Origin of the sequence: Nocardiopsis rhodophaea (assembly GCF_039530945.1) — a bacterium.
In the GTDB taxonomy this organism is placed as follows: Bacteria; Actinomycetota; Actinomycetes; order Streptosporangiales; family Streptosporangiaceae; genus Nocardiopsis_C; species Nocardiopsis_C rhodophaea.
In genome coordinates this window covers 55982-112026 of the sequence record NZ_BAAAPC010000017.1, presented here as the reverse complement: position 1 = coordinate 112026, position 56045 = coordinate 55982, and the positions used below count along the sequence as shown (strand labels likewise).

The following is a 56045-nucleotide window of genomic DNA, read 5'->3' as shown; positions in this document are numbered from 1 at the left end:
CCCGCGACCCCTGCCGCACACCTGATCCCTGTCGCATCGCTGACACTCTTTCCGATGGGACGGGGAAAACGAGGCGTACTTGAAGCGGCAGGTGGATATAGGCCGGAGCACGACCGCTGCCCCGCAGCGGGCCGAGGCCAGCGCCAGAAATCCGACAGAAGGGAGGTCTCGCCGATGATCCGCGCCGTGTGGAACGGTGTCGTGCTAGCCGAGGCCGAGCGCACCGTGAGCGTCGAGGGGAACCACTACTTCCCGCCCGACGCCCTGCGCCGGGAGCACTTCTCCGACGCCTCGACCCGCACGCTGTGCCCATGGAAGGGCGTCGCTCGCTACTACGACGTCACGGTGGACGGGCAGACCTACAACGATGCCGCGTGGTACTACCCGAACCCCAGCCCGCTGGCCCGCAAAATCAGGGGGTATGTCGCGTTCTGGCCCGGAGTCGGGATCGAACGCGTAGAGACCCCCGCGGATGTCGCGGCCTCGACCGATGATGGCGCGGCCACGAACACGCCGAAGCGCGGCTGGTGGAGATCACTGCTGGGAGGACATGCTTGAAACCTCCCGCGTACGACAGCGTTCCTCCCCGGCCCGACGGCCACGACACCGTCCGGAGCACCAGGTGCACCTCACCCGTCCCAACCGCGACTTCGTCTCCGTCCCCCGCCATAAGAGCGCGTCCCCGAACGGGAAGCTGCCCGTGGGCCGCATCGGCGTCGCCGGGGGTCTGGTCGGGATCCTGTGCTGCGTCGGCCCCACCGTCCTCGCACTGCTGGGGGTCGTGAGCGCCGGAACCGCCTACGTGTGGGCCAATGACCTCTATGACGGGTACGCCTGGTGGTTCCGGCTGGCCGGGCTCGCCGTCATCGGGGTGCTCGTGTGGCGATCGCTGCGCCGCCGCGGCCAGTGCTCGGTGACGGGGGTGCGCGGCGTCCGCTGGCGGCTGCTCGCTGTCGCGGGTGTGGCGGTGGCGACCTACGGTGGCCTCTACGCGCTCACGACCTGGTTGGGGACTTTCGCGTGAAGCACGATCTGCTCGTCATCGGCGGCGGGTCCGCCGGGCTCGCGGCGGCCCGCACGGCCGTCGCGCGTGGTGCGCGGCCGCTGATGGTCACCGACGGCCCGCCCGGAGGCGACTGCACGTTCACCGGGTGCGTCCCGTCCAAGACCCTGATCGAGGCGGCGGCGCGGGACGACGATTTCGCCACGGGCATCCGGCGGGTACGCGAGGCGGTGGCGCGAATCGCCGGGACCGAGGACGAGACGGCGCTGGCGGGCGAGGGGATCGAGGTACTGCGCGGGCGTGCGGTGTTCCGCTCACCCCGCGAGGCCGAGGTCGAGGGGCGCGTTCTGGCAGCCAACCGGGTGGTGATCGCGACCGGCAGCGAGCCGCGGATTCCTCCGATCCGCGGTCTGGACGATCTGGACTACCTGACCACCGACACCGTATTCGAGCTCGACGCGCTGCCGCGCCGCCTCGCGGTCCTGGGAGGCGGCGCCATCGGCTGCGAGCTCGCCCAGGCCTTCGCCCGGTTCGGCGCCGAGGTCACCGTCGTCGAGGCGCAGGAGCGGCTACTGCCCGGCGAGGACGCCGAGGCGTCGCGCGTGCTCGCCGACCGGTTCAAGGCGGAGGGCATCACCGTGCGCACCGGCGTTTCGGCGGCGCGGGCGCGTCAGCTGGAGGGGCGCTGTCGGCTGGAGTTCGACGGTGGGGAGCCGGTCGCGACCGACCGTGTGCTGGTGGCGGTCGGCCGCGCCCCGGTCACAGCGGGCCTGGGGCTGCGCGCGGCGGGGGTGGCGGTCGAGGAGAACGGCGCGATCCGGACCGATGACCACCTGGCCACCACGTCCCCGCCGGGCATCTACGCCGCGGGCGACGTGACCGGCCGGTCCCTCTTCACACATGCCGCGCATCTCATGGGTCGCATCGCCACCGACAATGCGCTACGGAAGGGGCGGCGGCGCCGCTTCTTGGCGTCCTCGATCCCCCGCGTGATCTTCACATCGCCCGAGGTGGCCCAGGTCGGCCCGACCGAGGAGCAGGCCGCGCGCACCGATTCCGACGCGCGCATGGCCTACCTTCCGATGTCGGAGGTCGACCGCGCGATCGCGGCCGGGCGGACCGACGGATTCGTCAAGATCATCGCGGCCCGGCGCCCCTGGCTCGGCACCCTTGGCGGCGGTCGCGTGCTCGGCGCCACCATCGTGGGCGAGCGCGCCGGTGAACTCATCCATGAGATCGCTCTGGCGCGCCAGACCGGCATGTTCACCGGGCGCCTGGCCCAGACCACACACGCCTACCCCACCCACGCCGTGGCGGTCCAGCAGGCCGCCGCGCAGTTTTTCACCGAGTACGGGGGCCGCCGCGCCCACCTGGTCCGGAGCTCGGCGGACTGACCCGCGACGGACCCCGGCCCGTCGCCGGGCCACCGGGCCTCGACGCGCCCCACCCGTCCGTGCCCCGGAAGGTCCGCTCGCGCGAGTGCGGCGCGGCTGGTCCAGTCCGGTTCCCCCTCCCGCTGGGGAGATGGTCACCCCGTGGCGAGGTCGTTCAGGGCGTCCTCGATCGCGCGGTGGAAGGTCGGGTAGGCGTAGATCATGGAACGCAGGCGCTTGGTGGGGACGTGCGCGTGCACGGCGACCGCCAGAGCGCCCAGGACCTCTCCCCCGTTCGGGCCGATGGAGGTCGCACCGATGAGGACGCCCGTGTCGGCGTCTTCGACGAGCTTGATCAGGCCCTCGTTGCCCGCCTTGTGGATCCAGCCGCGGGCGGAGGAGGGGACGCGGGCGGTGCCCACGCGGACGTTGACGCCCATGTCGCGGGCTTGGGACTCGGTCACACCGACCGCGCCGACCTCGGGGTCGGTGAAAGTCACCCGGGGGACCGCGTGGTATTGGGCGCCCGGTCCGTGCTGTTCCAGGATGTCGGCCGCGGCGATCTTCGCGTGGTAGACGGCCACGTGGGTGAACGCGCCCTTGCCGACCACGTCGCCGATCGCCCACACACCCGGCGCCGCCCGCAGGTGATCGTCGACCTCCAGCGCGCGGGCGTTGGGGTCCTGGCCGATGGTGTCCACACCCATGTCGCGCAGGTCCGCGCGGCGGCCGGTGGACACCAGCAGGGCCGCGGTCCGCACCTCATCGTCGCCGATATCGATGCGGAAACCGGAGCCGTCGTGGGAGACGCCCCCGATCTCCACCCCGGTGCGGACGGCTATACCTTCGCGCCCCAGCACCTCGGCGATGAGCTCGCTGGACTCGGGTTCCTCGGGGCCGAGGATGCGGTCGAGTGCTTCCAGGACGGTGACCCGGGCACCGAAGCGGGCGTAGGCCTGGGCCAGTTCCAGCCCCACAGCGCCGCCGCCGATAACGCACAGCGACTCCGGTACCTCGGTGGCCTCGATCGCCTCGCGGTTGGTCCAGTACGGGGTGTCGGCCAGGCCCGGGATCGGCGGCACGGTGGCGACCGTTCCGGTGGCGATGACCACCGCGCGGCGCGCTTCAAACTCGCGGGTACCGTCCGCGCCGTCGACGTCAACGGCGACAGCGGAGGGGCTGAGGAGTCGGCCGGTGCCGCGGACGAAGCGGGCTCCCTTGCCGACGAGTCGGTCCACCGCGATCTTGTCGTTCCAGTTGGTGGTGGCTTCCTCCCGGATGCGCCGCGCAACCGGCGCCCAGTCCGGTGTCACGCTGCTCGTCCCGGCCAGCTCCGGGACGCGCCGTCCTTCGGCCAGCGCGTCGGCCGCGCGGACCATCATCTTGCTCGGCACGCAGCCCCAGTACGGGCATTCACCCCCGACGAGGGTGGATTCCACGCCCACCACATCGAGCCCGGCCTCCGCGAGGTCCCCGGCAAGCGCTTCGCCGCCCGGTCCCAGCCCGATGACGACGACATCCACCGATTCCGCCATGGCGTTTCACCTTCCTTGTTGGCTGCTGGCGGCGGGCGGCAGGACCGTCGAGGACATGGCCCCGGTGCCGCTTACCCGCCCGTTGTCTCCGCGACGATCAGCGTGTAGCCGATCGCGCCCTCGTCCACCGCCCGCCGCGCCGCCCGCAGGTAGGGCGTGACCGCGGCGGGGTCCACCCCGGCCGCGGTCAGCCGGTGCGGGGCGGTCATCCGCAGCACCGCGATGCGGGCGTCGATCCGGTCGATCATCCGGCCGACCGCGGCGTCGTGCCGTTCCATGCGCATGGGGCGCAGCCCGGCATCGCGCAGCAGCGCGCCGTATTCTTCGGCGGGCCGGGCGTCGGCGATGCACGCCACCCACCCGGCGATTCCGGCCAGCTCCTCCGGCAGCCCGTGCGGGGCGAGGGTGACGTCGGTGATGCCGACACGGCCGCCGGGGCGCAGAACGCGGGCGAACTCCGCGGCGGCGGCCGCCTTGTCGGGGAAGGTGCAGAACGCGCACTCGCAGATCACGGCGTCGTAGGCGGCGTCGGGTACCGGGAGGCGTTCGGCGTCGCCGTGCAGGAAGCGGACCCGGTCGGCGAGGCCGGCGTCCTCGGTTGTCTCCCGGGCGCCGCGGACGGCGTCCTCGCCCAGGTCGACGCCGTCGACGGTCGCGCCGAACTCGCTGGCCAGCAGCCGCGCGGTGGTGCCGGGTCCGGAGGCGATGTCGAGCACCGATTGCCCCCCGGACAGCCCGAGGACCTCGGCCAGGCGTCGGGTGAGGGTGAGTCCGCCGGGGTGGTAGGAGGCGCCGAGCAGCAGCGCGACGGCGTCGGTGCTGTAGGCGGCGGCGCAGCACGACTTCAGGTCGACGGACGGGCTGTCGGGGGCCGCGGCGGGCTCAGGGCCCCCGGGGAGAGGACGAATGGTCATGACTCCACCGCCGGGGTGCCGACGTTGGTGCTGTCCGGGGCGATCGGGGCGTCGGAGACGGGTGCGGCGGCCGAATCGGCGGGGGGCGCCTCTCCGTCGGGGGCGGGTCGGGCAACGCGGGAGCCGTAGGGGGAGTCGATGGTGACGTCGGCGAGTTCGGCGGCGTTGGGCACCACGTCGGCGACGGGCACCCCGGACATCCGCGCGCGCACCTGCTCGCGGTAGCCCACCGAGTTGTAGGCGCAGAAGGGGATGATCCGCCCGTCGGGGGTGATCTCTTCGACGCAGCACTTCATGAGCTGTTTGACGTTGAGGGTGTAGGGGTCGAGGAAGTCCTGCACGACGATCATGAACGCCCTGTCGCCGAGGTCCTTGGCGGCCTCGGGCAGGTCGATGCCGCACGACGCGCACTCAGCGGCGGCCGCCGCGGTCTGGAGGTTGCTCATGGTGCCGGGCGCCCCCATGAACGCCGACGCGCTCCACAGCCGCTCCAGGGCGGCGCGCAGCTCGGGGTCGGGCATGACCCGGTTGCTGACGTAGTCGAGGTGGTCGTCGATGTCGACCAGGCGCGGGATCGGCACGACGTCGGTCCGCTCCGGTTTGCGGTCCACCAGCAGGTAGGTGATGGACCGGCAGGTCGGGAAGCAGCACGGGACAGGGAAGAAGTCCCCCGGCTTGAACCAGTCCGGACACTGCTTGTTGATCATCTCGATCACATCGGAGTTGGTGAGCCGGGTCAGCGGGTCGAACTCCACGTGCCGCCCGGAGTGGGTGACCGGTTGGAAGGAGACCGACCGCACGGCCGGGTGGTCGATGCCGAACCGGATGATGTCGCCGACCTCGTGGTCGTTAAGGTCGCGCTCGACGGCGGCGACCAGGGTGACGGTGAGCCCGGCCTCGGCGCAGTTGTCCAGTGCCCTGCGCTTGAGCTCCCGCAAGTCCTTGCCGCGGATGGCGCGGTGGGTGGCTTCGTCGAAGCCGTCGAACTGCAAGTAGATGTTGAGCGAGGTGCGGTTGTGCCCGTCGCGCTCGGCAAGCGCGTCGACGAAGCGCCGGTCGGAGGCCAGCCGGATGCCGTTGGTGTTGAGGTTGACGACCTTGATGGGGCGCTGCTGGGCGAGGTCGATGAAGTCGAGGATGTCCTTGTGGATCGTGGGCTCGCCGCCGGAGAACATCACCACCTCGGGTTCGCCCTCGGCCGCCACGAAGGTGTCGAGCATCCGCTCGCACTGCAAGCGGGTAATGGAGTACCCGTCGGGTTGATGTCCGGAGTCGGCGAAGCAGATCGGGCAGTCGAGGTTGCAGCCGCTGTTCACCTCGATGATCCCCAGGCAGGCGTGCTGCTTGTGCTCGGGGCACAGCCCGCAGTCGGACGGGCAGCCGTCCTTCACCTCCGTCTGGAAGGCCAGCGGGAGCGTGCCCGGCTTGTTGAACCGGGACGACTCCAGGTACAGCTGCGCATCGCCGTAGACCAGGGCCTCGAACATCCCGTGATCTCGACATCGTTTGCGCAGGTAAACCTTGTTGTCGCGAATGTTGACCTGCGCGTCCACCACGACCTTGCACACCGGGCAGATGCTCTTGGTGTACTCGACGAATACCTCGTCGCGATCGCGTCGGCTCTCTGGCACTCGCACCACTCTCCCAGTCTCTTCGACGGCCGTGTCTCTAACGCCCGCACCACGCCGAGAGCCGCGCCCACCACCCGCGCGGCCCGCGTGCGGGCGGTGCGGCGGCTTGTGCCCGCTGCTCCAGGATGCGCGGAGCCTGGTCCCTGACCGCCTCCACCACCTCTGCGGGGCGCGGGTTGACCATGGCGGCCGATCCCACGACGACCGTGGGCACGGTCTCGTCTCCGCCGGTGATGTCCCGTACTCGGGCAGCGGCGGCGTCGTCCTCCCAGATGTTGATCTCGCGGAGCGGCAGCCGTTCCTTGCGCAGGCGCCAACGCAGCGCCATGCAGAACGGGCAGCCCGGTCTCCAGTAGAAGTCGATGGTCTCGGTATGGGTTTCGGCCATCCCCGCCCCTTCTTCGGTGTGTTCTCGTCTCCTCCGTTGCGGCCCATCCTCACGGATCGAAGAACGCACGCCAAGAGACTGTCCGGGGGCTGACACATCACCGGCGCGCGGTCGGCTCCGGATCCGAGACTGAGAAGCGGGGGTCGCCATGCGGAGACGACCGCCGCACGAGGCCGGGAGGACAGGATGAGGGTGCGGGCTCCGAGGCGGGGACGAGCACCACTGGGGGTGGCCGCCGCCACCGTCGCGCTGGGCCTGTTCCTGTCCTCCTGTGCCGACCAGGCCCCCGAGGAGGGGAGCGATCAGCGGACGCCATCGCCCGACCTGGAGCTCGGGCCCTTCGAGGATGTCCCGTCCGCCATCGACGATCCGGCGGCCGACACCCTGCCCGAGCCCCTGATCGATGTGGACAGGCTGATCAGTGGCGGCCCGCCGCCCGACGGCATCCCGGCGCTCGTCGATCCGGTCTATGAGGATGCCGCCGACGTCGACTGGCTGGAGAGCCCCGAACCCGTCCTGGCCGTTTCCCTGAACGGCGACCACCGCGCCTTCCCCGTGCGGATCATGGTCTGGCACGAGATCGTCAACGACACCATCGGCGATGTTCCCGCGGCCGTCACCTACTGCCCCCTATGCGATTCCGCGCTGGCGTTCGACCGGCGCGTCGGCGGCGCGGACGGGGGAGACGAACCTGAGCGCGTCCTCGACCTCGGCGTGTCGGGTTTGCTGTACAACTCCGACCTGGTGATGTTTGACCGGCAGACCCACTCGTTGTGGCCGCAGATCGAGGGGCGGGCGGTGGCCGGCACGCTCACCGGGACCGAGCTGGAGCGGATCTCGGTCACGGTGATGGACTGGGAGCGGTGGCACGACGCCCATCCGGACGGACGGGTGCTCAGCCAGGACACCGGCCACGACCGCAACTACGGCCTGACCCCCTACACCGGCTATGACGACCCCGAGAGCGACCCGTTCCTGTTCGACGAGGACACCGATGCGCGCATGCCCGCCAAGACGCGGGTCGTGGGGCTGGGCGCGGACGACACGGCCATCGCCATCCCGGTACAGGAGACCGCCGAGCGCGACGTCGTCGAGGTCGACGTCGGCGGGACGCCGGTCACGGTGTGGATCGAGCCGGGGGTGGCCTCCGCACTGGACAGCGCCCAGATCGCCGAGGGGCGTGAGGTGTCCGCCACCGGCGCGTTCCGGCCTGAGGCCGATGGGCGAAACCTGACCTTCGAGGCCGTCGACGACGGCTTCACTGACCAGCAGACCGGCAGCACCTGGAACATCCTCGGCGAGGCCGTCGAGGGGCCGCTCGCCGGTCAGCGGCTGCCCGCCGTGGACCACGTCGACACCTTCTGGTTCGCATGGGTGGCGTTTTCCCCTGATACGGAAATCAACACGAGGTGACCATGGAGACGACATCACGGGGCACGGCCGTCCTCGCCACACTGGCGGCGGCGGTCGTCGGGCTGTCGGCGTGCGGAGCGCCGGACAGCGAGGACGGCGCCGCGGGCGGTGGCGGCGGACAGGCCTCGGAAAGTGGTGGTGCTGGTGCCACGCCCCCCAAAGCGGGCGAGACGCCACCGGCGCTCGACTTCACCACCCGGACCGTCGACGGCAACGACTTCGCAGGCGCCGAGCTGCAGGGCAAACCGGTCGTGCTGTGGTTCTGGGCGCCGTGGTGCACCGTCTGCCGGGGTGAGGCCGAGGGTGTCATGAAGGCGGCCGAGCGCCACACCGACGACGTGAAGTTCATCGGGGTCGCCGGGCGCGGCGAGGTCGACGACATGAAGAAGTTCGTCGACGACACCGAGACCGACGGCATGACCCACATCGTCGACGACGACGGCTCGATCTGGTCCGGCTTCGAGGTCACCGGTCAGCCCGCCTTCTCGTTCCTGCGGGCGGACGGCACCTTCCACACGGTGTCGGGCACGCTGAGCGACGCCGATCTCGACGGCTACATCGCCGACGACCTCACCGGCTGAGGCGGGCGGATCCTTATGGAGCAACTGCCCTACGCGATCGCCGTGGCGGCGGGGATGCTGGCCGTGCTCAACCCCTGCGGGTTCGCCCTGCTGCCGGGCTACCTCGCACTGCTGGTGGCCTCGGATGCGCAGACCGAGGGGGGCACCCCGGCCGGGCGGGCCGCGCGGTGGCGGCCGCTTGGCCGAGCGCTGGCCACGACCGCCGCCATGACCGGCGGTTTCGTCGCCGTTTTCGCCGCCTTCGGGCTGGCCGTCATGCCGCTCGCGCTCTCGGTGGAGCGCTACCTGCCGTGGGCGACGGTCGTCATCGGTGTCGTGCTCGTGGGTCTGGGCGCGTGGCTGCTCAGCGGCCGGGAGGTCAAGGTGCTGCTGCCGACACCGACGCCCGGCCGCCCCACCCGCTCTCTGCGCTGGGCGGCCACCTATGGCGTCGCCTACGCCGTGGCGTCGCTGTCGTGCACGGTCGGCCCGTTCCTCGCGGTGACGGCGAGCGCGTTGCGCTCGTCCACCCCCGTCGGGGCGGTGGGCGTGTTCCTGGCCTACGCGGCGGGGATGGGCCTGGTCATCGGCGTGCTCACGGTGGCGGTGGCGCTGGCCCGCGAGGGCGTGGCCGCCCGGCTGCGCCGCGCCCTGCCGTATCTGAACCGGGGCGGCGGCGCGCTGCTCGTCCTCGCCGGGGCCTACGTCGCCTACTACGGCGTCTTCGAGCTGCGGGTGCTCTCGGGGGCCCCGGCTGAGGACCCCGTCGTCGGGGCCGCCACCGCCATCCAGTCCACCCTGGCCCGCCTGCTGGGCGACATCGGCCCGGCGTGGTTCGCGATCGCCCTGGTCGCGGTGGTCGGGCTGGGCGCCGCACGCGCGCTGTGGCGCTCCCGGCGCGGCCGGGCCGCGTCCGCCTCCCCCTCGGATAAGGGCTAGGCGCACCTGTGCGCTCCCGCGAACCCGCGAGCTGGCACAGGAATGCACCTTCTTTGCACGGGCTGCCGCAACTCGAACGAGTTCTGGATGCTCTGCAGGGGCGTATTTCAATCACCGATTGCTACTTTTTGAATACGGTTGGATACATGAAGGTAAGGTTTGTGCCGCTGCGACACACGGGGACACTATGCGTGGTACACCGACGCCGGGGGTCGTGCACTTTTGGGGACGGAGACCCACCTCGGCCAGCAAGCTTTTCCAGCCCAGACGCGCGGTGTGGTGGGTACTGACCGCGGCGTTCGTCATTGCCGCCGTGCTGCAGGTGATGACCTTCTCCACAATGTTCACCCAGCCCATTGGGGCGTTCGCGGTTTTGGCGACCGTGGTGTGGGCGGTGTGGACGCTGATCGGCGCGTGGCTCGTGGGCCTGGCGGATGTGTATTCCCGCGTGCCGACCTCGGTAAGGTTCGCCGCATTGGCATGGGGGGCCTTCTGCGCGATCCTCCTCTCCGGTCCGCTGGTCGGGGTCATCGACGCCCTCGCGCAGCCGCTCATAGGCGACTACAGCGCGGCGGTATCGGCGCCCTTGATGGAGGAAGCCGCCAAGTACCTCGGCGTGGCGCTCATCGCGGGTGTGGTGCCGGTGCTGTTCCACCGGCCCATCACCGGGCTACTCTGCGGCATGCTCTCCGGCCTGGGCTTCTCTTTTTGGGAGAACCTGGGCTACACCAATGCCAACCTCGCCGAAATCCAACCGCAGGCGGACACCGCGACGTCGATCACCACCGTGTTCACTATGCTCGGCGAGCGCGGTGTGTTGGGCGCGCCGTGGGGACATCTGGCATTCACCGGTCTGACCTGCATGGGCATTGTGTACTTCGTTGCCCGAACCGACGTGACCCGCGCCCGCCGGCTTCTGGTCGCCGCCGGTTTCCTCGTCGCCGGCATGGCCTTGCATGGACTGAACAACCTGGACCCAGCCCTGCCCGACCCGTACTCGGTGATCATCTTCCCGGTGGTGATCATCGCGGAGCTGGGGGTGCTCGTTGGCTTGATCATCTACGCGATCCGGGCCGAGCGCCGGTGGTTGCGCGACCTGACCGAGGCCGGGGTCGCCTCCTCAGTGATCAGCCCGCAGGAGGGGCGGGACCTGGTCTCCCGGCGGAAACGACGTCGCGCCCGTAAGGCCCAGGAACCGTCGGCGCGGGAGACGATCGTGCCCCGGCAACGCGCCCAGATCGCCTATGTGGATGCTCTCGCCGACAGCGCGCCCGCGGCGGAGGTCGACGCCCTTCGGGCGCGGGCGGAGGCTCCACCCCACCGCCCCGGCTGACCGGTGGCGCGCCCGAAACAGCCAGGGCCCATCCGCTGCCTGCTCGCTCCGCGCGTCCTACGGCGTCTTCGGAGCGGGAGGGAAGTGAGGGACGGTGTCCGCCCCTCACATGTGACTCACGCCGAGCGGCGGCTGAGGAAGAAGAACGCCACCGCCGTCACCAGGCCGTAGATGACGTGGCCCATCAGGCTCATCATCGCGGTCTGGTTGATGTTGAACATCGGCATGCCCATCATCGTCGGCATGATCACGAGGGGGCCGAGGACCCACCACACGACGCCGTAGGCGGCCCCAGCGCCGAGCAGGGGGCCGATGCGCTGGGCCAGGGAGCCGGCGATCACACCGAAGACCAGGCCGATGAAGGCCGAGATCATCAGGTGGATCACCGCCCCGACGACGGCGCTCTCGCTGCCCATCATCGAGGCGATCATCTTCAGCATGCCCATCATGGCCATGAGCACGCCGAAGACGATGCCTCCCGCGATCCCGGCTACCGCGCCCTTCCAGGCGTGGGTCACCACCGGCGAGGCGGACTGGGTGGTCGACGACATGTAGTTACCTCCAGCTTCTCACATGGGGCACGAGCCCCATTGATGGGTTCGCGCCCCACCCTGTCGAGCTGGATGTTCCGTCTTCGGTACCCGAGGTCACACAGCGCGCATCCGTTACGCATCCGCCTTCAGGTTGACCTGGGGGACACCGACGAGCAGCGTCAGGACGTAGTTGGTCGGACCGGCCGGGAGGCCGATCTGGCTCGGGTCGTCCGTCGGCGGGTCGGGATCGAGGCAGACCGCGACCGCGCCGACGCCGGTCAGTCGGAAGTCGAAGGTCTCGATGGTCGACGTCCCGTCGATGCGGCCCTCGTTGGGGAACTCACCGGTGCCGATGAGTTCGGCCCGCCCGCCCAGCGGGAGCTGGGGCACCTTGGTCGGTTCGCAGTCCTCGGGATCGCGGAGCTTCCAGTGCACGGGCGTCGCGGGCAGCTGGACCTGGATGTGGGCGTTGGTGGGAACGGTCTGCGGCATCCAGGTCCCGCGCCACCAGTACAGGGCGTCGCGGTGCTGCTGGGTGAACAGGTAGATCCAGTCGCCGGCGGTGGGTGTGCTGGAGGCGGTCAGGGCCATCATCAGCGCGACCGCCGCGGCCGCGATTCCGACCGGTCGCATGCGCTTCGTCGCCGTCATCGCCGTGCCGCCCCCTCGGCCGGGTTGATGAGCAGGGTCCCCATCATCCCGTTGTCCTCGTGCGGCAGGATGTGGCAGTGGAAGACGGTCTTGCCGGTGATATCCGGACGGAAGAAGGTGCGGATGGTCACCTCTCCCTCGGGCGGCAGCCGGAAGGTGTCCCACCAGATGTCGGGGCTGGTCTGCCAGGAGGTATCGCCCTCCGGAATGCCCTGGACGTCGATCACCTGGAACGGGTTGACGTGGATGTGGATGGGGTGCTGGAACACGTCCTCGTTGACCAGCCGCCACTCCTCCACGGTCCCGGCGACGACTTCCTGGTCGATGCGATCCTGGTCGAAGAGCTGGTCATCGATGTAGAACCGCACGCCCATGCCGTCCTGGCCGGAGATGTCGCCGCTGAACGTCAGTTCGCGCCGGTTGGCGACGGGGAGGTCGGGCATCCGCGGCGGCTCCACGAGGTCGACGGGGATCCTGCCGTTGGCGGGTTCGCCCTCGACGACAAGGGTGCCCAGATCGACCCTGGGGCGGTCCCCGCCCGGGTGGCCCTGGTCGTAGGCCTCGGCGTAGATCGTGTAGCGGCCCGGGGAACCGCCCTTGACGATGAACTCCGCCCGATTGGCCGAGCTCAGCATGATCGAGGGGACCTCGCGGGTGCGGCCGAAGGGGATGCCGTCCTGGCCGATCTGGTACAGCGGATGCTCCTCGACATGCAGCCACATGTTGCGGTGCGGGCTGGCGTTGAGCACCCGCCAGCGCTGGGTCTCACCGGGCCGGATGGAGACGTCCGGCTGGTACTGGCCGTTGAGCGGGAAGAGCATGCGGGTGGGCACGGCCGGAATCGAGGAGAACGGGGTCTTGCCGGCGGTAGGGACGACGACGGCCATGGGCACCTCGCCGTCCTCGTTCAGCCACATCTCGTTGATGACGATGACGCGCTCGCGCGCCGCCTTGACCTCGGGCACCTCGTCGATGTCGCCTTCGACGACGATCGGCCCCGACAACCCCATCCACCCCTGGTGGGAGGTGGCGCCGTGGAAGTGCGGGTGATACCAGTGCAGCCCGGCCGGGTGATCCTCGGGGATCTGGTACTCGTAGTTGTGGCTCTGCCCCGGTTCGATCCGCAGGAAGACGTTGTCGGCCGGGTCCTCCGGGGACACCTGCATGCCGTGGGTGTGCAGGTTGGTCGACAGCAGCATCTGCGGCAGGGTCTCGCCCTCCTTCACATGGCCCACGGCCCCGGGAAGGCACTCCAGCGGCCCGCCCGCGTTCTCCCCGGGCCGCGTGGCGCACATCGGCGGGGCCGCGTTCAACGGCACGCCCATCGGCAGCATGCCGTTATGTAAACCGAGCCGCACCGTGTCCCCGGGACGGAACCGCAGCATCGCGCCGGGCAGCATCCCGTTGTAGGCGTCGACGTGGAGGCGTCGGCCCCCGACGGTGAAGCGCGCGGGTGCCACGTGCAGGTCATAGTCGAGCACGCCGTTCTCACTGCGGATCACCGGAAGATCGCGCAGCGGCTCGCCGACGCTCTCCTCCGTGCCGCGCAGCACCGCATCGCGCAGCCGGGCGCGCACCGGGTCCGGGAGCAGCCATCCTCCCGACAACAGGGCTCCCGCCGCGAGCCCCCCTCCGCCCAGCAGTAATGACCTTCGGCGCATGTGTCCTCCCATGTCGGATCAGTGACTCATTGTTTCGAGAAAGTCACCAAGAGCAACAAAGGGGCGAGTGAAGATTCCTTGGGCACCCGCCCGCGGGCGGGACGCGTCCGCGCACCCCAAACGCATCCATGTGAGGACATTGCCGCACGGGAAGGCGAACACATGGGACTACTGTCAGTAAGACGACACTACTTTCGGCGATACGTTGTGGTCTGCCTGATATATCCATTCCGGTTCCGCGCAGCGAGTGCTGGGCATCCCCCCAATGCGCCGCACGCACAGCCGATATATCCCCGCACCGAACAGCCGCGTCGAGTAGTTTCGAATCATCACCGGCACCCCGCGCCGTGCGCCAAATGAGGCGCAGGGGTGCCGCGGACGATGAGGGGTGCGAACGACAGCATGAACGGCGCACACGGATCGGCGATGGAGCGCGCCCTCCAGCTGCTGGGCGGGCAGAGCGACCAGCAGCTGCAGCAGGCCGCCTGGGTCGCCCGCTGCGTGGGTCGGGGCGCCTCGGCGCCACTCACCTCCGAAGACGTCTCCGCGCTGGCCGCGACGCTGAGCCGCCGCACGGTGACGCGCGGCGCGGTGGCGTACGGCGGCCGGGGCGACCGGCCCGGGGTGTGGATCGTCCGGTCGGGGCGCCTGGAACTGGCGGCGGGCTCAGGGGCCGGGCGGGTCGTCGTGCAGATCCTCCGGGACGGCGACGTCGACGGCGACATCCAGCTGCTGCTGGACATGCCCCTCCCCTACACCGCCCGCGCCCTGGACGACGTGGAGCTGCTCCACCTCCACCAAGAGGACTTCGAGCGGCTGCTGGCCACCCGCCCGCCGATCGCGCGGCGCTGGCTGTCCAGCGTTGCCGAGCGGCTCAACACCAGCCACATGCGGATCCTGGGACTGCTCGGGCGGACCCTCACCCAGCAGACCGCGCAGCTCCTGCTCGATGAGGCGGTGGAGGGGGACATCGCCCTGCCGCAGCGCACGCTAGCGGCCATGCTCGGGGTGCGGCGCCCGTCGCTCAACAAGGTCCTCAAGGAGCTGGAGAAGGAGGACCTGATCCGGGTGCGCTACTCCGCTATCGACATTCTCGACCGCCAGGCTCTGGTCCGGCGAGCGCGGTGAGACCGCGCCCGCGGCGCGGCGGGACAGCGGGGGAGGCGATCGCGTGAACGAAGAGGAGTGGCGCCGCTTCCTGGCGGAGTTCCACCACGCGCGGCCCGCGATCACCGAGCACCTGCTGGGGCGGGCCGACGCCGCACCCTATGCCTGGGTGGCCGCGCCGCTGCGACCAGTGTCCGGGCCCGTCGTGGACCTCGCGTGCGGGTCCGCGCCGACGCGGACGGAACTGCCCGGTGCCCGCTGGGTGGGGCTGGACTCCTCGCCCAAGGAGCTGCTGTACGCGGCGGCCCGCCGACGCGGCCCACTCGTCCGGGCTGACACGGCGGCCCTCCCCTTCGGCCGGGATACGGTCGCGGGGGTGTGCGCGGCGATGAGCCTGCAGGTGGTGAGCCCCCTCGACGCGGTGCTGCGGGAAGTCCACCGCGTGCTGCGGCCCGGCGGGGTGGTGGCCACGCTCACCCCCGCCCGTCTCGGCACCTCGCCCGCCGGGCTGTGGGGCTGGCTGCGGGTGCTGCGGTCGGTGGGCGTACTGCGGCTGCCCTGGCCCAACCCGCAGGCCTGCGACAAGGCGGCCGATGTGCTGCGCGCACACGGGTTCGCGGTCGTCACCGACGAGCGCCGCGTCTTCCAGCTGGACATGTCCACGCGAGAGGCCACTCGCCTCCTGCTGCACAGCCTCTACCTGCCGGGCGTCGACGCCGAACGCCTCGCGGCGGCCGAGGCCGCCCTGGGCTCCTGGGCGCGGCCCGGCCGAACGCTGCCCCTGCCGCTGCGGCGCGTGGTGGCCCGTCTCCCCGAACGCCTGGAGGCGGCCGGTTCCGAGGACGAGGACGAAGGCGCGAAGCGGGGGACCGGCGAAGCCGGAGAGGAGCGGCCCGCGGCCTGACCAGCCGGTCATGCCACTCAGGGTCGTCGCCAGCAACCGGTGCGGTACGTCCACCGCACCACGATGTCGGCCGCTCCCCTCCGGTGCTTCCGGTGACGCGGAAATACGTCGGGTGCTCAGTCCAGGCCGGGAGCCTTGGGCAGGTCCAGACCGGTCTGGGCGTAGTGGTTGAAGTAGTTGGTGAACACGTTGACGATGACGTGGGTGTAGAGCTCGGCCAGCTCGACGTCGCTCCACCCGGCCCGCCGCGCGGCCTCCCAGGTCTCCTCGGCCACCTCGCCCCGGTCGGCGGCGATCTCGCGGGCCACGGCCAGCAGCGCGGCCAGCCGCGGGTCGGCGGTGAACGTGCCCGAGCGGATGTCCACAGTCTCGTCCAGGCTCCACCCGGCGGCCCGCCCGGCGGCGGTGTGCGCGGACTGGCAGTAGCCGCAGTCGTTGGTGGCGCCCACGGTCAGCGCGATCGCCTCGCGGGTGCGCGCGTCGAAGGTCCCGTGGTCGGCGATGGCCTGGCTGATGCCCTGGTAGGCGGCGAGGACAACCGGGGCGTGCGCCATTTCGCCATGGATATTGAGCACCATGCCGAATTTCTTTTCTAACGACCGCAGCGTCTCCCGGGCCGCCTCGGGCGCGTTGTCAACGGTGTGCACAGGGATGCGCGGCATACGTCCTCAGCTCTTTCGCTTCGTCGCTATCGCGGAACGGCACGGCCCCGGCGGGACCCTGCCTCGGCTGTCGCCGACTCCCCTGTCCTAACGACCCGTCCCTGCCGTATCGCGCCGAAAGTGTCAGCGAGGTGTCCCTCTTCCACATTGTGGCCACAGGCGTGCTCGATGAGTGGGCAGCCCGGGTCCTGGCCACTGGCTTCGGAACCGGCGCGCTCCTGCTCGGGCAGCTGGTCGGCCAGCGCGTCGAGGGCGACCAGGTCGTCGCGCAGCCGTTGGAGATCGGCGATGCGCTGGTCGATGTCGGCGACCTGGCGCCGCACGGTGGCGCGCACGTAGCCGCACGGGCGTTCGCCCCGGTCGCGGAAGGCGAGGATCTCGCGGATCTCATCCAGCCGCACGCCCAGCCGCTGGGCGGACTTGATGAACGCCACCCGCTCGGCGTCGGCCTCCGTGTACACGCGGTAGCCCGCGGCGGTGCGCTCGGCGGGCGGGAGGAGCCCGATACCTTCGTAGTAGCGGATGGTCTTCGGATTGACCCGCAGCTGGGCGGCGAGTTCTCCAATGCGCACACCGATCACCTCACCGCTGCCCATCGGGCCAGTCGACGACGGGCATGGTCACCACGATACCGGGCTCGGTGATGGCGACCTCGCCCGCGCGCTCGGCGGTGGTGACGTCGTCGGCCGAGGTCAGCGTGCGCGGCTCGACGCCGGGCCGCCACTCGACGAGGTGCACGGACCGCAGCGGGGTGTAGGCGTCGTCGCCGGGAACGGTGGCGAACACGTCGGGCTGGAAGCCGAACGGGCCGGCGGCTCCGTCGGGTTCGATGCCGTTGGTGAACACGTACACGGGTCCGTGCAGCGCGTCGGGGGTGTCGGCCAGCGCGGGTACGTGCACCACCGGGGAGTTCATCATGTCGGTGAGCAGGTCGGCGACGTCGGCATCCGAGGCCTCGGTGTGCAGGAACCGGATGGGTTCGTCCGCGTAGTAGCCGGTCACCGGCGGCGGCATGCCCGCGTGCATCGCGCCGTTCATGGACGCGGGCACGGCGCCCAGTCCGTAGACGGCGTAGGATCCGACGCCGATGACCAGTGCGGCCGCGGCCAGGGCGGTCAGCCAGGGTGTCCACCACGGCCACCGCGTGCGCTGCCGGTCGGCGGGCGGGGCGTCGTGCTCGGTGCCGGATGTCGGGGTGGTCATGCGGGGACCTCCTGCGGTGCGGTGGCCCGGTCGCCGTCGTGGGCGGCCGGCGGACGGGCGGGGTCGGCGAACCGCCGGTAGGTACGCGGGGAGAGCACGCGCAGGCCGAAGGAGTTGAGCAGCACTACGGTCACGCTGGCGGCCATGGCGGCCATCGCCCAGGCCGGGTGCACCAGGCCGGTGGACGCCAGCGGCACACCCACACCGTTGAAGGAGAAGGCGAGAGCGAGGTTCTGCTTGGTGCGCCGGTAGGAGGCGCGGCCCACGTCCCAGGCGTCCACCACGGCGTCGAGCCGGTCGGCGACGAGGATGACGTCGGAGCTCTCGATGGCGATGTCGGTTCCGGCGCCGATGGCGATACCGATGTCGGCCTGCATCAGCGCGGGTGCGTCGTTGATGCCGTCGCCGACCATGGCCACCCGGTGCCCCTCGGCCTGGAGTCGACGCACGTGGTCGGCCTTGGCGTCCGGTGGCGCCTGTGCGTAGACGTCGCCGATGCCGGTCTGCTCGGCGATGGCCGTCGCGGTGCGGGGGTTGTCGCCGGTGATCATCACCGGCTCGACGCCGCGGCGGCGCAGGCGCCGCACGACGTCGGCGGCCTCCGGCTTGATGGGGTCGGCGATCGCGACCGCCCCGCGCGCGGTGCCGTCGACGAGCACGACGACGACCGTGTGGGCGCGCGCCTGAAACTGCTCGATACATTCGGCGAGCTCCTCACCGATCGCCCCCGGCCCACCGATGCCGGTCTGTTCGGCCATGGCCGGGCTCCCCACGGCGACGTGGTGGCCTTCAACCCGCCCGTGGGCTCCGCGGCCGGTCAGCGACGCGAAGTCGGTGACGTCGGCGATCTCGATGCCCTCGTCCTGGGCCGCGGCGACGACGGCGCGGGCGAGAGGGTGTTCGGAGGGGTCCTCCACGGCGGCCGCCAGGCGGAGCAGCTCCCCACGGTCCTGGCCGGGAACGGTCTCGACAGCCACGACGCGGGGGCGACCGCGGGTGAGGGTGCCGGTCTTATCGAGGACGATGCGGTCAATCCGCCCGAATACGGCGAACGCCGTGGCTGAGCGCATGAGGATGCCGCGTTCGGCGGCCTGGCCCCCGCCCCGGATCATCGCGAGGGGTGTGGCCATGCCCAGCGCGCACGGGTATCCCATGACGCCGACCGCCAGGGCGGCGAACACGGCGCGGGAGTACATCGGTGTACCGGTGACCAGCCAGGCACCCAGGGTCCAGCCCAGCAGGGCGAGGGCGGCGATGGCCAGCACGGAGGGAACGTAGACGCGCAGGACGCGGTCGACCAGCGCGAGCAGCCCGGGTTTAAGGGCGCGAGCCTCCTCGACATAGCGGACGACGGTGGCGAGGAAGGAGTCCTCCCCGGCCCGGCTCACCCGCACCAGCAGGGTGCCGGTCTGGTTGACGCTGCCGCCGATCACCTCGGCACCGACGGTCTTCTCCTCGGGCACGGACTCGCCGGTGACCAGGGAGGCGTCCACACCGGAGGCGCCGTCGACCACGGTGCCGTCGACCGGGATGGCCTCCCCGGGCCGGACGCGCACCAGCTCACCGACGACGACCTGGTCAACGGGGACCTCCTCCTCGTCCCCGTCGCGGACGACGCGGGCCGTGGGCGGTTGCAAGGCCAGCAGGCGCCGCACCGCCGCCGAGGCGTGGGTGCGGACCTTGAGCGCCACGAACGCCGACAGCAGGTGGTAGGTGGTGATCAGGGTCGCGGCGGCGAAGAAGTCCGAGGCGGGGAAGCCGGGGTGGACCATCCCGACCAGTCCGCCGATCAGTCCGCCGAACGCGCCGAACTCCATGAGCACGTGCTGGTTGAGGATGCGCCGGCGTACCGAGGCCACGGCCATCCGCAGGATCGGCCACCCGGCGACGAAGACGACCTGCACCGTCAGCGCGAGCATGACCCAGGGCAGCAGCGCGAAGCCGCGTCCCGTCGCCATCAGCAGCATCAGCCACAGGGCGATCGCCGCGGCGACAGCGGCGGCGGCCAGCCGGAGGCGCGCCTCGGACAGCTCCGCCTCGGCCTCCTCGAACGCCCGGACGCGGCGGGGGTCGCGAATGGTGTAGCCGAGGTCGCGCAGCAGGTCGCGGATCTCGGTGGCCCGCACGCGCCGCGCATCGTGGACGACCAGAGCCTCCTCGTGCGCCAGCGACACGCTCACCTGCTCGACACCGTCGAGGCGCCCGACGGCGCGCTCGATGGTGTGGGCGCAGAACCCGCAGTGCAACCCGCCGATGTTGATCAGGAGGCGATCCGGGGCGGTTGGGCGCGGCGGTCGCTCCTCTGCTGCGGTAGGCGCGGCCGTGCTCACGACGCCTCGCTCGCGGACGGGGTGAACCCCAGCCGCTCCAGGTGCGCGGCGATGTCGTCGGCGCTCAGCCGCTGGTCGTCAAAGCGCACGTGGACGCGCCGCGTCGCGGCATCGGCGCTCACGTGCCGCACGGCATCGACACGGATCAGTCCCGCTTCGATGTTGGCCGCGCACGTGTCGCAGTGCATCCCGTCGATGGTGAATTCTTGTTCCGCCATGGGGGTGCTCCTCCCTGTCCCAGTCAACGCCAGGGTGCACCTTCCACCGGGCGGGAAGGTCAAGCCAGTCGAAGGGCCGCCACGACCCCGTGGAGGCGACGAAGCCTTGCCGGGCGAGCCGTGCGGCATCGGATGGGTAAGGCCAGGAAGACCGCTGTCAGCGCCGCCGCACGCGGTGCTCGGTCACCGGGAGGTTCTCCGGTGCCGAGGGGGCGAACGTTCCCGCGCGACGGGCGAAGCCGCGGGCCCAGGGGGCGGCGGTCAGGCCGTGGGCGTACACGCTCAGCAGCACCGTCACGCCGGTAACCAGCATGATCCGGTCAGCCGCCGCGATGCCGGACTCCTCGACCACCAGCAGCGCGAACAGGATCGATGCCAGTCCGCGCGGCCCGAACCAGCCCAAGAAGGCGACCGTCTCCCAGCGGGCCTTCGCCCCGATCATCGCCACCGCCACGGCGGCCACGCGCACGACCGCCAGGCTCAGCACGGCGTAGCCGAGGACCGGCCCCGTGATGTCGTCCAGGCGGGGGCCGATGATGATCGCACCGAACAGGGTGAACGTCGCCATTTCCAGCAGCTCGCCCTCCCGCTCGGCGAACTCGTGCACCGCGGGGCAGTGGGGACGGGCCACTCCTCCGAACGCCAGCCCGGCGACGAACGCGGAGACGAATCCGTTGCCCCCGACCACCTCGGCGCCTGCGTAGGCGACGACCGCCAGTGCCAGGACGAACAGGCGGCGGTAGGTCGTGCTCACCCACCCTGCGGCGTCCACCCGCACCAGGAGCCATCCCCCGACGGCGCCGACGACCGTCCCCATCAGCGCGCCGAACCCGATCTGCTGGGCGGCGAAGCCGAGCCAGGACGCGGGGGAGCCGATGTCGCCCTGCGTCGTAGCGGCGACCGCGACCAGCGCCATCACGATCGGCAGGGCGATGCCGTCGTTCAGCCCGCTCTCGACGTTCAGTGTCTGGCGGACGCGCACCGGGAGCCGCCGGTCGGTGACGACGGCCGCGCCCAGCGCCGCGTCGGTCGGGACCAGGACCGCCGCTAACAGCGCCGCCGCCCACATGCCCAGGCCGGGAAAGACCCCCCAGGCGAGGAGGGCGCCGAGGGCGATGCCCACCGGCATGCCGACGCCCAGCAGCCGCAGCGGGAACGCGTACTCGCGCCGCAGCACCGACAGCTCGATGCGGACGGCGTCGGTGAATAGCACCAGGGTCAGGGTCGCCTCGGCGAGGATGCGCACCATGGGCGCGGTGGCGGTGCCGCTGAGCGCGCCCACCCCGCCATCACCCAGGATCAACCCGGCGGCGACGAACACCATCGGCGCGGTCAGCGGTGTACCGCGAGTCCGCCCGGAAATCAGCGCGTAGCCGAGGACGGCCCCGGCCAGGAGCAGCAGATCGGTCACGCCGTGCCCTCCGCCATCTGCTTCTCCCCACGTGTGCGTGCCTCCGGCCTCGACTGGTCGGGCGGATCGCCCCCGCCCGCCGACGTGTGGTGCGCTGTATGCCCCGTCAACCCGTCGGTCAAAGGCCACGGGGCCGGACAGGTCCGGTCCGGACGTGGAGCTTTCGGGGATGCCCGGTCAACGCATTGTCAACCGCCAGCGGCGGGGGCCCCGGTCTGCTGGCTTCTCCCGCTGACAGGCGGGAGGGTGTCACCGGTAGTCGGGGTTGTCGAAGCCCGCATGGCACCCGGCGTCCCAGGCCGACCGCTGATTGCCGTAGGCCGGGACGCCGCCGGCGCGCCGCAGCATCGCGGCCAGATGCATCAGGTTGTAGGTCATGAACGTGGTGTTGCGGTTGGTGAAGTCGTTCTCCGGGCCGCCCGATCCCTCGTCCATGTAGGAGGGGCCGGGGCCGGCCTCTCCGATCCACGCGGCGTCGGCCTGCGGGGGGATCGTGTATCCCAGGTGCTGCAGGCTGTAGAGGACGTTCATCGCACAGTGCTTGGCCCCGTCCTCGTTACCGGTGATGAGGCATCCGCCGACCCGCCCGTAGTACGCGTACTGCCCGGCCTCGGTGAGCAGGTGAGAGCAGCCGTAGAGGCGCTCGATGACCCGCTTCATCACCGAGCTGTTGTCGCCGAGCCAGATCGGTCCGGCCAGCACCAGGATGTCGGCGGCCAGCACCCGCTCGTAGATGCGCGGCCACGCGTCGCTCGCCCACCCGTGCTCGGTCATGTCGGGGTAGACGCCGGTCGCGATGTCGTGGTCGACCGCGCGCAGCTGCTCCACCTCGACCCCGGCCCGGCGCATCAGGTCGGCGCTGCGGTCGATCAAACCCTGCGTGTGGCTCAGCGCCGGTCGGGGCTTGAGCGTGCAGTTGACGAACAGCGCACGCAGGCCGTCGAACCTCGGCGCCTGGCCGTCTTTCCCGACCTGTTCGTTCATGGTGTCCTCCCTTTTGCTCGGCGCCATCCTGTCAGCACCGGTCGAGGAATTCGATGATCCCGAGGTGCGGTGTCGGGGCCGGTGCAGAGGATTTTCGATCGGTCGGGATGTGGATCTGTCGGACCTGTCAGCGATCTGACGATTGCGTGTTGCGCGGACAGCTTCTGGAATACCGGAATGTCAGGATGTTCCCATGGCTGGTGAAGACAAGAAGAGCAACAGCAAACGATGGGACTTCCCCGGGGCACAGGGGGCACCGCTGGCGGCGCGGCTCGACCTCCCCGACACGGCCCCGCGCGCGTACGCGCTGTTCGCGCACTGCTTCACCTGTAGCAAGGACGTGTTCGCCGCGGCCCGGATCTCGCGGGCGCTGACCGGGTTCGGGTTCGCGGCGCTGCGGTTCGACTTCACCGGGCTGGGGCAGTCCGGCGGGGATTTCGGCAACACTGATTTCAGCTCGAACATCTCGGACCTGGTGCAGGCGGCCGATCATCTCCGAGCGGAATTCGCCGCACCCACGCTGCTCGTCGGGCATTCTTTGGGCGGGGCGGCGGTACTGGCCGCCGCGCACCGGATTCCGGAGGTGCGGGCCGTGGCCACGATCGGCGCTCCGGCCGACCCGGCGCACGTCACCCGCTTGCTGGCCGAGGACCGGGAGGAAATCGAGCGGCGTGGCGAGGCCGAGGTGCGCCTCGCCGGGCGAACCTTCCGCATCCGGCGGCAGTTCCTCGACGACATCGCCTCGCAGCCACAGGCCGAGCGCATCCGGCGGCTGGGGACCGCGCTCCTGGTCATGCACTCGCCGATCGATGAGTCGGTCGCGGTGGACAACGCCCGGCGGATCTTCGACACGGCCCGCCACCCCAAGTCCTTCATCGCGCTCGACGGCGCCGACCACCTGCTCACCGAGCGCGCCGATTCGGACTTCGCGGCCACGGTACTCGCGTCATGGGCGAGCCGCTACGCCCTCGGGCCGGGCACCGGCCGCAAGGCGGCGGATCAGGAGGAGGAACGGGCCGCGGAGGGCTTCGTGACGGTGGCCGAGAGCGGCACCGGTGCGCTCGGGCAGCACGTCACGGCCGGCCGCCACGTCTTCAGCGCCGACGAGCCCAAGCCGGTCGGAGCCGATACCGGCCCATCGCCCTACGACTTGCTGCTCTCGGGTCTAGGTGCGTGCACATCGATGACGGTGCGCATGTACGCGCAGCGCAAGGAGTGGCCGTTGGAAAAGGTGACGGTGGCGCTCCGGCACTCCCAAATTCACGCCAAGGACTGCGCGGACTGCGAGACGCGCGGTGGGAAGGTCGACCGGATCGAACGGCTCGTCCGCTTCGACGGCGACCTGGACGAGGAGCAGCGCCAGCGGCTGCTGGAGATCGCCAACAAGTGTCCGGTGCACCAGACACTGACCACGGAGACTGTCATCGATACCACGCCGGACGCGGCCGCCGATGCGGACAAGGGAGGAGAGGGCGGAACCACGCAGACGTCCTCTTCCGCTGGCTGATTCGGCCCGGGGCGCGCGGGCGGCATCGAGGGGCGGCGCCTGCCTGGGCTCAGCGAAGAAGGTCACCAAACTTACATTTTCCTTATCTTCCCTGGCAGATCCGCTGATTCTGGGCATGTCGGCACGTCAGCCACATACATCACGTAGCCGACATCTATAGGCCAATGAAGTCATGGGGGGGCACCATGAAGGGCACGGTTGGCAAGATCGCGGCGACCCTCGCGGCAACGGCCATGCTGAGCGGCGTGATGGCACTGGGCGCGGCCCCGGCCTCGGCCTCGGCCTCGACGTCCAGCGAGTCAGCAGGTTGCTGCTACTACTACGGGCACTACGGACACCACGGATACGGGCACCACTACGGGCACCACGGGTTCGGCCTCGGCGGATTCTCTGTGAGCATCGGCTAGCGACATGACGCATACCACGAAGTGGTGCGTCGGGTCCGATCAGATCCGGCGCACCTTCTCTCGTGCCCGACCTGGCGGCAACGGGACGGTCGGCGCCTGGGCGGCGCTCTATCGCCCTCTAGGACCGCTCGCATGCCCTCTCCTCGAATCGGTCGATGATCTCCACACGAAAACACAACAAAGAGTATCCATTAAATTACACAGAGTGACAATACCTGCTTTTTATCTATCCCCCAGGCAGAGTCGCGATTCTCGAAATGTCGGCGCATCACGTCGATAAATCATGACACGGATGTGGCGGACACCTCGATCCACTGGAGTATTCGGAAGGGGACATGAAACGCACGCGAATCGCAGCGACTCTCGCATCCACGGCCGCGATGAGCGGCGCGATGACGCTGGGAGCAGCGCCAGCATCGGCGTCGACGCCAGCGCCCGCGTCGAGCGGTTCGGCAGGCTGCCCCTGCGGCGGCAGCAGCCGCTCCTACTCCCACGGCCACCACTCCGGCCACCATGGGTACTTCGACATCGGCGGGATCTCCGCGAGCACCGGCAGCTGAGGTGATCCGAGCGCGCAGCGGCGCGTCGTGGGTACCCGGATCCGACGCACTTGTATACATGTCCCAGCGGAAAATATGTGGAAAGAATGCGGTTGGCGCATCGATTCCCCCCTGCTATCGCCGCCCTCACGGACCTCCCCCATTTCGCGTCAATAGATGATCTCCGGTACGGACGCAACCACCCACGCCGGGCTGACCCCAAAAAGGGGGTCATCTTACTTCCTTTTTCTTTATCCCACCTGGAGGGTGCGCGATTCTGGAGATGTCTGCATCTCTGCTGTCTATCTCGCACTGCGGACCCTGCGGACAGATCCATCGATAACGCATTCGGGAGGGGACATGAATAGCAAGCTTGCCAAGACGACAACGGCCGTCGCCGCTAGCACCGTACTGACTGGAGCGATGCTGATGGGGGCGACTCCGGCCACGGCTGCGACGTCAGCGGCGGCACCGGCGCCCCACGGTTCGACGAAGTTCTGTCCGTACGTGTACTGGTACTACGGCTTCTGTAGCCCGATCCATTACCACCACCGCTAGCGGGATTGTGATGGCACCGGGACACGAAGATGCGTCGGGTCGACTCAGGCCCGACGCATCCTCCATGCCCGATCTGGCGAACAGGGCACGGTTGACGCCTCGACGGCCCGCGTGCGCACCGCGCCGCCGCCAAGCACCCCACCCAGTGCCAGCGGACAACGCCCGGACAGAGACGCAGCGGGGATCCTTTCTGCAAAAGTAAACACTCTTACACTTAAATTTCTTTGCTCGCTATGCCGGGGTTTTGGACATTACAGAATTCCCATCACATGCGCCGCAAAGCGGACGGATCGACCGCACTGGGGAGATCGGCGACAACGCGGTTGTGCTCGCGGCACGGGGATGTGACCGTCACGCCGGTGCGCACCCCGATGCCGTCACCGATGAGCACCTACGTCAAGGGCGACAACGACCTCCGGTTTCTCCATCGGGGGATGAGCTTCGTGGCTACCGCGATGGTGACCACCGCGCCGAGTGCCACGCCCGAGCACCACACCGCGACCACGTTCATCCTCATTTTGCCGCCGATCACGCATCACCCCGGGCGAAATTGCCTCGTATAGCGTCGGCCGCCCCCGTCTGAAGCGGTCGGGAGGGCCCGTAGGCATTTCCCGATCGAACACCGTCGCCATACCCCCTTTTTCTTCATAATCCCCACCAAGAGCGCGACGGTGGACATACAGGCACGTTCACCAGGAACACCACATAGGTGATCTAGTGGACATCTCGATATCACCGCAACATTCGGGGGGAAAGCCATGAGGCGCAACCTTGGTAAGACCGCAGCGGCCCTCACAGCGACGGCCGCCCTGACCGGCGCGATGACGCTGGGCGCGGCTCCGGCCTCGGCCTCGTCATCGGCCTCGGTGCCCAGCGCATCCGGGCCCTGCCACTACAAGTCCTGCCACTACGGGTACGGCCACCACGGGTACGGCCACCACGGACACAGCGGGGTTTCCATCTGTCTCCTGCTGTGTATCAGCAGCCGCTAACGCGGCACAGCAAACGTGCGTCGGGCCCGAGCAGGCCCGACGCACTTGAATTGCCCGACCCAGCAAAAGGGAGGCTGGTCGGGGCGTGCCTATGGGTCGTCCTCCGGGGGCGCGCCTACGTGCCACGAGGACACGACCCACCGACGAGGGCTGGATGACCTAGCGGCTGGGCGTGCAACCACCCCTCTCGCGCCCGCGGGTGAGGCATTTCCCCGCACGCCGGTACCCGCCGGACTCGGATAGGGAGAGATGACGCTCCCGTCCCTCCGCCCCAACGCAGACACCGCCCTGACTCCACCATCAAGACACCCCAGCCGTGCCCAGGTCACATCATCACCAAGCTCGTGGCCCCCTTGACGCCGTCATTGTGGAGTGTCGAGGAACGGTCGCCACACCCGCCTTGTCACGGCCACATATCCCCTACCGAGGCGCGGTCGGGCGCGTTGACGTGCGATTGCACGAAGTTCGCGCACGGGCGCCTGCGCGTGTGTCGACCGCCACCGCCCGACGGGACTCCCCCACCGGGATGACGTACCGCCACGTCGTCCGGGGCGATTTCGCGCAGAGCGCGATTCGGGACCGGTGAAGCGGGCGCGACCTGGGACGCTACAGCAACCGACGTGTGGTGGCGGTTCGGGCAGTGTCCCCCGTCCTGTCCAATAGTGCACGGGTTAACACCGCAAAGGAGGACAATGTCCACACAGACGTCGAGCAGGTCGCTCTGGCGGCGCTATCTTGATTTTCCCCTGATCTGGAAGCTGGCGATCGGTTTGGTCGCCGGTGCCGCGGCAGGTCTGGCCATCGGCGAGCCCATCACCGTCATCGCTCCATTGGGCGACCTCTTCTTACGTCTGCTGAAGATGTTGGTGATGCCCCTGATCATCGTCACCCTCATCGCGGGCGTCTCGTCGGTCACCCCCGCCGCCCTCGGGCGCATCGGGTTCAAAGCGTTCCTCTTCTACCTGGTCACGTCGGCCTTCGCCATCACCATCGGGCTCGCGCTCGCATTGGCGGTCGCACCCGGCACCGGGCTCACGATGCCGGGCGAGACCATGGAGGGAAGCGATCCCCCTCCGGTGTCGGAGACCCTGCTCAACATCGTTCCGGAGAACCCGTTCAAGGCCCTGGTCGACGGAAACGTCCTCGCGGTCATGTTCGCGGCGGTCGTGGCCGGTCTGGCGCTGACCTACATGCGCGGCAGCGACGACGACCGGGTCCGCGAGCTCGGCGACTTCCTTCGGCGCGGCGTCGACGGCGCCGTGGAACTGGTCTTCCTGGTGATCAAGGGTGTGCTGCAGTACGCGCCGATCGGCGTCTTCGCCCTGATCGCGGTGGTCATGGGCGAAACGGGTGTGGAGTCGATCGTCCCGTTGGCCAAGCTCACCGGTGTGGTCTACGGCGGCATCGCCCTGCAGATCGCCGTCTACACCGGCATCATGCTGCTCTTCCGTGTCGGCATCCGCCGCTTTTTCGCCGCGGCCAAGGACCCCATGCTGACCGGATTCGTCACCCGCTCCAGCAGCGGGACGCTCCCGGTCTCCTCCCGGGCCGCCGAAAAGCTCGGGGTACAGGAAAGCGTCTACAGCTTCACCCTCCCCCTGGGAGCGACCGTCAACATGGACGGCACCGCGATCTACGTCGGCGCCGCCACCGTCTTCGTCGCCAACATCTCCGGGGTGGACCTCACCGTCTCCCAGCTGCTGACGGTGGTCCTGGTCGGGGTATTGGCATCCATCGGTACGGCAGGCGTCCCGGGTGCCGGGCTGATCATGCTCACCATGACGGTCTCCCAGACCGGTCTGTCGATGGCCCCAGTCGCCCTGGTCGCCGGCATCGACGCCATCCTGGACATGGCCCGCACCTCCTGCAACGTCACCGGTGACCTGGTCGGTACGCGCATCATCGCGCAAACTGAACGCGGCATGCTGCGCTCCCCCGCCGCCGACGCAACAGCTTCTCCGGACCGCCCCGGCACCGACGCGGGCACCGACCCCACGGACACCTAGCGTCTGACCAGTGCCATGTCTACGGGGTGGGCCTGCGAACTTAAGGCCCCGGTCATGGTCCACTGCGGCAGCAACGGCATGCTCCCGCTGGACGATCGAGGGCGCGGCCGCCCCGTAAAACCGCTCGTTGTTTCAATTTCATCGAAAATGACGTTGCGATTTCACAATGTCCGGATCCGGCCACACAAAGGGGATCGAAAGGCTGACAATATTCGTATATCTTCACCGATTAGAACGTCGATCTGCGGGGACTGTGCGAATATCACTGAATCACCACCGTCCACTGCAAACCTGCACCGTTGATCGAATATAGGCAGATTCGCTGCCTCCAGGTGCGGCGTGCCCGGGATCGCGGTGCCGCATTCATCCTCTCCCAGGAGACTGGACAAGGTTCCAAGGCTGACGAAGGGAGAACACGGAAATGCAATACACACTGCTCCGCCGCAGCGCCGTCGTGGCCAGCGGGCTCGGTCTGGCGGCCGGATTGATGGGCGCCCCCACTGCCGCGGCCGACGGACGACCGCTCTCGGCGCAGGCGGCCGCCGACGTGACCGTGCAGTCGGCTCCCCCGACCTCCGAGGCCGTCCCCGAAGCAAAATGCCGGACCGCCCGGAGTAAGATCTCTGGCGCCCGCATCAAGGGAAAGATCTGCTGGTCCAACCGCAGCGGCGGCGGATGGAAGAAGGCGAGCGTTCAGGGCTGGGTCAAGGACACCAAGGGAGACGGAAACTACGCCCAGTTCCGTATCCACTACCGGACGAAAGTCTGGCACGGTTGGCAGACGAAAACGAAGATCATTAAGTCGACCAAGGGCCGCAACGCACCGGTGACGAAAAGCGTCCACTGGTACTACAACGGCAAGGGTGTCAAGGACGTGTGGATTCAGGTCTGCAAGAAGGGTCGCGGCGGGCGCATCTGCGACAACAGATGGCGTTAGGCCGCTGTCCGGCCTCGCATGGCCTGCCTTCTCACCGCCCTTCTGATGTGGTGTCCGGCTCCACGGAATTCGGAACGGAGCCGGACACACGTTCAGCACCGGCGGCAGGGTCCTGACATGAATCCGAGCTGAGCGCGGTCGGCGCCAGGCGCGCATCGGTCTTCGCATCTAGCTGACCAGGCGGGCGCCGACGGCCTGCGCGAGGCGGGCCGCCGACGTTCCCAGGCCGTTCGGGCCATGCGGCACCATCCCGACCCCCGCGTTCGAGTTCACCCCTCCTTCACGACCTTCCTGCTGTCGTCGAAGGTAGTCCTCCTTGTACCGGTCGACCTCGTGATGCCACTCCAAGATTCCCGCCATGTACTCGGTGAGGTGGCGGGCGTGCCAGTCGAGCGCTTTACGGGCAGCGGCGTCGAGTTCCAACTCCTCGTACAGCCGGGGCAGATCGTTGTCGACGATGTGCTGGAACTGATCGACCCGCGAGCCCATCAGGTCGATCACGATGTCGCGCGCGGTGAAGCGGTCCACGTCGAGGAAGTTCTGAACCACCAGGACCAGGTTGTGCACCTCCCCCTCGTACTGGATCTCCTTCTGGTAGGAGTACAAGTCGTTGGTCATCGTCGCGATGTCTTGCGTAGCGGTCTCCAGCTCGTGGATGACCCGGGTCTGGTAGACAGCGGCATCGACCGCATCCTCGTGGGCGAACCGGGCCAGGGCCATAGTCATGTCCCCGCCGAAGGTGCGACGGCGCATCTCCAGGAAATCCACCGGATCGGGGATCCGGTTCGCGACCTGGTTCTCCACCTCCCACTCCCACGCGGTGAGCATGCTCAGCACCGCGGCCCGCAGCCGTTCCCTCTGGGGGAGCTTCATTGGCGTGGCGGTCCGCTCCCAGAGATCGGTCAGCCCCCGTTCCAACTGCGTGGACGGCACCACCGCCGGCACCATGTCCAGTGGCATGCACTGGGCCAGGCGCCGGGTGCACGCCTTGGCGGCCCGCACATCGCGCGCCGCACCGAACACCCGCGGGTAGACGTCATCACCGTAGGTACCCCAGCCCAGCCAATCGGTCGACAGATCGAGCTGGTCGGGCTCGGCGTCGGCGTGGATCCTCGCCGCGCAGTGGGCGAAGTCGGCCGCGTCGTAGATCTCCTCATCCCACACCGCGCCCACATCCGCACCGGGGACGGACTCGAAGAAGCCCATCCGCCGCGCCCACTCCTTGCCGTGGCGGCGCGCTGCCGGAAGGTGCGCGCTGACTCGGGCCGGAAAGGGAACCGGCAGCTGGGGCAACGGCAGGTGGCCGACCGCCTCGTAGAGCGGTTGGGTGTGCTGCTGTGTACGGCGCGCGAGGCCGGGACCGACCGCCAGCATCGGGAGCCGGGCCGTCTCGGTGCCGAGCCCGACCGGGACGAGAGGGATGGCGGGTTGCCGGACCGCGTCCCCGTTCATGTACCGGCTGGACCGGGCGTGCCATTCGTGCCCGCCCGACTGCCAGTCCTGCAGGCCTTTCACATAGGCGGTCACCCGCGCCGCGTCGTCAGGGGACGCGGCACTTTCGGCCAGGAGCGGGGGCACCTCGCTTAGCGCGGTGTCCTCGAACTGGACCAGGCGGGAGGTCAGCAGGTCGTTGACCTTGTCGGCGGCCTGCTGGGTGGTGCAGTCGAAGAAGTGCTCGAACACCAGCACGGCGTTGGAGTTCTCCCCCTCCTCCCGTACCTCGCGCTGGTAGGAGAAGAGGTCGTTGCGCAGGTGCACGGCGTCGGCGAACGTGTCGGTGAGGACGCGCAGCGGCCGGGAACCCACCAGGTAGTCGGGCAGCTCGGCCCCGGCGGCGACCTCCACCAGGTTCGCCGACCAGGGCGCGCCGCCCACCTTCCGGCGCATCTGGATGTACTCGACAGGGTTGGCGATCCGCCCTCGGTCGATGTTGTCCAGCTCCCACATCGACTCGATCATCAGGTTGTAGGTGCTGCGCTTGAACCGATGGCGCCAGTCGCCCGACATCATCGGAACCGTCCGCCGCCAGAGGTCGTCCAGGGCGGCCTCGGCAGCGTTCTCCGGTTCGGGCGCCTGGTCCTCGGCGCCCTCGTCGGTCATGAACATCTCCAGTCGGGCCAGGTACGCCCGGGCGCCCTCCATGTCGCGCGAGTACTTGAAGCGCGCGAGGAAGTCGTCGTCGAAGAAGAACACCCATACATACCAGTCGGTGATCAGGTCCAGCATGGGGCCGTCACAGTCGGGGTGGGTGTAGGCGCACATAAGCGCGTAGTCCATCGCGGCCAGCGTCTCCTCGTCCCAGACCGTCCCGCCCTGGGGCGACGGGGCGTCGAGGATGCCGATATCGCGAGCCCATCGCATGGTGTGCGCGCGGGAGCGTTCCACATGCGGGTTCAGACGCGCCGGGTAGGGGAGGTAGAAGTCGGGCAGTACGAAGGCGTCCATATACACCTGTTCTCTCGTCAGCTGACCAGAACTGCTGGCGCGCCTAGAAGGGTAGGTGTGACTTTAGGATTATGGGCTCTCTCGTCGCGGATCTCCCCGAAATCCCTCCGTTTCATGGACATCGTCCCGGTTTCTCGCGCCGTTTCGGGCAGCCCCAGCCCGCACCGATAAGCCGTCCGATACCGGATCGGCTGTGCTCCACCGTCGCTCACCTCCCCGCCCTCCAGCCGGAAAGGTTGATAGCGATTTGTCAGATCACTGCCCTCATTGGCCGATTCTCCCCTCTTGGACCGCCGCGTCGCATGGGGCGGTGCCGCCCTCAGTCAACCGGCGGCCGCGCGTCGCGCCGCGATGCGCGGGTGGCACACGAAAAGGCCCCCGCCCCCGTCGGCTCACATCGTTCCCGAGGTCGTCGGGCTCGTCCGCGGCTGGGCGGCAGCCGGAGGCGCGGTGCTGTTCACCCGATACCTCAACTACCCGGGCAGCCCCTACACCCGCATCCTCGACTGGCACAAGTTTCAGGCCTCTCCCGAAGTCGACATCATCGCCGAGCTCACCCCCTACACCGAGTCCAGCGTGGCCCTGGACAAGACCGTCTACTCCCTCTTCACCGAGGAAGGCTCCGTCCTGGTCAAGGAGCACGGCTGGGAGAACCTCTATTTATGCGGCGTCGACACCGAAAGTTGCGTCACCCAGAGTGCCATCGGCGCCTTCGAGCGCGGTCTGACCCCCTATGTCACCACCGACGCATGCGCCTCCCACCACCGCTCCGAGCTCCACCGCGCCGGACTCACGCTCCTCCGTAAGAACATCGGTCCGCGGCAGCTGTTGCCCCGGGCGGACCTCGCCCTCCAGCGTGCGGAGGCCTAGCGCGCGGCTTCGATACCCACATGACGGACGGTCGACGCCCTACACGAGCGCCAGTACTCACGTTGAGAGCCCCCGGCCCCGCGCGACCGGCCGGGGGCGCAACGGGTATGGGGTTCGGCCGCATCGCGCCGGTTGGGGTCGCCTCGTCCCGACCGGCATGGCGAGATCCAGGCCTATCGACGCCACCGAGGTCGCCGACGCCTGCGCACCGGCTCACGACATGCGCCTTACCCGCTATTCGCCCACCCGGAAATAATCCGTCATTCATTCCGAATTTTCCACGACCCTACTTTCCCTGATCAAACCACCAAAAACACCCTGAACACCCGAAAAACAAAGAAAGACGCCGCGGAACGCTACCGAACGTTCCTGAACACCTCTAAATAGAAATGACAAATGCTTGGGCACAGAAGCATCCATGTACACGAAAAACCTCATGTGACACATGGGCGGATCTGACCGACAATCGAGGCCAAAAGGGTCTCGACGGCCGGGCGGCTTGCTGTAAATTCGCCTCACGGCCAACCGCCCGCGCTCGTGGCGCGCCGTCTCCTCCTGTCGTCACTGGCGTGCCGCATTGTTTCGTCGTATCCCCGAGCGCTGTCGGTTCGCTCCAGGCCGGTCCAGTGCCCCGAGAAGTGAAGGACGTTTCAACAATGCTTCTGAGAATCAGCGGCAGCCGTCCCCGCGCCCACTGTCTCCTGATGCTGTCCGCCGTCGTGTCGATGGCCTTCGTGCTGTCCATCGGCGGAGACAGCATCGCCACCGCCCTGCTGATCAGCCTCGGCACGCTCGCGATCGCCGCCGGCCGCGGCGCACGCCTGACGCCACGGTTGGCAGCGGAGGGGATCGGATGAGCTTCCGCGACCTACTGGAGCCAACCGGTCCCCAACGGCTTCAGCGCCCCCAACGCCCCTCCACCGTTTACCAGGTCGCCCCCGATGCCTCTCCGCGCCGTATTCACCGCACCGCCGATGGGACGCTGATGGGTGAGGTCCCGGTCGTGCCTGTCGCCCCCGATAACCGCGATCCTCACCGCGATCACCGGGAAGAACGCGACCAGCGAACCCGGCGGCAGCGTCGCACCCCGCCCCCCGTCGCCGGAAACGGGAGACGCGACGACCGGCCCGAGCCGTCCGCGCGGAGGCAGCGCGCCATCGCCGTGCGCGACGTGGAGGGCTTCGACCTGCGTCCCGACCCCCTGCAGGCGAACACGCCATCGGAGTTCGTCGAGGCGATGCGGCGCTACCGCCGCTGGGCGGGCAACCCGTCCTATCGGACCATGGCGACGAACTGCGGCTACACGTGCTCGGCCGCGGCCTTCCATACCGCCCTGAAAAGCGACGAGCTGCCGAAGTTCACCCAGCTCAATGCATTCGTCATCGCCTGCGGCGGTGACGAATCCGAATTCCAGCGATGGGCGACGGCCTGGCGCAAGCTCGACCAAGACCGCCAGGAAGCCACCCGAGCCCCCATCGTTGTGCTCTCCCAGCGCGCCGCCGCCCCCGGCAGCGGCAGCACCGACGGCGGCGCCGCTGGCGGCTCCTGCGATAAAAACGCAGCGGACGGCGAGTAGCCGCAGCCGCCCGTGCCCGGCGCGGTCGGTGAAAGCCTCCCGGCTGTGTGGTCCCGCGAGTTTCAGGCCCGGGGCCACACAGCCGACGTTGTCGTTGTCGCTGTGCTCGACGCCCTACTGCCGTTCTGTCAGCTCCACATGCCATGCTGAGCCCTACCTCACGAAAGAGGGACGGGGGGACGGCTGGGGCGCGATGATTTCCGAGCGCCGCACCTGTCTCCGCTGCCTTCTCCCCCAACACGAGGAACAGGAAGAGGAGCGTCTCCCATGCGCATCACAGCAACGGAGTTCATGAGCCTGGACGGCGTTGTGCAGGCTCCCGGCGGGGCCAAGGAAGACACCGAGGGTGGTTTCGCCCATGGCGGCTGGACGCAGTCGTTCTTCGACCCGGAGGTCGTTGGCGGTGCCTTCAGCGACGCGGTGAACAAGGCCGAGGCGCTGCTGTTCGGACGGCGCACGTGGCAGACGATGGCTGCGGCGTGGCCCGAGAGGGGTGGCGACCCGTTCGCCGACCGGATGAACGCCATCAAGAAGTACGTCGTGACGACGACCTTGGATGACGATGAGCTGACGTGGAACAACACCACGCGCATCCCCGGCGGCGCGGCCCTCGCCCGCATCCGGGAGCTTCGGCAGGCCGCCGGCGGCGACCTGTTGGTCATGGGGAGTTCCGCACTCGTGCGCACCCTCCTGCAGGAGAGACTGCTCGATGAAGTCCAGCTCATCGTCATGCCCGTGCTTCTCGGCGGCGGAAAGACGATCTTCCCCGACGACGGTGTGATGCGCACGATGGAGCTGGTCGCCAGTGTCACCAGTGGCACAGGCGTGCACGTGTGCACCTACCGGCCGGTGGTCGAGGAGTGACAGGAGTGAGGCGTGGCGAGGCCCCTCCCGCAGTGCCCACCGGCACCTGAGGCCGCGCTCTCCACGGTCCGGCGTTCTTAAGGCGCAAATGCGCGATCTCGTAGCGCAGCCGGAGCCGGGTGTCGTCGTGCGGTTCCGCTGACAGCAGGTGACCGGGCTCGTCGTCGGCCTTCACCGCGAGTCGCGTTGTGCCGGTCACCGCCTACCGGCTCACCGCCGTGCGCCTCGCCGCCACTGTCGTCGTTGGCGTCGCTGCGGGGCGATATCGAGATCGGCGAGAGCCCCCGCCGCCGAGCGGTGGGGCGGGGCAGGCGTGGTCGCTCCTGACCACCCGCTACACCGCCATGGACGGCAGTGGGGTGGCGGGTGGCTCCGAGGGCGCGAACCCGCGCCAGGCGACCGCCAGGCGCCGCACGGCCTCGCTCAGTTCCTTCGGGGATGCGATGAAATGGAGGCGCAGGTAGTCGCGGCTGCTGTCGGCAGCGTCGAGGCCGCTGCCCGGCAGCACGGCAACACGGTGCCGCAGCGCCGCCTGAGCGAAAGCGCCACCGTCGCCGCGGGGCAGGCGCACCCACAGTGTCTGCCCGCCCCGCGCGGGTGGGGCATCCCAGTCGGGAAGGTGCCGCCCCAGCTCCGCGCGCAAGTGGTCGTGGCATGCCTTCCGCTCGGTGGCCCGGCGGCACCGCAGCGGTTCGAGGCGCGGCAGCAGGTCGGCGGCGGCCAGCTGCGCGAGGGTGTTACCGCCCAGGTCGTGCACGGCGCGCAACCGCGCAAGCCGGGTGATGAGCGGGACAGGGGCGCGCACCCAGCCGACGCGCAGACCGCCCCAGACGATCTTGCTCAGCGAGCCGACCGAGATCACGGCGTCGCTATAGGCCGCGATTGGCGGCGGATGCTCTTCTTCCGGGAATCCCAGGTCGGTCAGCGCCTCGTCGTCGATCAGGGGAACGTCGGCGGCGCCCGCCACCTTGGCCAGTCGGCGTCGGGCCAGCGCCGGCAGTACCGCTCCGGTCGGGTTGTGGAACGTCGAGACCACGTACGCCAGTGCTGGTCGGTGTTCGCCCACCGTCGCCTCGAAGCCCTCCAGCCCGACGGGCAGCGCGCGCAGGACGGCACCTTCCTCGCGGAACGCTTCCAGGGCACCGGGGTAAGTGGGGGCTTCTACCAGCGCTTGGCCGCCCGGGCGGAGAAGGGCGCGGGCGAGCAGGGACAGTGCCTGTTGGGCGCCGGTGGTGACCAGGATCTGTTCCGATCGTGTGGGAGCGCCGCGTCGCTCGTAGTGCTCGGCGATCGCGCGTCGCAGCCCAAGGTGGCCTTGCGGGTGATATCCGATGTCGTTGGTGGTCGCGGCGAGCTCAGGCAGAACCCGGGCGTAGGCCTCGGTCAGCTCGGGAGGCACGGCGTCCGGCGCGGCGCAGCCCAGCGGTATCACGTCGTCGCGCGGCTCCAGGAGATGCAGGAAGACGGGCGCGTCGGTCGTGTCGTCCGGCAGCTCGGCCGCGGACATCGCACGTGACGGCTCACCGGCGACGCGGGTGCCGCTCCCTTGCCGCCGCACGATCCGGCCCTCGGTACGCAGGAGGTCGTAGGTGGCGACGACGGTGGAGCGCCCGAGCGCCAGCGCCGAGGCAAGTGCGCGGTCCGGGGGCAAGAGCGTCCCCGGCGGAAGATCGCCGTTATCAATCAGCTGGCGCAGCCGCCCCGCGAGCAGCAGATACAGCGGCCCGTGCCCCGACGACCAGCGGCCGAGGCGTTCGGTCAGGTCGATTGGTTTCATGGCCAGACCAATTATGCCCGGATTGGCTCTGGGCACGGCTCTCGCCCCGATCCACGATGGTCGTCGTCGGTGTGACGATCACCGTCGACGGCCAACGATGCAAGGGGCAGAACATGGCACCACTCATCCGACGAACGCAGAACACGGAAGCGGGCGGCCCGGTCTCGATCACTCAGGCCGCCGCGGCCCTGCCCGGCCCCTGGCAGCCGCGGGAACTCGCCCTGGTCAACGACTCCGCGGTGCGCATCGCCCGCTTGGCGGGCGAGTTCCCCTGGCACCACCACGACGAGGACGAGCTCTTCCTCTGCTGGGACGGGACGTTCCGCCTCGACCTGGAAGGGCGGGAGCCGGTGGTCCTCACCCCCGGGGACATCTTCGTGGTGCAGCGGGGCCTGCGGCACCGCCCCGTCGCCGACCGACCGGCGCACGCCCTTCTGGTGGAGCGGCCCGAGACCAAGCAGTACGGAAACGAGGCCCTCGCGGGGTGTGTTTCCCCCGTCCAGTGATTGAGGACCAGGCGGGGCCGTCACCAGGAGCCCAGGAAGAACGGGTGTGCCCGGCCCTGCGCTTCCTCATCGCCGCTGGCTCTCGCGCGCACGTGGGCCACTCAGCGCGACAGCGCCTCCCGCGGTGCGGGTCGGGCTACCGCACCAGTGGCGGTGGGGTCGGGGCAGGGCTACCGGTGCGACCGGCAGCGAGGGCGCGAGGCCGGCGAATTCCGGCCCGGTCATCCCAGGGGCGGCATGATCACCGCACCCCAACCTCATAGCACCCGAATGACCACGTCATGGCATCGCGATCGCTCTGGCCTGAGCGACCAAGGGGGAGCCTCCCTTGAAGGCGCTCGGTCACGGTATCGACGGCGTCCTACCCCAGCCGCTGCTGTGCGCTGTCCCGCAGAACGTGGGCCGGTACCCGACGTTCCAGAACCAGGACTCCGGCGACGGTCGCGCCGTTGGCAACACCCAGGGCCAGCCAGGGTGCGGCTCGATCGGCCTCGTAGAGGGCACCGAAGAAGGCCGGCGCGGCGATCGAGGCGATCGTGAAGGAGTACTGGAAGACGGCGAGGTAGCGGCCCCGCGCCTGGATGGGGGCCATACTCGCGGCCAGACCGTTGGACACCGGAGCGTGCGTCAGCTCGGCCGCGGTGAAGAGGAGGGTCGCGACCAGCAGGACCGGTATCACCCACTCCAGCTGTCCGGGCACGAGGGTGCTCATGAGCGCACACCAGCCAGACCACAGCACCGCCGCTCCCACAAGACCCCGGGTTCTGCGGCGACCAGCCAGGCGACGCGCGACCGGCGCGGAGAGGAGGGCGATGAGGATGGCGTTGCCCGCGAGGATCGACGCCGTCAGCCAGGACGGTCCCTCGATTCCACTCAACACCACGGTGGGGAGAGCGAGTCCGAGCATCAGGCTTGACAACGCGTAGACGGTGTTGAGGCAGATCAGCCCGAGGAAGGGCCGATCGCGCACCAGCGCCGAGTAACCGGGGCCGGATGTGGTTGATGGGCGGTGGCGGGGCCGACCGGTGCGGACGAACGCGCCGATCAATACGGCCGCGAGGGCGAAGCACACGGCCGCGCCATAGGCGACGGCGCGATAGGAGGCCTCGCGCCCGTCGGCGATGACCACACCGGTCAGCAGGCCGCCCGCCGCGAGCCCGGCGGTTCGTGCCCCGTTGCTGATCGCGTACCAGGTGTCCGTCCCGCGCTGCGAGGTGCTGTTGTCGGCGTAATCCGCGACCGCGGTGAAGATGGCCGACCAGAAGAAGCGGACACCGGACGCGACCAGGCTCGCGGCGAGGAAGATCCCGACGGGCCCGGCCACCCAGGCATAGGCGAGAAACCCGACCGCCTGCATCAACTGGGCCGCGACCACGACGGGGAGAGCACCGACCCGATCGGCGATGGCGCCCGCCCAGATGGGGATGGGAAGCGTGATGGCGTTCGCGACACTCAGCAGCACACCGAGGAGCGCCAGCGGGACGGGGGTGAGTTCGGTGAAGTAGACCAGCGACAGCGGTAGGAACAGTCCCTGGCCGAGCGAGTCGGTCGCGAGCGCCGCGACCAGCACCGCGCCGCCCCGGGCGGCTCTCCCGGCACTGGTGCTCACAGGTGAGCGCTCCCCTCGGCCGTCCGGCTGACCGCAATGGAGGCGCCGGAAGTGTCAGACGGGAGCCGCGCCGGTGGGCGTGTCGGCCTCGTTCCGCGTGTTCTGCCCGACCGCGACGACACTGCCCCGCGCGGGGGACGCTTGAACGCGACGCGGTAGTTCAGGCTGCCGAAATGCCTCCCGCGGTAGATGGAACGCTCACACACGCCCACCAGTATGGCGGCACCCGGCCCGAGGGGAGCCGGGTTGGGGGCAGCTGTCGGTTGACGGCAACGCCTCCGTAGTAATCCGTCCGACCTCCGGCACGGGGCAGAGGAGGAACCAGGCGGCCTCCGGGCTACGGCCAAACGGAAGCGCTTGTTCGATCTGCCCCTTCACCTGAACTCCACCGGCACATATTTCGCTCGTTCGCCTGCGAGCACCAGGAACACTGAGTCAGAATACCATCGTGTCCCACGATTACACCAGATTTCCCACATACGCACACTTCGCTCTTCGAGGAATACGCTGGACGACAGTGACGGCGGCGGCCTCAGCGATGGCAATCGCATTCCCCCGCGGCCCGGGCCGCTGCGAACACGAAGCAGCTGACATGCGGACTCGGAAGGAATGAGGGGCCCCTCAACCTGTATGTCCACCCCCCATTAACTCCAAATTCCGTCGGACCGACACTCGAATTCAATGCCCTGGGGAATGCACAAGACCATGACACTCCGACCCCTCCCGCTCTTCCCGCCCCAGAACCTCATGAACTGCCATTCGACATCGACATACGACTCTCGCCGCATTCCAAACAGAGGGATGTAGGCAGCACCGACGCCCAAGCGCGCCACATGGAAGACATGCGGTCTGCCGCAGATCGGGCAGGGATAACTACCATCCACGCCACGGCATCCGGACAAAGCGGAAGACACTATACGATTTCTGACCTCCCGCGTTCCGACGAGGTGCAATCGGACGCCCCCGCCATGGCTCAGCGGTGGCGCGGGTGGAGAGCAGGCGCTGTATTAGCGGGGGCTGTAGCCGTCCGGGAAGAGCACGGCGTGGAAGAGGCGTCGGGCGGTGCGGACGGTGGGTTGTCGCGAGGTGGGCGTGGCGTTGGCGAGCACGGCCACGGCGGCGTCGGCGCTCGGGCTGAACCCGATGAACGCCGTGAAGCCGCCGGTGCCGCCCGTGTGCCACAAGAGGGTCTGTTCGCCGATGACGCGGTGGTTCCACACGAGGCACATGCTGGTCCCGGCAGCACCGGCGCGCCCCGCCATGGGGCGGTGTGGGACGCGGACCGCCCGCAGGGCGTCGGCGAGGGGCGGCTTGATCATCTCTGGGCGCAGGTGGGCGCGGAGATAGATCAGCAGGTCGTTGGCGGTGGAACGGGCGGCGCCCGCACCGGCGAGTGCGTCGAAGTGCCAGGGGCTGACCGGCCGCCCACGGCGGTGGCCCGTGGCCGAGCGTGTCGCCGCGGCGATCGCGGGTGGCGCACCGCTGTCGTCCATCCCCAGGCGACCCGTGATGCGCTCAGCGAGCAGCTCGGGGTAGCTGGTCCCGGCGGCGTCGGCAAGGAGCTGGCCCAGCAGGCCGATTCCGAACGTGGAGTAGCGCGGCGGGGGCGGCGCGGCGGGCAGGGGCCGGACCCGCGCGGTGGCGCGGTGGAGGTCGTCGCGCGAGTAGCGGGCATAGGGATCGGAGAGCCAGTGGGTGACCGCCCCCGGGAACAGGTTCCGCGGCAAGCGCGACAGTCCGGCGGTGTGCGTGGCCAGGTTGAGCAGGGTGATCGGGCGCTCGCCGCGGCGCGGGCGGGCGTAGGGCGGCAGATAGGTGTCGATCGGGTCGTTGTAGTCGACATCCCCGTTGGCGACCATCTCGGCCAGGAGCAGGGCGGTGAAGGTCTTGGTGACGGACCCCGTCTCGAAGGTCGTGTAGGGGTCGACCAGGTCCGGCAGCCCGCGCCGCTGGAAGCCGACGGCCCGTACCGCCTCCTGTTGCCCACGGATCGCGGCGACCGCGACGGCGGGCACGCGTTTCTCAGCTAAGAGGGGGCGCATGTGGGTGTCGAGCAGGGTGGACAGGCGCTGGGTCTGGGCGGATGTCGTCACGCCGCACCTCCTGGGACTGCCGCACTGGCACCGAGCGCACGCGACACCGTCATCGTCGCGGCGATGACGGCGACGATCGTCGGATGGTGATGGTTGCGGAAGGCGCGCTGGAGGTCGCTCGGTGGACGGGTGACGCCGTTCGGGATCATGCCGTCGTCCCGCTGCGCCTGGGCCAGGTGGGCCCACACATGCGGGAAGAAGAGCGGACGCCGCAGGCAGGTGCCGACGATGAGGAATTCACCGAGCAGATCCCAGAACGAAGCTGCGTCGAATACTTCCACCCACACCGGTAGCCACTGGTGAAGGTAGTCCTCCAGTTCCTGCGGCAGCCCCTCGGGGTCGGCACCCCAGTCGGTGAGGTGGACGACGGTGTGGGTGACGCCGTAGGCGTTGTTGGCGTCCAGCATCCATGGCTCGGGGGTCCCGCCGAGCCAGGTGCGAGCGGTGAGCTCAACGGGGTCGTCGTACTGCGGGAGCCCGGTTCTTCGGGCAGCGGCGAGTACCGCTAACCGGCGGTTGGGTAGCTGTTCAGGCACACGTGCGGCGCGCAGCCCTGCCAGATGGGTGGCCAGTTCTTCCAGCTCGGGGTGCTGGTAGCCGCCAGCCGCGAAGACAGAGTAGATCTCCAGCGGGTGGGTCGCGGCCGGGGAGTGCTGCTGCATCCGGAAGAGGAGGTCGCCTTCGCGGAACTCGCGCCAGGCGAAATCGAAAAGGGCATCGGCGACACCCGAACTGCGCGGGCCGAAGACCGCCTCGCGCCGGACGAGTCCGGCGGCCAGCGCGAGCTCGCTCAGCGACTTCAGCGCGTCGCCGTCGATCTCGTGGTCGGGCACGTCCCGGTCCAGCGCGAAACAGGAGCGGACCTGGTCGAGCCAGTCCAGGGCACTGTCACCGACCCGGTGGGCGGATCCGATGGTTGCGGCATCCATCAGCGCTTCGGTTCCTTGAGGAGGTGAGCGATCGTCAGTTCCAGTGCCGTGCGGGGCTCACCCGTGGCGAGCATCGCCATGTACTCCAACGCGGGCGTGAGGAGCGGTTCCGGCGCGGTGCTGTGGTCCAACGCCAGCCAGCGGGCCAGACGCGCGGCGGTGAGGTGATCACGGCGCAGCATCGAGCGCACCATGCCCCGACTGAGGTCGGCCCGTCGGCGTCCGGCCTCGGTGCGGGTGGTGCCGACGAGCCCGGGCAGTGCGAGCGAGGAGAGCCGCGCGTAGGCGACCGACCAGGCGGGCCAGCGCTCGTCGATGCTGGCCGCGATCCCCTCTCCCGAGTCGCTGTCGACGGCGGCGGCGGGCGACAGCCCCTCCCACGTCGTGGCGTCGACGGCGAAGCGCGCCAGCACGCGCCGCAGGGCCCAGTCGCGCGCGGCCCACACGAGATCGGGGGTGGACGCGACCGGCGGCGCGGGGTAGGACCGCGCCGCCTCCCGGATCACGGCGATGTCATCGTCCCCGGGAACCCGGTCGGACAGGACGTAGGGGGCGAGGATGTCGGCGCCGAGAACACGGACCGCCCCCAGGCCCGTGCCGCAGTCGTCCAAGTCGGCCACGCGACGCTCCAGGGTGAAGGCGCGTCCGGGGGCCGCCAGGGCGCTGGCCACATCGGCGGCCAGGACCTGGGTGGCGTCCTCGATTCGGGCCGAGGGCGGTGACGTCAGCATCGCGCGGGTCGTCAGAAGGCCCGGGCGCAGGCGAGGTTCTGCACCACACCGCCGTGGGCATCCTCGATCGGCTCGCCGCCGTCGGGGTTGGCCGAGAGCAGAAGAAGCGGGCCGAATTGTGTTCCAGCGCGCGGTGCGGCGCTCGCGGGAACCTCGGCGGTTTCACCGGCGTGCACCAGTGTCTGCACCGCCCGTCGGTTCTCTGCGGTGGCCTCCGTGTCACCGTGCGGTGGGGACGTGTACATGGCCATACTGATCACCCCGTGTGGATTGGAACTCATCAGACCGCGCCTAGAATGGCGGCGGCTGATCGGCGACCACAAGTGCCCGTCATTCCCAATATCGCGTTCCGGTTGACGCGTAATTCACTCCCCTGGCACACCCGTCATTCCGTGTCCACGCACGTCGGGCAGGGAGTCGCTGATTCTTCGCCAGTGCAGAATGCAGCGAAACATATCCGACAAAATCGCCCGATCACCCACCCACTCCTCCCGAGGCTGCACCCGGCCAAAGATCTTCCTTTTCGGTCATCGGGAATGGCGGCGGTTGGTATCTCACCGCGCCCCTGACCGGGGCGCCCAGCGTCCAGGAGAACGGGACTGAGGTATCGACTCACAAGGTGAGCCCGCGGTAGCGGATCAGCCGTCCAAGCGATGGCGGCGAAGCCCGGGAAGCGGGCCGCCTCGCGCTCGTGGCGGCGGGCGCGGCTGGCCGCGCCCGCCCCGTCAGGCTCAGCTCCCGGCGGTGACCGGCTCGGCCTCCGCCTGCTTCGCTTCCTCCCGCGGCGACGGACCGGTCCCCTCCGCGGCGTCAGCGGACCGGCGCGGTCCGGTGATGCCCTGCTCGGCCGCCATCTCCATGACCACGCGCGGGCCGGTCCACAGGGTCGGCAGCAGGATGAAGCCGACGGGGACGGCGGCGACCACGATGAACGACTGAAGCGCGTCGACTCCCCCGTCTCCGACACCCAGCAGCGCCGCTCCCGCCAGTCCCATGCCGAGGCACCAGAACAGGCGGACCCACGCCGTGGGTTCGCCGTGGTGCATGCTCGACGCCGAGATGGTGTAGGACATGGTGTCAATCGTGGAGGCTAGGAACACCAGCGACACGATCACCGTGATCACACCGAGCACGGCGGTGAAGGGCAGCGCCTGGATCATGGACATCGCCGCGGCGGGGAGCCCGTGCTCGGCGTAGGAGTCCGAAATGACGCCGGGGCGCTGAATTTCGAGATAGAGGCCCGTGCCTCCGAGCGCGCTGAACCACATGTTGGTGACGACGGCGGGGAGGACGGTCGCGCCGAGGAAGATGTCGCGCACAGTGCGGCCGCGGGAGATGCGGGCGATGAAGATCGCCATCATGGGCGCGTAGCCGAGGAACCAGCCGAAGAAGAACACGGTCCAGTAGGCGAGCCACTCGTCGTCGCCGCGGAACAGCGACATCGTGACGAACTCGCGGGCGTAGACCGCGCTCGCCTGGAGGTACGCATCGACGACGAACGCCCCCGATCCGAGGGCGACGATGGCCAGGATGAGGGCGACCGCCGCCCACACGTTGATCCGACTCAGCAGCTGGATTCCGCGCGCGATCCCGCTGAGCAGGGAGATCGCGGCGACGACGGTGATGCTGAGGATGATGCCCGCCTGGACGCCATAGCCGTCGGGAGTACCGAAGAGGATGCCCGACATGTAGGACACCTGCAGACCGAGGAAGCCGAGCGGTCCCACGGTGCCGGCGACGGTCGCCGCGACGCAGGCGATGTCGACCACCGTTCCGATCCAGTGCGTCCGAACCCGCTCGCCCATGAGCGGGTACAGGAGCGTCCGCGGACGCAGGGGCATACCCTGCTGAACGCCGCGCATCATGACCAGGGTGGCGAGCGACCCGCCGATGGCCCAGGACCCGAAACCCCAGTGCGTGAAGCTCTGGGCGAGCGCCACGGCGACGCCGGCCATGGGCCCGTCGACGGAGTCGGCGTACTGCGGCGGGGTCTCGGTGTAGTGGGCGATCGGCTCCGCCGCGGCCCAGAACACGCCGCCGGCCGCGAGGAGCGTCGTGAGCACCATGGCGACCCACCGGAAGCGGCTGAACTCGGGCGTAGCGGTTCCTCCCATGCGCACCCGGCCGTAGCGGGAGAAAGCGACCACGGCGGCGACCGCGAAGGTGGCCAGCAGGAGCACCTGCCAGTAGGCGCCGAACCAGTCGGCTGACCAGGTGAACGCGGCGTCCACGGCCGCCCCGGCGGTGCCGGGCGCGATGAGGGCCGCGCCGACGAAGGCGGCCAGCAGACCGCCGCTGACAGCCATGACCCAGACGTCCGCCCGTCCCGTTCTGGCCAGGGGCGAACGCTGCTCGTTGATCGTGGGGATTGGAGGACACTCCTCGAAGTCCGTCCAGGGCCGGAATGACACATCGGCCCGTGGAGCCGGCACGCGGCCGGTAGCAGGCAAGGAAAGCGGAGCTTTCCGGCAAAACTCCGATATTACCCTCCGCTGTCCCTCCGACGCGGGTGGCGCGATTCATGCCCGCCCCGGCCGACCCGCTGACAAGGGGTTGCGCACCGATGTGCCGTATCCCACCCGGGTAGCGCGGTTCGACGCGTGTGCGGGCTGTGCCGTGCGAAGAACCTCGCGATCGCGGGTGCACGCCGGGACGTCTACCCGCCGCGCGTCTCCCGGGCAGGGAACTCGACGGGGGCCTCCCCGAAACATGGCGCATGCGAGGGGCCGCGGTTGGCGAGGTGTCCGGGGGAGCGCTGTCCCCCACTCAACCGGCCTACTCCGCCAACAGCACCCGGGCCACCGAGGCGTCGGTGACCAGGGAAGAGATGAGCCCGGTGCGCAGCATGATCCCAATGGCCCCGGCCTTTGCAGCGCCTCCGGCGACGGCGATGACCTCGGGAACGCGGCGCAGCTGCTCCGCGCGCACGCTGAGCACCCGGTCGTCGAGATCGGTGCGCACCTGCTTGCCCTTGGTGTTGAAGAGCTGGGCCGACATATCGGCGCGCACCCCCATCTCCGCGTAGCGGGCGCGCTCGTCGGGGCCGAGGGCCTGGTAGACGGTTGAGGTCTGCTCGTCCCAGCCGCCGATCGCCACTACGGCCTTGGTCAACCGCTCGAAGTGGGCGAACGCCGCGGCGATGCCGGGGTCGGCGCGCAGGGTGCGGGCGGTGGCGGCGTCGGGCAGGACGAGGGGCGCGTAGATCGGGTAGGCGGATCCGCCCGAGATGTGCGCGGCGCGGCGGACGGTCTCCACCGGGCCGGTGGCGTTGGGGTGGTCGGAAATGACGCCGTTGAGCTGCACGATGGTGCAGGGCGCCAACCGGTCCAGTTCGGCGCACATGATCTCCAGGGTGCGCCCGGAGGTCAGGCCGAGGACGTCGTCGGCGGTGACGATCTCGCTCAGCAGATCGGCGGCCACGGTGCCGATCTGGCGCCGCGTCTGAACGGGGTCACCGGATTCCGCAACGACGATGGCGTGGTGCAGGCCGAAGGCCTCACGCAGCCGGTCGGAGCGCTCGGCGTCGAGTTGGGCGGGCAGTCGGATGTCGATGCGCACGATCCCGCTGTCGCGGGCGGTCTCCAGCGCCCGCGCCACCTTGAACCGGCTGAGCCCGAACTCCTTGGCGATCTCCACCTTGGAGCGGCCGTCGAGGTAGAACCGCCGCGCGATCGCGGCGACCTGGACCAGCTCCGCCGGACCCCGCGCCGGGGCCGCGTCCGCGTTTCCTGGGGCGGACTCGCCACCCGGGGATGCTCGCCCCGTCGCTTCGCTCATGTGAGTCCAACCATGCTCATAGGTAAAGCATACATTGACATCGGATTTCACACGTGGTGTGAATGACGGTCAACATATGAGAACACCACCGCTCATCTGACGAGGCACGCATGTGAGCGGACAGCAAGGAGCGGCCCGTGCGCGAAGCCATCGTCGAGCGGCCCGGCTCAATCACTGCCCGGTAGCGGCCCGATCCGGTCCCCGGGTCCCAGGAGGCCGTGATCCGCGTCGGCGCCTGCGGCATCTGCGGCACCGGCCTGCACATCGCCGACGGCGAGTTCCCGCCCAACCCCGACCCGCTGGTCCCCGGGCACGAGTTCGCCGGTGAGATGGTCGCGGTGGGCGACGGCGCGCCCGGCGGGTTGCGCGTCGGCGACCGGGTGGCCGTCGATCCCTCCCTCTTCTGCGGATACTGCACGTTCTGCCGATCCGGCCGCGGCTACCTGTGCGCCAATCGGAGCGCCACGGGGGACACCGTGGACGGCGCGTTCGCCCAACACGCGGGCGTGCCCGCGGCCAACTGCTACCGCGCGCCCGAGGGGATGGACGAAGGGGAGGGTGCTCTCGTCGAGCCGTTGTCCTGCGTGGTCCACGGGGTGCGCCGCATCGGCGTGAGCGCGGGCGAAAGGTTCCTAGTCGTCGGCGTCGGGGCCATGGCCCTGTTGCTGCAGCAGCTGCTCCAGCAGAGCTGGGCCCGCGTCACCCTGGTCGACCGCGCCACCGAATGTCGGAGGATCGCCGCCGAACTCCGCGCGTACGCCACCGCCGCCGACGCCGACCTCCACGGCGAACGCTTCGACGCCGCCGTGGACGCCACCGGAGCCCCGCCCGCGATCGAGGCCGCGTTCGACGCGCTCCAGCGCGGCGGACGCCTGCTGATCTCCGGCGTCGCCACCGACGACGCCCGGATCAGCCTCTCGCCCTTGCGCGTCTACAACAACGAGATCACCGTCGCTGGCTCGATGGCCGTGCTGAACAGTGTCGGCGCGGCGGCCGATAGGCGCGGTGACGTACTCGCGACCCGACCACGTTCTGGGATGCGGGGAAGGCGAGCGGCCGCAGCGCGGCGCCCCCGTGCGTCCCATCGCGCGGCCGCCCGCCACATCTCCGACAAGCCCGATCAGCACTGCCTCAGACCAGGGGCGGGGTCACGGGGCGTGTAGATATCGACCGCGGGGACGTTGCCCCAGCCTCCCGTATCGGTCTTTGTCCAGTACCAGATGTTGTTCCCGCCGGAGTGGTGGTCGCCCGGGCCCCAGCAGGCGAACCAGCTGTACGTCGTGCGCAGCTCGCCTCGGACCGCCGAGCTGTAGGACCGGTGCGCGTACGCCTTGGCACGGTAGCGGTTGCCGCACCACAGCTTGCCGTCGCTCTTGACCCCGCAGAAGGCCTTTTGGGCAGGGGAAGCGGTTTCGGCCGACGCTGCGGGAGCCGAGGTGAGGGCGAGCCCAGCGGCGAACACCGCCGCGGCCAGGACCGCCGCTTTCTTCGTGGTTTTCATGTGGGGCCCTTTCGTGGTTGCGGGTGGAGAGCCAACCAGGCCTCTGGGAAGCACACACCACCCACGGAACAAAAAGAGGGCATGCACCGAGGAGCGTTTCAGGAGCGAGCGACCACGAGAAACATGGCCGCCACGGCCCCGATTTCGAGCTCGGGCATATCGCCATCCTCGCGCCCACGAAAACGACATGGCAACACTATTCGCCCACAGGCGAAACTTCTCAGAATGAGAGAATATTCAGCACTCTTAATACAGCGCGACAAACCGGACGAACGGGAATCAGACAAAGACGGTGCGTGTCCGACGCTAGCAGCCGACATGCCAGGTCAGGCCTGACATCCCAGCCGCCACCGGCACCCCGGGCTCTCCCCGCGAGGCGACCACAGCCACCTCTCCCGTATCCGCTCTCACGCGGTCCACGATTTTCCCGACCATCGCCGTGATCATTTCCGATATACCGAACCGGAGGACAATTGTGCTGGCCGGAGTCGCGGAAAAAAGATCCCACTTCCCTTCATTCGAGGGCAGCGGGATCATCTGCCGCTTCATTTCGCGAACGGGTGAGGCGCCGCCGACATCTCGATCACGTAAGGCCGGATGGCCCGCTCCGGCTCGGCTGGACCTGCTCGGGGGCGCCACAGCAGCCGACCTCCTCGGTGGCATCCGTGTCGTCGACGAGGCCCGAGCCGCCGCAGACCCCCGTCTCGGGCAGGGTCAGCTCCACCCGCGCGGCCGAAGCGTGGTCGCCCGCGATCTCGGCCGCGATGCTGCGCACCTGCTCGAAGCCGGTCAGTGCGAGGAACGTCGGGGCGCGGCCGTAGGACTTCATCCCCGCCAGGTAGAAGTTCGGTTCGGGGTGGGAGAGCTCCGCGGCACCATGCGGGTAGACCGTGCCGCAGGAGTGCACGTTGGGGTCGATGAGCGGTGCCAGCTTCTCCGGCGCCTGGAGCACGGGGTCCAGGAGGAGCCGGATCTCCGAGAGCCAGGACAGGTCGGGGCGGAATCCGGTCAGGGCCACCACCTCGTCGACCGGGTGGAGTTTTTGGCCGGTCGCGTCGACCAGCACGACGCGGGCGCCCTCGCGCCGGACGCTGGCGGTCCGGAATCCCGTTACGACCTCGACGCTTCCCGCGTCGACCGCCGCCTTCGCGCGCAGGCCCAGAGCGCCGCGCGCCGCCAGCTGGTCGGCCTCTCCGCCGCCGAACGCGTCGCCGATATCGCGGCGCAGGACCCAGACCGCCCGGGTGCCCGGCTCCGCCTCGGCCAGCTCGGCCAGTTCCACCAGTGCCGTCAGCGCCGAGTGCCCGCGCCCCACGACAGCGGTGCGGCGACCGGCGTAGCGCTGGCGGTTCTCGGCACTGCCGAGGTCGGGAACGCGCGAGGTCAGGCGGTCCGCAAGGTCGGCTTCCCGCTCCCCCGCAGCGGGAAGCCCGTCAGCGCCGAGCGGGTTGGGGGTCGTCCATGTGCCCGAGGCGTCGATGACGGCACGTGCGAGGAGGACGCCCTCGTCCCCCTGGGCGGTGCGTGTGTGCACGGTGAACGGCTGCTCCGCGCGGCCGGCGTCAACCACCCGGTCGCGGGCGCGCCGCCCTACCCCGACGACCTCCGTGTTGAGGCGGACCCGGTCGCCCAGGGCATCGGCAAGCGGGCTCAGGTACAGCCGCGCCCACTCCTCCCCTGTGGGGTGGGTCGCGTCGTCGGGGCGCTGCCATCCGGCGGCGGCGAGGAGCTTCTCGGCGGCCGGGTCGACCAGGTCGCGCCACATGGAGAACAGGCGCACATGGCCCCACTCGCGGACGGCCGCTCCGGCGGTCGCGCCCCTCTCCATGACCACGGCCGGGATGCCTCGCTGGTCCAGCTCGGCCGCAGCGGCCAGGCCGACCGGCCCGGCTCCGATCACCACAACAGGACGTCTGTCGTCCATGACACACTCTCTTCATCGATAGGCGTCGATTAAATCGAACTTTATCGATGACCATCGATGCAATCAACTATCGGCCGCGTCGGCGCAGGCCGCCACCGCACCTGGCGGACGCCGCGGCGTCCGCCAGGTGCGGTGCGTGACGCCTGACCAGAGGGGGCGCTGCGGCGCCGAACGCACCCCCGGCACCGCGGACACGCGTGGCGGCAACTCCATCGCGGAAAGTGGTCGCTCATGCCACGGCATCTGGCACGCCGAAGCCGACGTGGAACACCGATGCCGGTGTGCCCGGCGTCGCGGCCCGGGTGGACGGGCCATCGCTCAGCCGAAGGACGGGCCGGTCCCCCGCAGTCCGGGGTGCTGGCAAGCGTCAGGCGCCGCGATCAACCGCGCTGACCGCGTGGAAGCGCGCCCTCAGTAGATCTTCTCCCGGCGGTTCAGCATGTCCAGGTACTTCTGAAGTCGCCGCGCTCGGGTCTCCGGCTTCTTCGCGTCCTGGATGCGGTAGAGAATCGCATACCGGTTCTTGCTGTCCAGCTCGGCGAAGAACTCCTTGGCCGCGGGGTTCTCGTCCAGCGCGGCCTGCAGGTCGGCGGGAACCCGCATCGACTTCTGCGATTCGTAGGCCGCGTCCCAACGGCCGTCCGACTTGGCCAGTTCGACCTCCCGGAGGCCCGGCTCCCGCATGCGCCCCTGCGCGATCAGTGCCTCTGCCTTCCCACGGTTCACCTTCGACCACCTGCTGTTGGCGCGACGCGGGGTGAACCGGATCGACCAGTAGGTCGCATCGAGGGACTTACGCTGGCCGTCGATCCAGCCGAAACAGAGAGCCGCGTCGAGTGCCTCCCCATAGGAGACGGTGCGAACACCGGAATCCTTCTTGGCGATCCTCAGCCACACGCCGCTTTGTGCATCATGGTTCTTCTCAAGCCACTCTTCCCAGCCGTCCTGCGCGGCGAAGGTGATATCCGCCGTGGTCATCAGTCAACACCCGATTCTTCGATCCGGCACAGAGCGATCCTCATCATCGTCCCCGATCACGCGGATCGTACGTGGCGGACAGGACAGCGCCGCTCCGCGGGCGGCGTCAGCGGCTTCGTCCTTGGGACGTCGTGGCACCGCTAGCGGGGTTCGCGGGGCATAGCCGAGGCCGCCGGTCCGTTGATAATGAAGCTATGACCGTGACGACGCCCGCTCCCGATGCCCCGGCCCTCGATCCGGCCGACGCCGCGACCTATGCCTCCTGGTTCGCCTGCCTCGCCGAACCCACGCGCGTCCGGCTGCTGCACGCCATCGCCTCGCGCCCGGGGACCAGCGGCGTCGGCGAGCTGGCCGACGCCCTCGGCATCGGGCAGCCCACCATCTCGCACCACCTGCGCAAACTCGCCGACGTCGGCTTCGTCATCCTGGCCAAGGAGGGCACCTCCACGCGGGTCGCCATCAACGCCGCCTGCTGCTCAGGTCTGCCGCACGCGGCCGACGCGGTCATGGGGCTCCTGGCCGCGCGTCCCTGCTGCCCCACCGACCTGCCCGAGGATGTGTCGGTGCGGGCCATGGAGGAGACGGACTTCCCCGCTGTGCGCCGTATTTACGCTGACGGCATCGCCACAGGCGACGCTACCTTCGAGACCGAGGTCCCGGACGCCGCGGCGCTGGACGCGAAGTGGCTGTCGGGCCATCGCTGGGTGGCCGAGGTCGACGGCGAGGTGGTCGGCTGGGCCGCGGCCACCCGCGTGTCGGATCGGGCGGTGTACGCGGGAGTGGCGGAGACCTCCGTCTATGTCGGCGCGTCGGCGCGCGGCCGCGGCGTCGGCACGGCGCTCATCCACCGGCAGGTCACCGAAGCCGACCGGCAGGGGCTGTGGACCCTGCAGACCTCGATCTTCCCGGAGAACAAGGCCAGCCTCGCGCTTCACCATTCGGCCGGGTTCCGCACCCTGGGCGTGCGGGAGCGGATCGCCCGCCACCGTGGCCGGTGGCGCGACACCGTCCTGTTGGAACGGCGCCGCCCGGAGGACGAGGCGGGCGGGGATCGGGACTGAGGGCCTTCGCGCCGCCGGTGGGTTCCCGTCCGTCGGCCCGGTCGGCGATCCGGGTGGACGACAGCTGCCGCTCCGAGCGTTAGACGGTAGGTGCGGCAGCTGAGCGGTACCGGGGCGGAGTCAGCGCGGCGCGGCCTGGCCTTCCGCTTCGGGCGGCTGCGTGCCCGCTGGCTGCTCTCGACGCATGATGTCCGGTTCGAGGTAGATCATGCACGCGATGGGAACCGCGGTGCGGACACGTTCCTCGGCGCTGTCGATGGTCCGCGCCACTTCGCGCGCGTCATCGGTCGCGTCGACGGCGATCTTGGCTGCGACGAGCAGCTCCTCCGGCCCCAGGTGCATGGTGCGGAGGTGGATCACGCTCTCAACGGCCGCGGTCTCCACGATGGCGCGCTCGATTGACCGCACGTGCTCGCGGGTGGCGGATTCGCCCAGCAGCAGGCTCTTCATCTCCACCGCGAGGACGGCCGCGATCGCGACCAGCAGAAGGCCGATGGCCGCGGTGCCCAGGCCGTCCCAGATGCCGTCACCGGTGAGCAGGGTCAGCCCCACACCCGCCAGGGCGAACACCAGGCCGACGAGAGCGCCGGCGTCCTCCAACAGGATGACCGGCAGTTCCGGTGACTTCGACCGCCGGATGAACGTGAACCATCCGGTGCCGCCGCGCACCGCGTTCGACTCCTTGATCGCGGTGCGCATCGCCGACGACTCCAGCATGATGGCCACCACCAGAACCGCCACCGGCACCCACCGCCACGCGGTGATCGGATGCGGGTCGCTGATCTTGTGCCACGCCTCGTACAGAGCGAACAGGCCGCCCAGCGTGAAGAGCACGATCGACACGATGAACGCGTAGATGTAGCGCTCCCGGCCGTAGCCGAACGGGTGCTCGGGCGTGGCCTTGCGCCGGGCGCGCTTCCCGCCGACCAGCAGCAGCACCTGGTTGCCTGAATCGGCCACCGAGTGGATGGCCTCGGCGAGCATCGCCGAGGATCCTGTCAGGGCCGCTGCCGCGAACTTCGTCACCGCGATCCCGAGATTCGCCGCCAACGCGACGACAACCGCTTTGGTACTTCCCTCAGCACTCACCGACAGTCATCACCTCTCGCCTCGACCGGTGTCCCCCGCACCCGGATGTGGTCCGTTGCCACGGACATCGTTGCGGGATAGGCGTGTAACCACCAACTCGGTTATGGCGCCGCGGCCAAAGCGCAGGTACTCGCTCCGGCGGCGTCTCCGGTGGGGTGGAGCACGTCAAGGCGCTTGGGGGCACGCCCGGCGCCGCTACAGCCCCTCGGCGACCGCGTCCACGATCGCGGCGGCGGGAGCATCGGCCGCCGAACGGAAGCCGGTGCCCGCCCAGAGGTGGAGGGTATCGGCGTCGCCCGCCGCGGCCGCGGCGGCGCGCAGCGGCCCGGTCAGGAAGTGCACCTGCGGGTAGGCGCCGGGAGCGGCGGAGTCGTGGGTTCGCAAGAAGCGGTTGACCAGGCCGCGGGCGCGCCGACCGCTGAAGGCGCGGGTAACGGCGGTCTCCGTGAAGCGGTCGTCGGCCAGGGCCTTCTTGTGCGTGGGGTTGGCGCCGCTCTCGGGGGAGCGCAGGAACGCGGTGCCGAGCTGTGCGGCCATGGCACCGCCATGCAGAGCGGCGCGGACGCCCTCGGCCCCCGTGATGCCGCCCGCCGCGACCAGGGGAACGTCAACCGCCGCGCGCACCTGGGCGAGGAGGTCGAGCATCGGCACGGTGCGCTCCGCGTCGTCGACGAACGACCCCTGGTGGCCGCCTGCCTCGGCGCCCTGGACGCACAGCGCGTCGGCTCCGGCCGCTACGGCGGCGCGGGCCTCGGCTACGGTCGTGACGGTGACGACGACGGCGCTGCCCGCCCCGCGCAGGAGGGCGATGTCGCGCGCTTGGGGACAGCCGAACGTGAAGCTGACTACCGGAACAGGCGTGGCAAGGAGGGCGTCCAACTTCGCCGAGTAGTCGTCGTCCCGCCACTCGGCCGGGCCGGGCTCAACGCCCAACCGCTCGGCCTCGGGGGCGATCCGCTCCCGGTAGGCGGACACCCGCGCCTCGGGAACAGCGCTGCCCCGATCGGGGACGAAGACGTTGACCCCGAAGTCGCGCGAGGTCAGCGCCCGCGTCCGCTGGATCTGCTCGACCATCGCCTCGGCGCTCTTGTACCCGGCGGCGAGAAAGCCGAGCCCGCCCGCGCCGTTCACCGCCGCGACAAGCTCCGGAGTGCTCGCCCCGCCCGCCATGGGCGCCGCCACGACCGGGACCTCGAATCCGTCGAGAAACCCCACTGTCCCCATCCCCCACTCACGACCGATCGGCCCGATGCGAAAAGTAAGGATCAGGCTACCCATACCGCCGATACCGGCAGCGGTGCGGGGGCGCGAAGGGGGTACCGGGCTGCCGGGGAATCGGCCTCGGGCCTGGTCGGCCGTTCGGCCGCGCTTCCCGGGCACAGCGCGGCCGATCCGAAGCGGACACATCGATATGACACGGTTCACGAACGAAAACGGCGACAACTGAAGTTAACGGTGATTACACTTGGAGGTGTCAACGGACCAACCCGCGCCCCCAGCGCGGAGATAAGGCGGAGATGATCAGCATGATCGACACCGCGCTTCTGACCACTGTCATCTGGATCACATTCATCGGCATCGGGCTTGCGTTCGCGATCGGCATCGCGATCATCGCCGACCAGGCCCTGCGGCACCGCGAGTCCCGCCAGGACGCCGCCCGGACCACGGCCGGCCCCGGTGCGGATGGCCGCGCGGTTCCGGCCGACGCTACGCAGCCCATCGACGCGGCGTCCGCTGAGCGCGACGCGGCGCAGAAGCAGGCGGCCTAAAGCCCAGCACCGGCGCCGCGGCCGGCCCGTGTGCCCGCCGGACACCCTGCCCTCCCGTGAACGGCACCCCCCAACGGGGAGCCCGCACGAGGGGGCGGCCGTGTCGTACGGACCGCCGCGTCCTCGGGGCAGACCTCACCGGAGAACACATCCGCGTGCCCGGCCGGGATCCCGGCATCCAGGTCGTCCGACATGGCGATGCCGCCTTGGAAAAGGCTACGTCCGCGAGCGATCACCGCGCGCTCCCCACGGGCGGAGCGGCAGCCACGCCAGCGCGGGACACAGCCCCTCCCATCGTCCGAGCGGACCGGCGCAACTGCCGGTGCGGGTCCTCGACCCCCGGTCCGGTTCAGCACCACCACGTCGTCGGCCCCGGTGCGGACCTGGCCGCGCCACGACCGACCGCGTCCCCGGCCTACGTCCGCATGGGCCCGCGGCCCCGCCCGTATTTCCCGGCCGCCCTCCGGCAGCGGTGTGCCGACCCGATGTCCCGGCACCCCCATCAGCTCCACGTTGAGCAGCGATCCACCGAGATGCCAGCCCCCAGTGGGCGGACCTCACGGGGCGTGGTCGGCGGCTCGTATGCGCGGACCGTTGCGGTCGGCGCACGGGGGCGCGAACGTCGCGGCTCTCCCGGATGTCGCCTGTTCACGGGCATCCGGCGCCAGGCGCGGTTCCTCATCGGCGGCCGTCGTGCTCGGGCAGGATCGTCTCGGCCAGCAGTGCCGGGTCGACGTTGCCGCCCGACACGACGGCGACCGTGCACCCCGAGGGCGCCCGCCCCGACAGGGCCGCCGCCGTCGCGACGGCCCCGCTGGGCTCGGCTACGACGTGCGCCTCGCGGGCG

53 protein-coding genes and 1 pseudogene (1 of these 54 cut by a window edge) are annotated in these 56045 nt (G+C 69.7%); 25 read left to right on the top strand and 29 right to left on the bottom strand.

Annotated elements, in window-relative coordinates; genetic code table 11:
- Positions 1 to 174: 174 nt before the first annotated feature.
- From ABD259_RS18865 to ABD259_RS18855, 3 genes are all read left to right on the top strand, one after another.
- The gene (locus tag ABD259_RS18865) at positions 175 to 558 is read left to right on the top strand and encodes a DUF427 domain-containing protein (protein WP_344105918.1); all 384 of its coding nucleotides are present in this window, start codon (positions 175 to 177) and stop codon (positions 556 to 558) included.
- 64 nt (positions 559 to 622) lie between these two features.
- Positions 623 to 1024, top strand: coding sequence for a hypothetical protein (locus tag ABD259_RS18860; RefSeq protein WP_344105920.1), 402 nt, complete (start codon positions 623 to 625; stop codon positions 1022 to 1024).
- On the top strand, positions 1021 to 2397 hold the full coding sequence (locus ABD259_RS18855; RefSeq protein WP_344164256.1) for a dihydrolipoyl dehydrogenase family protein: 1377 nt from the start codon (positions 1021 to 1023) through the stop codon (positions 2395 to 2397). The genes ABD259_RS18860 and ABD259_RS18855 overlap by 4 nt, the downstream gene beginning before the upstream one ends.
- A gap of 134 nt (positions 2398 to 2531) precedes the next feature.
- On the opposite strand, the gene ABD259_RS18850 is transcribed toward ABD259_RS18855, so the two are convergent.
- The 4 genes from ABD259_RS18850 to ABD259_RS18835 all read right to left on the bottom strand — a co-directional run bounded on the left by ABD259_RS18850 (position 2532) and on the right by ABD259_RS18835 (position 6844).
- Complete coding sequence (locus ABD259_RS18850) at positions 2532 to 3911, bottom strand: dihydrolipoyl dehydrogenase family protein (RefSeq protein WP_344105924.1); 1380 nt, start codon at positions 3909 to 3911, stop codon at positions 2532 to 2534.
- A gap of 71 nt (positions 3912 to 3982) precedes the next feature.
- Positions 3983 to 4825 (bottom strand): class I SAM-dependent methyltransferase, encoded by an 843-nt coding sequence (locus ABD259_RS18845; RefSeq protein ID WP_344105926.1) that lies wholly within the window; start codon positions 4823 to 4825, stop codon positions 3983 to 3985.
- Positions 4822 to 6456 carry a radical SAM protein gene (locus ABD259_RS18840; RefSeq protein WP_344105928.1) on the bottom strand — a complete coding sequence of 545 codons (1635 nt, stop codon included), beginning with the start codon at positions 6454 to 6456 and terminating at the stop codon, positions 4822 to 4824. The genes ABD259_RS18845 and ABD259_RS18840 overlap by 4 nt, the downstream gene beginning before the upstream one ends.
- Positions 6457 to 6493: 37 nt before the next feature.
- On the bottom strand, positions 6494 to 6844 hold the full coding sequence (locus ABD259_RS18835) for a glutaredoxin family protein (RefSeq protein ID WP_344164253.1): 351 nt from the start codon (positions 6842 to 6844) through the stop codon (positions 6494 to 6496).
- A gap of 192 nt (positions 6845 to 7036) precedes the next feature.
- Between ABD259_RS18835 and ABD259_RS18830 the strand changes: the two genes are divergently transcribed.
- The 4 genes from ABD259_RS18830 to ABD259_RS18815 all read left to right on the top strand — a co-directional run bounded on the left by ABD259_RS18830 (position 7037) and on the right by ABD259_RS18815 (position 11089).
- On the top strand, positions 7037 to 8257 hold the full coding sequence (locus tag ABD259_RS18830) for a DUF3179 domain-containing protein (RefSeq protein ID WP_344164250.1): 1221 nt from the start codon (positions 7037 to 7039) through the stop codon (positions 8255 to 8257).
- Between the two features lie 2 nt (positions 8258 to 8259).
- Positions 8260 to 8838, top strand: a complete 579-nt coding sequence (locus ABD259_RS18825) for a redoxin domain-containing protein (RefSeq protein ID WP_344105934.1) — start codon at positions 8260 to 8262, stop codon at positions 8836 to 8838.
- Positions 8839 to 8853: 15 nt separating this feature from the next.
- Positions 8854 to 9756, top strand: coding sequence for a cytochrome c biogenesis CcdA family protein (locus tag ABD259_RS18820; protein ID WP_344105937.1), 903 nt, complete (start codon positions 8854 to 8856; stop codon positions 9754 to 9756).
- A gap of 274 nt (positions 9757 to 10030) precedes the next feature.
- Positions 10031 to 11089, top strand: a complete 1059-nt coding sequence (locus ABD259_RS18815) for a PrsW family intramembrane metalloprotease (RefSeq protein ID WP_344164247.1) — start codon at positions 10031 to 10033, stop codon at positions 11087 to 11089.
- 116 nt (positions 11090 to 11205) lie between these two features.
- Here ABD259_RS18815 and ABD259_RS18810 read toward each other — a convergent pair whose 3' ends face one another.
- The 3 genes from ABD259_RS18810 to ABD259_RS18800 form a co-directional block, all read right to left on the bottom strand.
- Positions 11206 to 11640 (bottom strand): hypothetical protein, encoded by a 435-nt coding sequence (locus ABD259_RS18810; protein WP_344105941.1) that lies wholly within the window; start codon positions 11638 to 11640, stop codon positions 11206 to 11208.
- A 114-nt stretch (positions 11641 to 11754) separates the two neighbouring features.
- Entirely contained in the window at positions 11755 to 12273 is a 519-nt protein-coding gene (locus ABD259_RS18805) for a hypothetical protein (protein ID WP_344105943.1), read from the bottom strand.
- On the bottom strand, positions 12270 to 13934 hold the full coding sequence (locus tag ABD259_RS18800) for a multicopper oxidase family protein (protein ID WP_344105946.1): 1665 nt from the start codon (positions 13932 to 13934) through the stop codon (positions 12270 to 12272). Before ABD259_RS18800 ends, ABD259_RS18805 begins: the two co-directional genes overlap by 4 nt.
- 402 nt (positions 13935 to 14336) lie before the next feature.
- Between ABD259_RS18800 and ABD259_RS18795 the strand changes: the two genes are divergently transcribed.
- Together ABD259_RS18795 and ABD259_RS18790 are read left to right on the top strand one after the other, a co-directional pair.
- Positions 14337 to 15062 carry a Crp/Fnr family transcriptional regulator gene (locus ABD259_RS18795; RefSeq protein ID WP_344105948.1) on the top strand — a complete coding sequence of 242 codons (726 nt, stop codon included), beginning with the start codon at positions 14337 to 14339 and terminating at the stop codon, positions 15060 to 15062.
- A 43-nt stretch (positions 15063 to 15105) separates the two neighbouring features.
- Complete coding sequence (locus ABD259_RS18790) at positions 15106 to 15945, top strand: class I SAM-dependent methyltransferase (protein ID WP_344105950.1); 840 nt, start codon at positions 15106 to 15108, stop codon at positions 15943 to 15945.
- Positions 15946 to 16061: 116 nt separating this feature from the next.
- Here ABD259_RS18790 and ABD259_RS18785 read toward each other — a convergent pair whose 3' ends face one another.
- From ABD259_RS18785 to ABD259_RS18755, 7 genes are all read right to left on the bottom strand, one after another.
- Positions 16062 to 16607, bottom strand: a complete 546-nt coding sequence (locus ABD259_RS18785) for a carboxymuconolactone decarboxylase family protein (protein ID WP_344164244.1) — start codon at positions 16605 to 16607, stop codon at positions 16062 to 16064.
- A gap of 26 nt (positions 16608 to 16633) precedes the next feature.
- Positions 16634 to 17203, bottom strand: a complete 570-nt coding sequence (locus ABD259_RS18780) for a heavy metal-responsive transcriptional regulator (RefSeq protein ID WP_344164241.1) — start codon at positions 17201 to 17203, stop codon at positions 16634 to 16636.
- Positions 17190 to 17810 (bottom strand): DUF7482 domain-containing protein, encoded by a 621-nt coding sequence (locus tag ABD259_RS18775; RefSeq protein WP_344105957.1) that lies wholly within the window; start codon positions 17808 to 17810, stop codon positions 17190 to 17192. Before ABD259_RS18775 ends, ABD259_RS18780 begins: the two co-directional genes overlap by 14 nt.
- Complete coding sequence (locus ABD259_RS18770) at positions 17807 to 20140, bottom strand: heavy metal translocating P-type ATPase (RefSeq protein WP_344164238.1); 2334 nt, start codon at positions 20138 to 20140, stop codon at positions 17807 to 17809. Before ABD259_RS18770 ends, ABD259_RS18775 begins: the two co-directional genes overlap by 4 nt.
- Positions 20137 to 20358 (bottom strand): heavy-metal-associated domain-containing protein, encoded by a 222-nt coding sequence (locus ABD259_RS18765; RefSeq protein WP_344105962.1) that lies wholly within the window; start codon positions 20356 to 20358, stop codon positions 20137 to 20139. Before ABD259_RS18765 ends, ABD259_RS18770 begins: the two co-directional genes overlap by 4 nt.
- A gap of 157 nt (positions 20359 to 20515) precedes the next feature.
- Positions 20516 to 21769, bottom strand: coding sequence for a cation:proton antiporter (locus ABD259_RS18760; RefSeq protein ID WP_344164235.1), 1254 nt, complete (start codon positions 21767 to 21769; stop codon positions 20516 to 20518).
- Between the two features lie 249 nt (positions 21770 to 22018).
- Positions 22019 to 22753 (bottom strand): flavodoxin family protein, encoded by a 735-nt coding sequence (locus tag ABD259_RS18755; RefSeq protein ID WP_344164232.1) that lies wholly within the window; start codon positions 22751 to 22753, stop codon positions 22019 to 22021.
- A gap of 193 nt (positions 22754 to 22946) precedes the next feature.
- On the opposite strand from ABD259_RS18755, the gene ABD259_RS18750 reads away from it, so the two are divergent.
- The 8 genes from ABD259_RS18750 to ABD259_RS18715 all read left to right on the top strand — a co-directional run bounded on the left by ABD259_RS18750 (position 22947) and on the right by ABD259_RS18715 (position 29699).
- The gene (locus ABD259_RS18750) at positions 22947 to 24260 is read left to right on the top strand and encodes a bifunctional alpha/beta hydrolase/OsmC family protein (RefSeq protein WP_344164230.1); all 1314 of its coding nucleotides are present in this window, start codon (positions 22947 to 22949) and stop codon (positions 24258 to 24260) included.
- A 185-nt stretch (positions 24261 to 24445) separates the two neighbouring features.
- Positions 24446 to 24667, top strand: a complete 222-nt coding sequence (locus tag ABD259_RS18745) for a hypothetical protein (RefSeq protein WP_344164227.1) — start codon at positions 24446 to 24448, stop codon at positions 24665 to 24667.
- A gap of 335 nt (positions 24668 to 25002) precedes the next feature.
- Positions 25003 to 25227, top strand: coding sequence for a hypothetical protein (locus tag ABD259_RS18740; protein WP_344164224.1), 225 nt, complete (start codon positions 25003 to 25005; stop codon positions 25225 to 25227).
- Between the two features lie 339 nt (positions 25228 to 25566).
- Entirely contained in the window at positions 25567 to 25764 is a 198-nt protein-coding gene (locus ABD259_RS18735) for a hypothetical protein (RefSeq protein ID WP_344105986.1), read from the top strand.
- A gap of 383 nt (positions 25765 to 26147) precedes the next feature.
- On the top strand, positions 26148 to 26327 hold the full coding sequence (locus ABD259_RS18730) for a hypothetical protein (protein WP_344164221.1): 180 nt from the start codon (positions 26148 to 26150) through the stop codon (positions 26325 to 26327).
- A 195-nt stretch (positions 26328 to 26522) separates the two neighbouring features.
- Positions 26523 to 26756 carry a hypothetical protein gene (locus ABD259_RS18725; RefSeq protein WP_344105988.1) on the top strand — a complete coding sequence of 78 codons (234 nt, stop codon included), beginning with the start codon at positions 26523 to 26525 and terminating at the stop codon, positions 26754 to 26756.
- Positions 26757 to 27448: 692 nt separating this feature from the next.
- Positions 27449 to 28762 carry a dicarboxylate/amino acid:cation symporter gene (locus ABD259_RS18720; protein ID WP_344164218.1) on the top strand — a complete coding sequence of 438 codons (1314 nt, stop codon included), beginning with the start codon at positions 27449 to 27451 and terminating at the stop codon, positions 28760 to 28762.
- A gap of 421 nt (positions 28763 to 29183) precedes the next feature.
- Positions 29184 to 29699, top strand: coding sequence for a hypothetical protein (locus ABD259_RS18715; protein WP_344105992.1), 516 nt, complete (start codon positions 29184 to 29186; stop codon positions 29697 to 29699).
- Between the two features lie 168 nt (positions 29700 to 29867).
- Here the strand turns inward: ABD259_RS18715 and ABD259_RS18710 are convergent, their stop codons facing one another.
- Positions 29868 to 32144, bottom strand: a complete 2277-nt coding sequence (locus tag ABD259_RS18710) for a terpene synthase family protein (protein WP_344164215.1) — start codon at positions 32142 to 32144, stop codon at positions 29868 to 29870.
- 351 nt (positions 32145 to 32495) lie between these two features.
- On the opposite strand from ABD259_RS18710, the gene ABD259_RS18705 reads away from it, so the two are divergent.
- The 4 genes from ABD259_RS18705 (at position 32496) to ABD259_RS18690 (ending at position 35454) form a co-directional block, all read left to right on the top strand.
- Positions 32496 to 33014 (top strand): cysteine hydrolase family protein, encoded by a 519-nt coding sequence (locus tag ABD259_RS18705; protein ID WP_344164301.1) that lies wholly within the window; start codon positions 32496 to 32498, stop codon positions 33012 to 33014.
- A 704-nt stretch (positions 33015 to 33718) separates the two neighbouring features.
- Positions 33719 to 33871, top strand: coding sequence for a hypothetical protein (locus ABD259_RS18700; protein WP_344164212.1), 153 nt, complete (start codon positions 33719 to 33721; stop codon positions 33869 to 33871).
- On the top strand, positions 33868 to 34590 hold the full coding sequence (locus tag ABD259_RS18695) for a hypothetical protein (protein WP_344105999.1): 723 nt from the start codon (positions 33868 to 33870) through the stop codon (positions 34588 to 34590). The genes ABD259_RS18700 and ABD259_RS18695 overlap by 4 nt, the downstream gene beginning before the upstream one ends.
- 267 nt (positions 34591 to 34857) lie before the next feature.
- Complete coding sequence (locus ABD259_RS18690; protein ID WP_344106001.1) at positions 34858 to 35454, top strand: dihydrofolate reductase family protein; 597 nt, start codon at positions 34858 to 34860, stop codon at positions 35452 to 35454.
- Between the two features lie 334 nt (positions 35455 to 35788).
- Here the strand turns inward: ABD259_RS18690 and ABD259_RS18685 are convergent, their stop codons facing one another.
- Entirely contained in the window at positions 35789 to 37231 is a 1443-nt protein-coding gene (locus ABD259_RS18685) for an aminotransferase-like domain-containing protein (RefSeq protein WP_344106003.1), read from the bottom strand.
- A gap of 113 nt (positions 37232 to 37344) precedes the next feature.
- Here ABD259_RS18685 and ABD259_RS18680 point away from each other — a divergent pair, with 113 nt between their 5' ends.
- On the top strand, positions 37345 to 37737 hold the full coding sequence (locus tag ABD259_RS18680; RefSeq protein WP_344106005.1) for a cupin domain-containing protein: 393 nt from the start codon (positions 37345 to 37347) through the stop codon (positions 37735 to 37737).
- A 361-nt stretch (positions 37738 to 38098) separates the two neighbouring features.
- Here ABD259_RS18680 and ABD259_RS18675 read toward each other — a convergent pair whose 3' ends face one another.
- From ABD259_RS18675 to ABD259_RS18645, 7 genes are all read right to left on the bottom strand, one after another.
- Positions 38099 to 39346 (bottom strand): MFS transporter, encoded by a 1248-nt coding sequence (locus ABD259_RS18675; protein WP_344106007.1) that lies wholly within the window; start codon positions 39344 to 39346, stop codon positions 38099 to 38101.
- A gap of 1007 nt (positions 39347 to 40353) precedes the next feature.
- Entirely contained in the window at positions 40354 to 41439 is a 1086-nt protein-coding gene (locus tag ABD259_RS18670; RefSeq protein WP_344106009.1) for a serine hydrolase domain-containing protein, read from the bottom strand.
- The gene (locus ABD259_RS18665; protein ID WP_344106011.1) at positions 41436 to 42368 is read right to left on the bottom strand and encodes a DUF6895 family protein; all 933 of its coding nucleotides are present in this window, start codon (positions 42366 to 42368) and stop codon (positions 41436 to 41438) included. Before ABD259_RS18665 ends, ABD259_RS18670 begins: the two co-directional genes overlap by 4 nt.
- Positions 42368 to 43099, bottom strand: coding sequence for a hypothetical protein (locus tag ABD259_RS18660; RefSeq protein WP_344106013.1), 732 nt, complete (start codon positions 43097 to 43099; stop codon positions 42368 to 42370). Before ABD259_RS18660 ends, ABD259_RS18665 begins: the two co-directional genes overlap by 1 nt.
- A gap of 11 nt (positions 43100 to 43110) precedes the next feature.
- Positions 43111 to 43380, bottom strand: coding sequence for a hypothetical protein (locus tag ABD259_RS18655; RefSeq protein WP_344106015.1), 270 nt, complete (start codon positions 43378 to 43380; stop codon positions 43111 to 43113).
- Between the two features lie 450 nt (positions 43381 to 43830).
- On the bottom strand, positions 43831 to 45405 hold the full coding sequence (locus tag ABD259_RS18650; RefSeq protein ID WP_344106017.1) for a BCCT family transporter: 1575 nt from the start codon (positions 45403 to 45405) through the stop codon (positions 43831 to 43833).
- Positions 45406 to 45874: 469 nt separating this feature from the next.
- A complete protein-coding gene (locus tag ABD259_RS18645; protein WP_344164298.1) occupies positions 45875 to 46789 on the bottom strand; it encodes a sugar-binding transcriptional regulator in 915 nt (304 codons plus the stop codon).
- 224 nt (positions 46790 to 47013) lie between these two features.
- Between ABD259_RS18645 and ABD259_RS18640 the strand changes: the two are divergent.
- Positions 47014 to 47874: pseudogene (locus ABD259_RS18640) on the top strand (alcohol dehydrogenase catalytic domain-containing protein); the annotation flags it as partial.
- A gap of 122 nt (positions 47875 to 47996) precedes the next feature.
- On the opposite strand, the gene ABD259_RS18635 reads toward ABD259_RS18640, so the two are convergent.
- From ABD259_RS18635 to ABD259_RS18625, 3 genes are all read right to left on the bottom strand, one after another.
- Positions 47997 to 48377 carry a hypothetical protein gene (locus ABD259_RS18635; RefSeq protein WP_344164209.1) on the bottom strand — a complete coding sequence of 127 codons (381 nt, stop codon included), beginning with the start codon at positions 48375 to 48377 and terminating at the stop codon, positions 47997 to 47999.
- A gap of 583 nt (positions 48378 to 48960) precedes the next feature.
- Positions 48961 to 50301 carry an NAD(P)-binding domain-containing protein gene (locus ABD259_RS18630; RefSeq protein ID WP_344164206.1) on the bottom strand — a complete coding sequence of 447 codons (1341 nt, stop codon included), beginning with the start codon at positions 50299 to 50301 and terminating at the stop codon, positions 48961 to 48963.
- A gap of 411 nt (positions 50302 to 50712) precedes the next feature.
- Entirely contained in the window at positions 50713 to 51279 is a 567-nt protein-coding gene (locus ABD259_RS18625) for a YdeI/OmpD-associated family protein (RefSeq protein WP_344164203.1), read from the bottom strand.
- A gap of 194 nt (positions 51280 to 51473) precedes the next feature.
- Between ABD259_RS18625 and ABD259_RS18620 the strand changes: the two genes are divergently transcribed.
- A complete protein-coding gene (locus ABD259_RS18620) occupies positions 51474 to 52340 on the top strand; it encodes a helix-turn-helix domain-containing GNAT family N-acetyltransferase (RefSeq protein WP_344164200.1) in 867 nt (288 codons plus the stop codon).
- A gap of 120 nt (positions 52341 to 52460) precedes the next feature.
- On the opposite strand, the gene ABD259_RS18615 is transcribed toward ABD259_RS18620, so the two are convergent.
- Positions 52461 to 53429 (bottom strand): cation diffusion facilitator family transporter, encoded by a 969-nt coding sequence (locus ABD259_RS18615; RefSeq protein WP_344164197.1) that lies wholly within the window; start codon positions 53427 to 53429, stop codon positions 52461 to 52463.
- Between the two features lie 195 nt (positions 53430 to 53624).
- Positions 53625 to 54644, bottom strand: coding sequence for a nitronate monooxygenase (locus ABD259_RS18610; RefSeq protein ID WP_344164194.1), 1020 nt, complete (start codon positions 54642 to 54644; stop codon positions 53625 to 53627).
- Positions 54645 to 54955: 311 nt separating this feature from the next.
- Between ABD259_RS18610 and ABD259_RS18605 the strand changes: the two genes are divergently transcribed.
- Positions 54956 to 55198 carry a hypothetical protein gene (locus ABD259_RS18605; RefSeq protein WP_344106027.1) on the top strand — a complete coding sequence of 81 codons (243 nt, stop codon included), beginning with the start codon at positions 54956 to 54958 and terminating at the stop codon, positions 55196 to 55198.
- A gap of 678 nt (positions 55199 to 55876) precedes the next feature.
- Here the strand turns inward: ABD259_RS18605 and ABD259_RS18600 are convergent.
- A protein-coding gene (locus tag ABD259_RS18600; RefSeq protein WP_344164191.1) for a threonine ammonia-lyase crosses the window boundary here: on the bottom strand, positions 55877 to 56045 show its 3' portion. The gene runs 869 nt beyond the window's last position; 169 of the gene's 1038 nt are visible here — the last part of the coding sequence; its start codon lies off the right edge, out of view; the stop codon is at positions 55877 to 55879.

Excerpts from the sequence above, each read along its gene's own strand:
- ABD259_RS18785 (WP_344164244.1), bottom strand. The coding sequence starts at position 16,607 with ATGCCGCGCATCCCTGTGCACACCGTTGACAACGCGCCCGAGGCGGCC.
- ABD259_RS18810 (WP_344105941.1), bottom strand. The coding sequence starts at position 11,640 with ATGTCGTCGACCACCCAGTCCGCCTCGCCGGTGGTGACCCACGCCTGG.
- ABD259_RS18800 (WP_344105946.1), bottom strand. The coding sequence starts at position 13,934 with ATGCGCCGAAGGTCATTACTGCTGGGCGGAGGGGGGCTCGCGGCGGGA.
- ABD259_RS18630 (WP_344164206.1), bottom strand. The coding sequence starts at position 50,301 with ATGGACGACAGACGTCCTGTTGTGGTGATCGGAGCCGGGCCGGTCGGC.
- ABD259_RS18605 (WP_344106027.1), top strand. The coding sequence starts at position 54,956 with ATGATCGACACCGCGCTTCTGACCACTGTCATCTGGATCACATTCATC.
- ABD259_RS18620 (WP_344164200.1), top strand. The coding sequence starts at position 51,474 with ATGACCGTGACGACGCCCGCTCCCGATGCCCCGGCCCTCGATCCGGCC.
- ABD259_RS18650 (WP_344106017.1), bottom strand. The coding sequence starts at position 45,405 with ATGGCTGTCAGCGGCGGTCTGCTGGCCGCCTTCGTCGGCGCGGCCCTC.
- ABD259_RS18775 (WP_344105957.1), bottom strand. The coding sequence starts at position 17,810 with ATGACCACCCCGACATCCGGCACCGAGCACGACGCCCCGCCCGCCGAC.
- ABD259_RS18780 (WP_344164241.1), bottom strand. The coding sequence starts at position 17,203 with ATGGGCAGCGGTGAGGTGATCGGTGTGCGCATTGGAGAACTCGCCGCC.
- ABD259_RS18865 (WP_344105918.1), top strand. The coding sequence starts at position 175 with ATGATCCGCGCCGTGTGGAACGGTGTCGTGCTAGCCGAGGCCGAGCGC.
- ABD259_RS18825 (WP_344105934.1), top strand. The coding sequence starts at position 8,260 with ATGGAGACGACATCACGGGGCACGGCCGTCCTCGCCACACTGGCGGCG.
- ABD259_RS18660 (WP_344106013.1), bottom strand. The coding sequence starts at position 43,099 with ATGCTGACGTCACCGCCCTCGGCCCGAATCGAGGACGCCACCCAGGTC.
- ABD259_RS18745 (WP_344164227.1), top strand. The coding sequence starts at position 24,446 with ATGAAGGGCACGGTTGGCAAGATCGCGGCGACCCTCGCGGCAACGGCC.
- ABD259_RS18680 (WP_344106005.1), top strand. The coding sequence starts at position 37,345 with ATGGCACCACTCATCCGACGAACGCAGAACACGGAAGCGGGCGGCCCG.
- ABD259_RS18805 (WP_344105943.1), bottom strand. The coding sequence starts at position 12,273 with ATGACGGCGACGAAGCGCATGCGACCGGTCGGAATCGCGGCCGCGGCG.
- ABD259_RS18730 (WP_344164221.1), top strand. The coding sequence starts at position 26,148 with ATGAGCACCTACGTCAAGGGCGACAACGACCTCCGGTTTCTCCATCGG.
- ABD259_RS18740 (WP_344164224.1), top strand. The coding sequence starts at position 25,003 with ATGAAACGCACGCGAATCGCAGCGACTCTCGCATCCACGGCCGCGATG.
- ABD259_RS18750 (WP_344164230.1), top strand. The coding sequence starts at position 22,947 with ATGGCTGGTGAAGACAAGAAGAGCAACAGCAAACGATGGGACTTCCCC.
- ABD259_RS18700 (WP_344164212.1), top strand. The coding sequence starts at position 33,719 with ATGCTGTCCGCCGTCGTGTCGATGGCCTTCGTGCTGTCCATCGGCGGA.
- ABD259_RS18715 (WP_344105992.1), top strand. The coding sequence starts at position 29,184 with ATGCAATACACACTGCTCCGCCGCAGCGCCGTCGTGGCCAGCGGGCTC.
- ABD259_RS18720 (WP_344164218.1), top strand. The coding sequence starts at position 27,449 with ATGTCCACACAGACGTCGAGCAGGTCGCTCTGGCGGCGCTATCTTGAT.
- ABD259_RS18725 (WP_344105988.1), top strand. The coding sequence starts at position 26,523 with ATGAGGCGCAACCTTGGTAAGACCGCAGCGGCCCTCACAGCGACGGCC.
- ABD259_RS18655 (WP_344106015.1), bottom strand. The coding sequence starts at position 43,380 with ATGAGTTCCAATCCACACGGGGTGATCAGTATGGCCATGTACACGTCC.
- ABD259_RS18635 (WP_344164209.1), bottom strand. The coding sequence starts at position 48,377 with ATGAAAACCACGAAGAAAGCGGCGGTCCTGGCCGCGGCGGTGTTCGCC.
- ABD259_RS18625 (WP_344164203.1), bottom strand. The coding sequence starts at position 51,279 with ATGACCACGGCGGATATCACCTTCGCCGCGCAGGACGGCTGGGAAGAG.
- ABD259_RS18835 (WP_344164253.1), bottom strand. The coding sequence starts at position 6,844 with ATGGCCGAAACCCATACCGAGACCATCGACTTCTACTGGAGACCGGGC.
- ABD259_RS18820 (WP_344105937.1), top strand. The coding sequence starts at position 8,854 with ATGGAGCAACTGCCCTACGCGATCGCCGTGGCGGCGGGGATGCTGGCC.
- ABD259_RS18665 (WP_344106011.1), bottom strand. The coding sequence starts at position 42,368 with ATGGATGCCGCAACCATCGGATCCGCCCACCGGGTCGGTGACAGTGCC.
- ABD259_RS18850 (WP_344105924.1), bottom strand. The coding sequence starts at position 3,911 with ATGGCGGAATCGGTGGATGTCGTCGTCATCGGGCTGGGACCGGGCGGC.
- ABD259_RS18765 (WP_344105962.1), bottom strand. The coding sequence starts at position 20,358 with ATGGCGGAACAAGAATTCACCATCGACGGGATGCACTGCGACACGTGC.
- ABD259_RS18705 (WP_344164301.1), top strand. The coding sequence starts at position 32,496 with ATGCGCGGGTGGCACACGAAAAGGCCCCCGCCCCCGTCGGCTCACATC.
- ABD259_RS18795 (WP_344105948.1), top strand. The coding sequence starts at position 14,337 with ATGAACGGCGCACACGGATCGGCGATGGAGCGCGCCCTCCAGCTGCTG.
- ABD259_RS18685 (WP_344106003.1), bottom strand. The coding sequence starts at position 37,231 with ATGAAACCAATCGACCTGACCGAACGCCTCGGCCGCTGGTCGTCGGGG.
- ABD259_RS18735 (WP_344105986.1), top strand. The coding sequence starts at position 25,567 with ATGAATAGCAAGCTTGCCAAGACGACAACGGCCGTCGCCGCTAGCACC.
- ABD259_RS18690 (WP_344106001.1), top strand. The coding sequence starts at position 34,858 with ATGCGCATCACAGCAACGGAGTTCATGAGCCTGGACGGCGTTGTGCAG.
- ABD259_RS18755 (WP_344164232.1), bottom strand. The coding sequence starts at position 22,753 with ATGAACGAACAGGTCGGGAAAGACGGCCAGGCGCCGAGGTTCGACGGC.
- ABD259_RS18845 (WP_344105926.1), bottom strand. The coding sequence starts at position 4,825 with ATGACCATTCGTCCTCTCCCCGGGGGCCCTGAGCCCGCCGCGGCCCCC.
- ABD259_RS18710 (WP_344164215.1), bottom strand. The coding sequence starts at position 32,144 with ATGGACGCCTTCGTACTGCCCGACTTCTACCTCCCCTACCCGGCGCGT.
- ABD259_RS18695 (WP_344105999.1), top strand. The coding sequence starts at position 33,868 with ATGAGCTTCCGCGACCTACTGGAGCCAACCGGTCCCCAACGGCTTCAG.